Annotated in this window: 52 protein-coding genes (2 of these 52 only partly in view); 31 read left to right on the top strand and 21 right to left on the bottom strand. The window is 60.1% G+C overall.

The genetic code is table 11. The features are described 5' to 3' along the window. Positions 1–254, top strand: partial view of a short chain dehydrogenase gene (locus tag QRN33_RS24015; protein ID WP_285410533.1) — the 3' portion only. 181 nt of this gene lie to the left of the window's left edge; the window shows 254 of its 435 coding nt (coding positions 182–435); its start codon lies off the left edge, out of view; its stop codon occupies positions 252–254. A 32-nt stretch (positions 255–286) separates the two neighbouring features. Here the strand turns inward: QRN33_RS24015 and QRN33_RS24010 are convergent, their stop codons facing one another. The 4 genes from QRN33_RS24010 to QRN33_RS23995 all read right to left on the bottom strand — a co-directional run bounded on the left by QRN33_RS24010 (position 287) and on the right by QRN33_RS23995 (position 4,895). Then, complete coding sequence (locus tag QRN33_RS24010) at positions 287–1,231, bottom strand: methyltransferase (protein ID WP_285410531.1); 945 nt, start codon at positions 1,229–1,231, stop codon at positions 287–289. Between the two features lie 14 nt (positions 1,232–1,245). Continuing rightward, on the bottom strand, positions 1,246–2,613 hold the full coding sequence (locus QRN33_RS24005; protein WP_285410530.1) for an iron-containing redox enzyme family protein: 1,368 nt from the start codon (positions 2,611–2,613) through the stop codon (positions 1,246–1,248). 110 nt (positions 2,614–2,723) lie between these two features. Next, entirely contained in the window at positions 2,724–3,653 is a 930-nt protein-coding gene (locus QRN33_RS24000; protein WP_042609922.1) for a ZIP family metal transporter, read from the bottom strand. A gap of 15 nt (positions 3,654–3,668) precedes the next feature. Continuing rightward, entirely contained in the window at positions 3,669–4,895 is a 1,227-nt protein-coding gene (locus QRN33_RS23995; protein WP_064362466.1) for a zinc-dependent alcohol dehydrogenase, read from the bottom strand. Between the two features lie 374 nt (positions 4,896–5,269). On the opposite strand from QRN33_RS23995, the gene QRN33_RS23990 reads away from it, so the two are divergent. Continuing rightward, positions 5,270–6,856, top strand: coding sequence for an ABC-F family ATPase (locus tag QRN33_RS23990; RefSeq protein WP_016774693.1), 1,587 nt, complete (start codon positions 5,270–5,272; stop codon positions 6,854–6,856). A gap of 305 nt (positions 6,857–7,161) precedes the next feature. Next, positions 7,162–8,346, top strand: coding sequence for an MFS transporter (locus QRN33_RS23985; protein WP_285410526.1), 1,185 nt, complete (start codon positions 7,162–7,164; stop codon positions 8,344–8,346). 138 nt (positions 8,347–8,484) lie between these two features. Here QRN33_RS23985 and QRN33_RS23980 read toward each other — a convergent pair whose 3' ends face one another. Further along, a complete protein-coding gene (locus QRN33_RS23980) occupies positions 8,485–9,522 on the bottom strand; it encodes an alpha/beta hydrolase family protein (RefSeq protein WP_285410524.1) in 1,038 nt (345 codons plus the stop codon). 168 nt (positions 9,523–9,690) lie between these two features. After that, positions 9,691–10,302: an FMN-dependent NADH-azoreductase gene (locus tag QRN33_RS23975; protein WP_042609919.1), complete on the bottom strand. Its 612-nt coding sequence runs from the start codon at positions 10,300–10,302 to the stop codon at positions 9,691–9,693. A gap of 126 nt (positions 10,303–10,428) precedes the next feature. On the opposite strand from QRN33_RS23975, the gene QRN33_RS23970 reads away from it, so the two are divergent. Continuing rightward, positions 10,429–11,337, top strand: a complete 909-nt coding sequence (locus QRN33_RS23970) for a LysR substrate-binding domain-containing protein (RefSeq protein ID WP_042609918.1) — start codon at positions 10,429–10,431, stop codon at positions 11,335–11,337. After that, the gene (locus QRN33_RS23965) at positions 11,334–11,693 is read left to right on the top strand and encodes an MmcQ/YjbR family DNA-binding protein (protein WP_123420223.1); all 360 of its coding nucleotides are present in this window, start codon (positions 11,334–11,336) and stop codon (positions 11,691–11,693) included. The genes QRN33_RS23970 and QRN33_RS23965 overlap by 4 nt, the downstream gene beginning before the upstream one ends. Positions 11,694–11,828: 135 nt before the next feature. Here QRN33_RS23965 and QRN33_RS23960 read toward each other — a convergent pair whose 3' ends face one another. Then, the gene (locus tag QRN33_RS23960) at positions 11,829–12,257 is read right to left on the bottom strand and encodes a DUF1294 domain-containing protein (RefSeq protein WP_285410521.1); all 429 of its coding nucleotides are present in this window, start codon (positions 12,255–12,257) and stop codon (positions 11,829–11,831) included. Continuing rightward, positions 12,254–13,084 (bottom strand): undecaprenyl-diphosphate phosphatase, encoded by an 831-nt coding sequence (locus QRN33_RS23955; protein WP_285410519.1) that lies wholly within the window; start codon positions 13,082–13,084, stop codon positions 12,254–12,256. The genes QRN33_RS23960 and QRN33_RS23955 overlap by 4 nt, the downstream gene beginning before the upstream one ends. 305 nt (positions 13,085–13,389) lie before the next feature. Between QRN33_RS23955 and QRN33_RS23950 the strand changes: the two genes are divergently transcribed. The 9 genes from QRN33_RS23950 to fapF all read left to right on the top strand — a co-directional run bounded on the left by QRN33_RS23950 (position 13,390) and on the right by fapF (position 21,679). Further along, a complete protein-coding gene (locus QRN33_RS23950; protein WP_042609914.1) occupies positions 13,390–15,024 on the top strand; it encodes a methyl-accepting chemotaxis protein in 1,635 nt (544 codons plus the stop codon). Positions 15,025–15,282: 258 nt separating this feature from the next. Beyond that, positions 15,283–15,846 (top strand): nicotinamide riboside transporter PnuC, encoded by a 564-nt coding sequence (pnuC, locus tag QRN33_RS23945; protein WP_064362260.1) that lies wholly within the window; start codon positions 15,283–15,285, stop codon positions 15,844–15,846. Further along, positions 15,843–16,367: an AAA family ATPase gene (locus tag QRN33_RS23940; protein ID WP_285410516.1), complete on the top strand. Its 525-nt coding sequence runs from the start codon at positions 15,843–15,845 to the stop codon at positions 16,365–16,367. The genes pnuC and QRN33_RS23940 overlap by 4 nt, the downstream gene beginning before the upstream one ends. Positions 16,368–16,698: 331 nt before the next feature. Further along, positions 16,699–17,148, top strand: a complete 450-nt coding sequence (gene fapA, locus QRN33_RS23935; RefSeq protein ID WP_064362255.1) for a functional amyloid chaperone FapA — start codon at positions 16,699–16,701, stop codon at positions 17,146–17,148. A gap of 1 nt (position 17,149) precedes the next feature. Beyond that, entirely contained in the window at positions 17,150–17,722 is a 573-nt protein-coding gene (fapB, locus tag QRN33_RS23930) for a fibril amyloid subunit FapB (protein WP_042609910.1), read from the top strand. A gap of 69 nt (positions 17,723–17,791) precedes the next feature. Beyond that, positions 17,792–18,781, top strand: coding sequence for an amyloid-like fimbrin subunit FapC (fapC, locus tag QRN33_RS23925; protein ID WP_042609909.1), 990 nt, complete (start codon positions 17,792–17,794; stop codon positions 18,779–18,781). Between the two features lie 65 nt (positions 18,782–18,846). Further along, positions 18,847–19,527, top strand: coding sequence for a fibril amyloid maturation endopeptidase FapD (gene fapD, locus QRN33_RS23920; protein ID WP_285410513.1), 681 nt, complete (start codon positions 18,847–18,849; stop codon positions 19,525–19,527). Between the two features lie 43 nt (positions 19,528–19,570). Then, positions 19,571–20,317: a fibril amyloid subunit FapE gene (gene fapE / locus QRN33_RS23915; RefSeq protein ID WP_042609907.1), complete on the top strand. Its 747-nt coding sequence runs from the start codon at positions 19,571–19,573 to the stop codon at positions 20,315–20,317. 45 nt (positions 20,318–20,362) lie between these two features. Further along, positions 20,363–21,679 (top strand): fibril amyloid transporter FapF, encoded by a 1,317-nt coding sequence (fapF, locus tag QRN33_RS23910; protein WP_042609906.1) that lies wholly within the window; start codon positions 20,363–20,365, stop codon positions 21,677–21,679. A 99-nt stretch (positions 21,680–21,778) separates the two neighbouring features. Here fapF and QRN33_RS23905 read toward each other — a convergent pair whose 3' ends face one another. Beyond that, positions 21,779–23,104 (bottom strand): sigma-54 dependent transcriptional regulator, encoded by a 1,326-nt coding sequence (locus tag QRN33_RS23905; protein WP_042609905.1) that lies wholly within the window; start codon positions 23,102–23,104, stop codon positions 21,779–21,781. A 523-nt stretch (positions 23,105–23,627) separates the two neighbouring features. On the opposite strand from QRN33_RS23905, the gene QRN33_RS23900 reads away from it, so the two are divergent. From QRN33_RS23900 to nhaB, 4 genes are all read left to right on the top strand, one after another. Then, entirely contained in the window at positions 23,628–23,894 is a 267-nt protein-coding gene (locus QRN33_RS23900; RefSeq protein WP_016774677.1) for a hypothetical protein, read from the top strand. A gap of 255 nt (positions 23,895–24,149) precedes the next feature. After that, the gene (locus QRN33_RS23895; RefSeq protein WP_285410511.1) at positions 24,150–25,439 is read left to right on the top strand and encodes an NHL repeat-containing protein; all 1,290 of its coding nucleotides are present in this window, start codon (positions 24,150–24,152) and stop codon (positions 25,437–25,439) included. A 143-nt stretch (positions 25,440–25,582) separates the two neighbouring features. Next, positions 25,583–26,503, top strand: a complete 921-nt coding sequence (locus tag QRN33_RS23890; protein WP_285410510.1) for a hypothetical protein — start codon at positions 25,583–25,585, stop codon at positions 26,501–26,503. A gap of 186 nt (positions 26,504–26,689) precedes the next feature. After that, positions 26,690–28,192 (top strand): sodium/proton antiporter NhaB, encoded by a 1,503-nt coding sequence (nhaB, locus tag QRN33_RS23885; RefSeq protein ID WP_042609902.1) that lies wholly within the window; start codon positions 26,690–26,692, stop codon positions 28,190–28,192. A 123-nt stretch (positions 28,193–28,315) separates the two neighbouring features. On the opposite strand, the gene QRN33_RS23880 is transcribed toward nhaB, so the two are convergent. From QRN33_RS23880 to gnd, 3 genes are read right to left on the bottom strand one after another with little or no spacing between them, the layout of a single operon-like run. Beyond that, a complete protein-coding gene (locus QRN33_RS23880; RefSeq protein ID WP_285410508.1) occupies positions 28,316–29,137 on the bottom strand; it encodes an HAD family hydrolase in 822 nt (273 codons plus the stop codon). After that, entirely contained in the window at positions 29,134–30,657 is a 1,524-nt protein-coding gene (gene zwf, locus QRN33_RS23875; protein ID WP_285410506.1) for a glucose-6-phosphate dehydrogenase, read from the bottom strand. Before zwf ends, QRN33_RS23880 begins: the two co-directional genes overlap by 4 nt. After that, positions 30,654–31,634 carry a phosphogluconate dehydrogenase (NAD(+)-dependent, decarboxylating) gene (gnd, locus tag QRN33_RS23870; protein ID WP_285410503.1) on the bottom strand — a complete coding sequence of 327 codons (981 nt, stop codon included), beginning with the start codon at positions 31,632–31,634 and terminating at the stop codon, positions 30,654–30,656. Before gnd ends, zwf begins: the two co-directional genes overlap by 4 nt. 275 nt (positions 31,635–31,909) lie before the next feature. On the opposite strand from gnd, the gene QRN33_RS23865 reads away from it, so the two are divergent. The 3 genes from QRN33_RS23865 to QRN33_RS23855 all read left to right on the top strand — a co-directional run bounded on the left by QRN33_RS23865 (position 31,910) and on the right by QRN33_RS23855 (position 34,510). Beyond that, complete coding sequence (locus QRN33_RS23865; protein ID WP_042609898.1) at positions 31,910–32,092, top strand: DUF6026 family protein; 183 nt, start codon at positions 31,910–31,912, stop codon at positions 32,090–32,092. A 210-nt stretch (positions 32,093–32,302) separates the two neighbouring features. Then, complete coding sequence (locus QRN33_RS23860) at positions 32,303–34,051, top strand: phosphoethanolamine transferase CptA (RefSeq protein WP_083352753.1); 1,749 nt, start codon at positions 32,303–32,305, stop codon at positions 34,049–34,051. A gap of 249 nt (positions 34,052–34,300) precedes the next feature. After that, positions 34,301–34,510 (top strand): hypothetical protein, encoded by a 210-nt coding sequence (locus QRN33_RS23855; protein WP_252874599.1) that lies wholly within the window; start codon positions 34,301–34,303, stop codon positions 34,508–34,510. Positions 34,511–34,883: 373 nt separating this feature from the next. On the opposite strand, the gene QRN33_RS23850 is transcribed toward QRN33_RS23855, so the two are convergent. Continuing rightward, positions 34,884–35,465 carry a DinB family protein gene (locus QRN33_RS23850; RefSeq protein WP_285410499.1) on the bottom strand — a complete coding sequence of 194 codons (582 nt, stop codon included), beginning with the start codon at positions 35,463–35,465 and terminating at the stop codon, positions 34,884–34,886. Between the two features lie 17 nt (positions 35,466–35,482). Next, positions 35,483–36,601: a cell division protein ZapE gene (gene zapE, locus QRN33_RS23845; RefSeq protein WP_285410497.1), complete on the bottom strand. Its 1,119-nt coding sequence runs from the start codon at positions 36,599–36,601 to the stop codon at positions 35,483–35,485. 265 nt (positions 36,602–36,866) lie between these two features. Here zapE and QRN33_RS23840 point away from each other — a divergent pair, with 265 nt between their 5' ends. Beyond that, entirely contained in the window at positions 36,867–38,333 is a 1,467-nt protein-coding gene (locus tag QRN33_RS23840) for a nucleobase:cation symporter-2 family protein (protein WP_285410496.1), read from the top strand. A gap of 65 nt (positions 38,334–38,398) precedes the next feature. Then, positions 38,399–38,872: an LEA/WHy family protein gene (locus tag QRN33_RS23835; RefSeq protein ID WP_065617297.1), complete on the top strand. Its 474-nt coding sequence runs from the start codon at positions 38,399–38,401 to the stop codon at positions 38,870–38,872. A 132-nt stretch (positions 38,873–39,004) separates the two neighbouring features. Here QRN33_RS23835 and QRN33_RS23830 read toward each other — a convergent pair whose 3' ends face one another. Then, the gene (locus tag QRN33_RS23830) at positions 39,005–39,928 is read right to left on the bottom strand and encodes a carbon-nitrogen hydrolase family protein (protein WP_285410493.1); all 924 of its coding nucleotides are present in this window, start codon (positions 39,926–39,928) and stop codon (positions 39,005–39,007) included. Positions 39,929–40,012: 84 nt separating this feature from the next. Here QRN33_RS23830 and QRN33_RS23825 point away from each other — a divergent pair, with 84 nt between their 5' ends. Next, entirely contained in the window at positions 40,013–40,927 is a 915-nt protein-coding gene (locus tag QRN33_RS23825; protein ID WP_285410492.1) for a LysR family transcriptional regulator, read from the top strand. 6 nt (positions 40,928–40,933) lie between these two features. On the opposite strand, the gene QRN33_RS23820 is transcribed toward QRN33_RS23825, so the two are convergent. Further along, positions 40,934–41,188, bottom strand: a complete 255-nt coding sequence (locus QRN33_RS23820; RefSeq protein ID WP_003224595.1) for a hypothetical protein — start codon at positions 41,186–41,188, stop codon at positions 40,934–40,936. A 154-nt stretch (positions 41,189–41,342) separates the two neighbouring features. Here QRN33_RS23820 and QRN33_RS23815 point away from each other — a divergent pair, with 154 nt between their 5' ends. Next, complete coding sequence (locus tag QRN33_RS23815) at positions 41,343–41,660, top strand: ElaB/YgaM/YqjD family protein (protein ID WP_042609889.1); 318 nt, start codon at positions 41,343–41,345, stop codon at positions 41,658–41,660. A gap of 60 nt (positions 41,661–41,720) precedes the next feature. On the opposite strand, the gene QRN33_RS23810 is transcribed toward QRN33_RS23815, so the two are convergent. Both QRN33_RS23810 and QRN33_RS23805 read right to left on the bottom strand, forming a co-directional pair. Beyond that, on the bottom strand, positions 41,721–42,749 hold the full coding sequence (locus tag QRN33_RS23810) for an Ldh family oxidoreductase (RefSeq protein WP_285410491.1): 1,029 nt from the start codon (positions 42,747–42,749) through the stop codon (positions 41,721–41,723). A gap of 153 nt (positions 42,750–42,902) precedes the next feature. Beyond that, the gene (locus QRN33_RS23805) at positions 42,903–43,736 is read right to left on the bottom strand and encodes a hypothetical protein (protein ID WP_285410490.1); all 834 of its coding nucleotides are present in this window, start codon (positions 43,734–43,736) and stop codon (positions 42,903–42,905) included. A 75-nt stretch (positions 43,737–43,811) separates the two neighbouring features. Between QRN33_RS23805 and QRN33_RS23800 the strand changes: the two genes are divergently transcribed. Beyond that, positions 43,812–47,840, top strand: a complete 4,029-nt coding sequence (locus QRN33_RS23800; protein WP_285410489.1) for a dermonecrotic toxin domain-containing protein — start codon at positions 43,812–43,814, stop codon at positions 47,838–47,840. 59 nt (positions 47,841–47,899) lie between these two features. Here QRN33_RS23800 and QRN33_RS23795 read toward each other — a convergent pair whose 3' ends face one another. Continuing rightward, entirely contained in the window at positions 47,900–48,169 is a 270-nt protein-coding gene (locus QRN33_RS23795) for a PepSY domain-containing protein (RefSeq protein WP_083352748.1), read from the bottom strand. Between the two features lie 153 nt (positions 48,170–48,322). Between QRN33_RS23795 and QRN33_RS23790 the strand changes: the two genes are divergently transcribed. Further along, on the top strand, positions 48,323–49,324 hold the full coding sequence (locus QRN33_RS23790; protein WP_285410486.1) for a FecR family protein: 1,002 nt from the start codon (positions 48,323–48,325) through the stop codon (positions 49,322–49,324). A 53-nt stretch (positions 49,325–49,377) separates the two neighbouring features. On the opposite strand, the gene pvdQ is transcribed toward QRN33_RS23790, so the two are convergent. Next, a complete protein-coding gene (gene pvdQ, locus QRN33_RS23785; RefSeq protein WP_285410484.1) occupies positions 49,378–51,723 on the bottom strand; it encodes a bifunctional acylase PvdQ in 2,346 nt (781 codons plus the stop codon). A 243-nt stretch (positions 51,724–51,966) separates the two neighbouring features. Between pvdQ and QRN33_RS23780 the strand changes: the two genes are divergently transcribed. Beyond that, positions 51,967–52,344: a fe2+ zn2+ uptake regulation protein gene (locus QRN33_RS23780; RefSeq protein WP_039760510.1), complete on the top strand. Its 378-nt coding sequence runs from the start codon at positions 51,967–51,969 to the stop codon at positions 52,342–52,344. Between the two features lie 18 nt (positions 52,345–52,362). Here the strand turns inward: QRN33_RS23780 and QRN33_RS23775 are convergent, their stop codons facing one another. Then, positions 52,363–52,551, bottom strand: coding sequence for a hypothetical protein (locus QRN33_RS23775; protein WP_016770563.1), 189 nt, complete (start codon positions 52,549–52,551; stop codon positions 52,363–52,365). A 355-nt stretch (positions 52,552–52,906) separates the two neighbouring features. Between QRN33_RS23775 and QRN33_RS23770 the strand changes: the two genes are divergently transcribed. The 3 genes in view from QRN33_RS23770 to QRN33_RS23760 are tightly spaced (at most 9 nt apart) and all read left to right on the top strand, a layout consistent with a single transcriptional unit that may run on beyond the window. Beyond that, a complete protein-coding gene (locus QRN33_RS23770; RefSeq protein WP_285410479.1) occupies positions 52,907–54,154 on the top strand; it encodes an MFS transporter in 1,248 nt (415 codons plus the stop codon). A gap of 9 nt (positions 54,155–54,163) precedes the next feature. After that, a complete protein-coding gene (locus tag QRN33_RS23765) occupies positions 54,164–55,294 on the top strand; it encodes a LuxE/PaaK family acyltransferase (RefSeq protein ID WP_285410478.1) in 1,131 nt (376 codons plus the stop codon). 1 nt (position 55,295) lies between these two features. Further along, a protein-coding gene (locus QRN33_RS23760) for an acyl-CoA reductase (RefSeq protein WP_285410477.1) crosses the window boundary here: on the top strand, positions 55,296–57,412 show its 5' portion. 286 nt of this gene lie beyond the right edge of the window; 2,117 of the gene's 2,403 nt are visible here — the first part of the coding sequence; it begins with the start codon at positions 55,296–55,298; its stop codon lies off the right edge, out of view.

The following is a 57,412-nucleotide window of genomic DNA, read 5'->3' as shown; positions in this document are numbered from 1 at the left end:
GTGAGCCGGTTTATCCGGACAGGATTGCCGGCACGATTGAGGGGCTGACGTTGGTAATGCCGGACGGCTTACGCCTGGAAATCGAGGAATTGCCCTATCTGGCGGAAGCTGCTGCGCCGGTGCGCGCATCCCTCGCCGGGCGTGTCGAGCGAATTTCGCGGCAGCCAATTCGCCCTTCTCCGCTGCTGGTAGCCGGGGCTGCGATGCTGGTAGGGGTTTGCCTGCTGACACTCTCACGCATCAGAAATCGATAAGGCCACCGCGCGAGCAGTGGCCCCTCTGTCGGTCACTGCTCGCGGGTTACCGTCAGCGCGACCACGGCGATGCGCTCGGCGCGCTCATATTCAGGCTTGAGCAATTCCTCGCCGAACACATCCGGATCGAGCTCGCGATACGTCCAGCCGAAACGCTCGCCCTTGAGCAGCGGCGCGACCGCCTCGCGGAACGGATCCTTACCGGCTACGATTGCCACGCCGGTATACACCAGCAACGTGCCGCCGACTTCCAGACGCGGCAACGCCTCGCGCACGATGCGCACCGACAAACCCTCCCCCAGCGCCCCGCCGCCGTGACGATAGGCGCGCTGTTGCTGGTCGTTCATGTACGGCGGATTGGCGATGATCAAGTCGAACTGGCCTTCGACGCTGGCGAGCAGATCGCTGTGATACACCGACACGTTGCTGGCCCCGGCCAGCTCGGCGTTGACCGCACTCAGGCGCAGCGCCTGCGGGTTGATGTCGACCGCCACCACTTGGGCATCCGGACGCGCCTTGGCGATGAGCACCGCCCCGGCGCCACTGCCGCAGCCGATATCCACCGCGCGCCTGATCGGCGAAAACCGTTGCTGCAATTGCGCTTCGATGGCCTGGGCGAAGCGATACGTGTCCGGGCCGAAGAACACTGCATCGCTTGCCGTCGTCGGAAACGCCGAGTGGGCAAATAACCGGTCATTGAGCGTCGACCAGCGCACCTGGCTGCGCCATACGGCGCCATCGCGTGCGACAACGCCTGACTGCTCCAGGCTCGCCAATTCGTCTGCCTTGAATAGCTCGGCAGGAAATGGCATCGACCAGCCGAACACGTCGCGCAGATCCTTCGCCAGCGGTGTGGCGAAACGCTGCAGAAAACGTTCGTGGGTCAACGGCGTTGGGGTGATGAAGTGATAACCGCTGTCGAGCAGGCGTTTGCCAAGCTCGAACAGCGCTCTGTCCGATGTTTCTTGTGCCGACATGAAAGCTCCTTGTTTCAACGCAAGCGGGCGCGCAGTTGCATGAAGCGACGCGTCGCGAAAAGTCCGGCCGGACGCCAATGCCGCTGGGGTTGCAGCCACGGCAGCAAAATCTCCATTTGCTCGGTGGAAGGCTTGTCGGCCAGCGCGGCTTCGAGGTTGAGCAGATCGGCATCGTCGTCAAAGGTTTCTTCCACGGCGGCTTCGCGGCGCACGTAAGGCCGAGGCCGGGACGCCGGGCAATCCTCAGTGATCCAGTCGCGCATCAGCTGTTTTTCATAGCCGTTGAACACCCCGAACATCGCCGCATCGCTGCCGTCGATCAAACGCCAGAAGCGACTTTTTTCCACCGCCTCACCACGTTTGATCCAGCTCTTGCGCTCCAGCGCCGCGAGGAATTCGCCCATTTGCCCCGGCGTCGCCAGCCACTGGTTGATAGTGCGGTTTTCGATGCGGCAGTAATCAGAGTGCATGTGCCGACCGAACACCGCCTTGCGCTCGAGCATGGCAATGACTTCATGCTGCAAATCAAACTCCTTGATAACTGCAGTGGTGCCCTTGCCCACATCGTTGAGGCGATAACCGATCGCCATGCGCCGGTAGAACTCGTCGCGCTCTTCGCCCAGCGGCATCAGCTCGAGCATCGATTGCACAGCCTTGCGCGCATGGCCGGTGCTGGCGTTGTCGATGGTCACATGCAGGCGGAAATAATGTGGGTCGATGCCCAGCTCCGCCAGCTCATACGCAGTGATCAACAAGTGCAGCGGCAGTTGTTCGTAGCCGAGGTTGAAGCCGATGACTTCCGGCAGGAACTGCGCGCCGAAGCGCCCCAGCGCCAGTTGCACCGCGCCCTGCAAGAAATACTCATCGGCAAGGCCACTCAGATCCGAGCAATCATGTTCGGCGAGCAGTTTGCGATAGATCACCACATGGTTCTGCCGTGGCACGCCCTCGCCCAGTTCTTCCAGATAGGTGTCGAGCAAATCGTCGAAACGCGGATCCTGCCACTGCGGCAGCAGCCCGGCCAGCCAGGCGCCATCGACCTCTTTGGTCGGTGCTACATGCAGAATGAAGTACAACGCGTGGGATTTGTTGCGGAAATAGCGGCGTGGCGCGCCCTGCTGACGTTGTTCGAGGTAATCCGCGTATTCGCCAGCCACTTTAGCGCAACGGGTTTCCGACCATTGCAGCAACTCTTCAGCGTTGCCCGGCAAGTCGTCAGGCAGTGCAGCCGCCGTGCTCAATTGTCGACGCAGAAAGTCCAGCGCCGCGCGATCGGCCGTGGAGTCTTCTGCCAACAATCGGTCGTAGAGCCGGCGCTCGGTATCCGCCGGCCTGGATGTTTTACCCGAAGACTTCCTGGTCGGGATTTCGATCAGCGACATGACTCATTCCCCTGCGTTATTGGCATTGCCTATAAACGAAAGAGTGATTGGTGCTGAAAAAAATTCCTTTTTTGTGCGCGACGATTCGCTCAGCGGTTTGCGTTGCTTCTCTACCCCAAAGCGGTGTCGAGAAACATCATCACGCCAAAGCCGAGCATCAGCCCGAGCGTGGCAGGGGTTTCATGGCCGTTGCGGTGAGTTTCCGGGATCACTTCATGGGAAACCACGAAGATCATCGCGCCTGCCGCCAAGCCCATCGCCACCGGAAAGCCCAAGGCGAAACTGTTGGTGATGCCCAAACCGATAATCGCGCCCAACGGTTCCATCAATCCGGAAGCGGCGGCAATCAACGCTGCGCGTCCTGCCGAAATCCCGGTAACCCGCAGCGCCAATGCCACCGCCAGGCCTTCGGGAATGTCCTGAATGGCGATGGCAGTGGTCAGCGGCAGGCCGATTTTCATGTCGCCGGTGGCGAAACTGACGCCGATCGCCATGCCTTCGGGCAAGTTGTGCAGGGTGATCGCCAGAACAAACAACCAGACCCGATTGAAGCGCTTCGCCTCAGGGCCGCGCCGTCCGCTCTTTTCATGTTCGTGCGGGACGAAGCGGTCGAGGCCGACCATCAATGCAACGCCCAACGCCATGCCGGCAACCACGACGGCGGCGGCGAGCATGGGACTGCTTACCGCCTCCTTAGCGGCCGCGATGCCCGGCAGGATCAGTGAAAAGGAACTGGCAGCCAACATCATCCCCGCCGCGAAACCGAGCATGGTGTCTTGGGTTCGCGAAGTAATCGCGCGCAACGCCAGGGCCAGCAATGCACCGACTGCCGTAGCGGCGAAACCCGACAGCCCGCCAAGGCTCGCGAGGCGCAAGGTGTCGCGGCCTGTGCTGACCAGACCGGTGTAGCCGCTGATCAGCAGCAGCACAGTTACCCCGACCAGGGTCAGCCAGAAAATGCGCCCTCCCCAGCCCGTGCGCGACAGGTTCACGAACCATGCTCGCACGGGAGCTGCGAACGAAGATGACGGTAGCGCCATGAAAACTCCTCAGTTTCAAGTAGCCGGTACGAACGGCGTGGTTTCATCCAGCTGCGCCAAAGGAACATCGCTGCCACCCGGAGTCAGAATCACCTTGCGGCATTCTTCCTGCTTTTTATTGAAGATCTTGTAACCCTCGGCCGCCTGTTCCAGCGACAGCCTGTGGGTGATGATCGCTTCGGGCTGCAACTTGCCGGTTTCGATGTAGCCGAGCAGCTCCGGCAGAAAGCGCTGTACGTGAGTCTGGCCCATTTTGAAGGTCAGGCCCTTGTCGAAGGCGTCGCCGAACATGAAGCCGTGGATGAACCCGGCATATACCCCCGGAACGCTGACCACACCGCCACGCCGCACGGCTGCAATGCACTGGCGCAACGCCTTGCCGCTGCTGCCTTCGAGCTTGAGTGTAGCCATCACGGTTTCGGTGGTGCTGCCTTTGGCCTCAAGGCCGACGGCATCGACCACCGCATCGACACCGCGATGGCCCGCAGTCTGGCTGATGATGGTGTCGGCCGGGTCGTCGTCCTCATCGAAGTTGATCGGAATCACGCCGTAGGTGCGCTGGGCATAATCGAGGCGGTACTGGTGGTGATCGACCATGAAGATCTGTTCCGCACCGAGCATTCTGGCGCAGGCTGCGGTCAGCAAACCGACCGGCCCGGCACCGTAGATCGCCAGGCTCGAACCCTGGACGACGCCGGCGTTGATCACCGCTTGCCAGGCGGTCGGCAGGATGTCGGAGAGGAACAGCACTTTTTCGTCCGACAGCGTGCCCGGCACCTTGAACGGGCCGGTGTTGGCTTTCGGTACGCGCACCAGTTCCGCCTGACCGCCGGGGATCCCGCCATACAAGCGGCTGTAGCCGAACAGCGCGGCCGGTGGCGGAATCATTTTCTTGTTCAGCGCCGCGCCGGGGCCTTCATTGGTTGTCTCGCAAGCGGCGTAAAGCTCTTGCTGGCAAAAGAAACAATCGCCACAGGCGATCACGAAAGGAATCACGACACGGTCGCCGCGCTGCACTGCGGTCACGGCAGAACCAGTTTCTTCGACAATGCCCATGAACTCATGGCCGAAGATATCGCCATGTTCGACGGTGGGTATTTTGCCTCGGTACAGGTGCAGGTCCGACCCGCAGATGGCGGTCGCGGTGACGCGCAGGATGATGTCGTCCGCGGCTTCAAGTTTCGGGTCCGGTACGGTTTCGACGCGCACATCATGAGCGCCGTGATAGGTCATTGCTCGCATGGCTTGGTCCTCACTCGATTGAACGAAAAAGCTGCTGCTCCACTTTCCGAAGTGAAAATGGTCGAGTGAGTTCATTCGGGTTTTCGAGATTTTGATCAGCGGATATTCCGCGTCCGCCTGACGAGCCGACACAGATGCCGGTTTGCCTGCCATATAACTGCCGTCTGAGTTATGCGACAATGCGCGCCAATGTCCAACAAGAACCCCGTACTCGTCGCTCAGCAGCTTGCCTTCAAAGGCCCCAGTTGCGGACGGCTTATGCGCGTTGGCTCAACTCAAGCACAGACTGGGGGGAGCTGGAAAAGCTCCAGATTGGTACTCAAGTTTGTACCAGGCACCACAGACCAGCTCTAACCCATTGATAGGTAAGGTAATTGATCTCCACAGCTAACATCACGATGCAGTTTGGCGCCAAGCCGCTGTTCGAAAACGTTTCGGTCAAATTCGGCGCAGGCAATCGCTACGGCCTGATCGGTGCCAACGGTTGCGGCAAGTCGACCTTCATGAAAATCCTCGGCGGCGATCTTGATCCGTCCGGTGGCCAGGTCATGCTCGAGCCGAACGTGCGTCTGGGTAAGCTGCGCCAGGATCAGTTCGCCTACGAAGAATTTACCGTGATCGACACCGTGATCATGGGTCACGAAGAGCTGTGGAAGGTCAAGGCCGAGCGCGATCGCATCTACTCGCTGGCGGAAATGTCCGAAGAAGACGGCATGGCCGTTGCCGAGCTGGAAACCGAATTCGCCGAAATGGACGGCTACACCGCCGAATCCCGCGCTGGCGAACTGTTGCTGGGTCTGGGTATTCCGCTGGAACAGCATTTCGGCCCGATGAGCGAAGTCTCCCCAGGCTGGAAACTGCGCGTATTGCTGGCGCAGGCGCTGTTCTCCGATCCGGAAGTGCTGTTGCTCGACGAACCGACCAACCACCTGGACATCAACACCATTCGCTGGCTGGAAAACATCCTGACACAGCGCAACAGCCTGATGATCATCATCTCCCACGACCGTCACTTCCTGAACAGCGTGTGCACGCACATGGCTGACCTGGATTACGGCGAGCTGCGCCTGTTCCCGGGCAACTACGACGAGTACATGACCGTGGCGACCCAGTCCCGCGAGCAGTTGCTGTCGGACAACGCCAAGAAGAAAGCGCAGATTTCCGAACTGCAATCGTTCGTAAGCCGCTTCTCGGCCAACGCCTCGAAAGCCAAGCAGGCCACCTCCCGCGCCAAGGCGATCGACAAGATCCAGCTGGCCGAGGTCAAGCCTTCCAGCCGTGTCAGCCCGTTCATTCGTTTCGAACAGAACAAGAAGCTGCACCGTCAGGCGGTCATGGTCGAGAAAATGGCCAAGGGTTTCGATGGCAAGCCACTGTTCAAGGACTTCAGCTTCCAGGTTGAAGCCGGCGAGCGCGTTGCGATCATCGGCCCGAACGGTATTGGCAAGACCACCCTGCTGCGCACCCTGGTCAACGAACTGACCCCGGATGCCGGTAGCGTGAAATGGACCGACGCCGCTGAGCTGGGCTACTACGCTCAGGATCACGCTCACGACTTCGAAGACGACGTCACGCTGTTCGACTGGATGGGTCAGTGGACTCAGGGCGAGCAGATGATTCGCGGCACTTTGGGCCGCATGCTGTTCTCCAATGACGAGATCCTCAAGTCGGTCAAGGTCATCTCCGGTGGTGAGCAAGGTCGCATGCTGTTCGGCAAGCTGATCCTGCAAAAGCCGAACGTGCTGATCATGGACGAACCGACCAACCACCTGGACATGGAATCGATCGAAGCGCTGAACCTGGCGCTGGAAAACTACCCGGGCACGCTGATTTTCGTCAGCCACGACCGTGAGTTCGTATCGTCCCTGGCCACCCGCATCATCGAGCTGAGCCCGAACGGCGTGACCGACTTCAGCGGCACCTATGACGACTACCTGCGTAGCCAGGGTGTTGTGTTTTAACGGCAGCTGCGAGTTTCAAGCGGCAAGCTGCAAGTAAAAGCCCTGTCCATGTGACAGGGCTTTTTTTATGTGATCAAAATATTTTCGCCGGTGCTGACTCCATCGCGAGCAGGCTCACTCCTACATTTGGAATGCATTCCCCTGTGGGAGCGAGCCTGCTCGCGAAGGGGCCCTGAGCAACGCCATCAATCCCTGCAGGAGCTGCCGAAGGCTGCGATGTTTTGATCGTTAGCCTGCTTTCCTTTCTCCCAACCCCGCGCCATGATGTCGGCAACTCTCCCACCGCCGCCCGCGAACGAGTGCTCATGTCTGCGCAGCCACTGCCACCGCAAAGCTCCCTGGCGATCACACTGCAGATCGTCTCCATCGTTTTCTACACCTTCATTGCCTTTCTCTGCATCGGGTTGCCGATTGCGGTACTGCCCGGTTATGTCCACGAGCAACTGGGTTTCAGCGCGATCATTGCCGGCCTGGTGATCGGTTCGCAGTACCTGGCCACCCTGCTCAGCCGGCCGATGGCCGGGCGCATGTCGGACACCCTCGGCACCAAGCGGGCGATCATTTATGGCTTGTGGGGGATTGTCCTCAGTGGCGTGCTGACATTGCTGTCGACCTTGCTGCAGAGCTTTCCGCTGACCAGCCTGTTGATCCTGATCGCCGGACGCCTGCTGCTGGGTATCGCTCAAGGCTTGATCGGTGTCGGCACCATCAGTTGGTGCATGGGCCAGGTCGGTGTCGAGCACACAGCCAAATCCATCGGCTGGAACGGCATCGCTTCCTATGGCGCGATTGCCATTGGCGCTCCGGTGGGCGTGGTGATGGTCGCCGAATATGGTTTTGTCAGCCTGGGTATCGCGCTGTCGGCGTTAGCGGCCGGTGCGTTGTGGTTGATCCGCAACAAGCCTTCGGTGCCGGTGATTCGGGGTGAGCGCCTGTCGTTCTGGGCGGTGTTCGGCAAGATTGCGCCGTACGGCACCAGTCTCACTCTGGCCTCGATCGGCTACGGCACGTTGACCACCTTCATCACCCTTTACTACCTCAACCGCGGATGGACCGGCGCGGCCTATTGCCTGACCGTGTTTGGCGTGTGTTTCATTCTGTCGCGGCTGCTGTTTATCTCGGCGATCGCCCGGTTTGGCGGTTTTGCCTCGGCCATCGCCTGCATGACGGTTGAAACCGTCGGGCTGGTGATGTTGTGGCTGGCGCCCTCCACTGCCTACGCATTGATCGGCGCCGGGCTGGCGGGGTTCGGGCTGTCATTGGTCTACCCGGCGCTGGGCGTTGAAGCGATCAAGCAGGTGCCGAGTTCCAGTCGTGGTTCGGGACTCGGAGCTTATGCGGTGTTTTTCGATCTGGCCCTGGCGATCGCCGGGCCACTGATGGGCGCGGTGGCATTGAATCTGGGCTATTCGTGGATTTTCTTCAGCGCGGCGCTGTTGTCGGTGACCGGGTTGGGCCTGACCCTGCTCCTCAAGCGCCGCACGACCTGAAAATCAACGCATTCCCCTGTAGGAGCTGACGAGTGCAACGAGGCTGCGATCTTTTGATTTTGCTTTGAAGATCAAGGTCAAGAGATCGCAGCCTCGTTTCACTCGTCAGCTCCTACATGGGGTATGTGGAGGCACAGATTATTGATCCGCCGTCTGCATCCCCGCTCGGGTTGTTTTCGCCAGCGCATGGGCAAAAAAGCGGCCGGCCTCTGAAATCAGGTTGCGGTGAATGTCCTCGCGATCGACTCCGTCAGCGTCGGTACACAACGCCGGCATGGCGCGGATCTGCTCTTCGGTGCACGGCGCCATGAACACGAAGTGCCCTGCCCCGGCCAGCAGCTTGAAGTCCGGCGCCGTGGGCAGTTTGCGCGCCAGCGCGGCGGCGTTTTTATCGAAGGCCACCAGTTTGTCGCCGTCGCCGCTGTAGAGCAGCACTGGCACATGCACGTCGGCGAGAGTATGGCGGCCGAATTTCAGGCTCAGCGGCGCCATCAGCAACAAGGCGTGAACCCGTGGATCGGCCACCGGTTGCAAGTCATCGCGATCGACAATCAACTCGCCCTGAGTGTTGCAGGCATCGTGATCGTCCGGACGTTCCTGGCAATAGCGGCGCAGGCGATCGAGATCCGGTTGCGCCCCGGACAGAATCAACGCGGTCTCGCCACCCGCCGAATAACCGATGACGCCGACCTGATCAGCATTAACGAACGGCGCCAGCATGCGGTCGCCAAGGGTTGCGGTGATTGCTTGGGAGATTTGAATCGGACGGCCATAAAGGTTGCTCAACGTGCCAAGACGGCTATGGTCGCGCCAGTTGTCGCCGGGGTGAATCACCGCCACCACCACGAAGCCTTTGCGCGCCAGCGAGGTGGCCAGATCATGCAAGGCCAGCGGCGTACCGGTGTTGCCGTGGGAGAGCATCAACATGGGAAAGCGGCCGATGGCGACTTTGGTGTCTTCCCCAGCTTCCACCGAGTAGCCCTCAAGCAAACTCAGGTGCTCGCGGTCACTGGACGGGTAAAAAGCGATGGCGCGCATCGGTTGCAGATCGAGCGGGTCGAGAAAGCTCATCTCGTGATAACCGACACTCCATACGGGATGGCGCCCCGGCGCGGCCTGCACTGAATTCAGGCTGCCCAGCAGGCAAATCAGCAACATTGCACAAAGATGCTTCATGAATGCCCCCACCCTGTCGGACTCCATCGTCGGATGTGCTGAAACTGCATAACCCGGGCCAGATTATGTAACAGCCAGAAACAAAAAACTCCGCATTCGGCCCTTGCGGAACCAGAATACAGAGTTTCTTGGGGATTACCTGAACATCAGCTGTTCTTTACGCAAGCCTTACGCGGCGGCGAACAGTTGCTCGCTGATCTTCGCTTGCGCAGCGCTCATGGCGTTGTTGCGCACTTCTTCGCCATAGGCCAGGCCTTCAGCGCGGACGATTTCGATATCGGTGATGCCGAGGAAGCCCAGCACCAGCTTCAGATATTCTTCGTGAGCGATGCCGCTGGCCTGGCCGGCATGGATGCCGCCGGAGGTCGACACGATCACCACTTTCTTGCCACCGCACAGGCCTTCCGGGCCGGCTTCGGTGTAGCGGAAAGTCTGGCCGGCGACGGCAACGCGGTCGATCCACGCCTTGAGCTGGGTCGGGATGGTGAAGTTGTACATCGGCGCGGCAATCACCACGGCGTCGGCAGCGATGAACTCGGCCAGGGTCGAAGCGCTCAGCTCGGCTTCGTGCTGTTGCACAGCGTCGCGCAGTTCGGCGGTGGTGCCGGCGGCAACCAGCGTGGTCGACGAGAAGTGGCTGATCGCGTCGGCGGCCAGGTCGCGGTAGGTGACCACGGCGCTCGGCTCGGCGGCTTGCCAAGCGTCGACGACCTGACGGCTCAACTGACGGGAAGCCGAGTTGTCGCCGAGAATGCTCGAATCGATGTGCAACAGTTTCATGTGGGTTCTCCTGAAAGAATCGCCGGCGGCGACGGAATGGAGACAATCCTACGCAACAAACCAATGGCTGATTAGTCGCCGACAATGCGATAGTTCGTCCCATTGATAGAACGACTGGAAACGCGCATGCAGGACCTCAACGATCTTTACTATTTCGCCAAAGTGGTCGAGGCTGGCGGATTCGCCGCCGCCGGGCGACTGCTCGGTATTCCCAAGTCACGGCTCTCCAGAAGAATTGCCGAACTGGAAGAACGCCTCGGCGCGCGTCTGCTGCAGCGGACCACGCGACAATTGAATCTCACCGCTGTTGGCGAACGCTATTTGCGCCACTGCCAGGCGATGTTGCTTGAAGCGGAGATGGCTGACGAGGCCGTGGCGAGTATGTCCAGCGAGCCACGCGGTCGGCTGCGGGTGTCGTGCCCGACCGGGCTTGCCCATGAAATGCTGCCGACGGTGATCAGCGATTTTCTCGGCAAGTTTCCGCAGGTGCAGTTGGAAGTCGTGCTGCTCAACCGCCGTGTGGATCTGGTCACTGAAGGCATCGATGTGGCGTTGCGCGTGCGCGATCACGGCGATGAAGATCCGTTGCTGGTCACCCGACGCTTGCGTCAGGCCCAGGCGGTGGTCATAGCCAGCCCGGCGTTCATGCAGGGCAAGACCATCAATCATCCCCAGGACTTGAAGAACCTGCCGGTGCTCGGCGCGCTGGAAGCCGATCGCATGGTTCATGTGCGCCTGCTCGATCAGCAGGGTAAAAGTGTCGATCTGAGCATGGAAGCGCGGCTGGGTATCGATGACTTCGTAGTGCGCAAGGCCTGCGTCCTCGCCGGTCAGGGTTTTACCGTGTTGCCGATGATGTTCTGCGAGACCGAATTGCGTAACGGCACGCTGGTGCAGGTGCTGCCGCAATGGTCACTGCCTGGCGGCTGGCTGCAAGCGGTGTATCCGCATCGGCGCGGGGTGATGCCAGCGGTGCGCGCATGGATCGATCATCTGGTCGAATCGTTCAATGCCTGCGGGGAGCGGTTGCTATGAAACAGGGAAAAATGAGCGAAGCCGAGGTTGCCGAATTTTGTCTGGCGCTGCCCGGTGCTCGGGAAGACTACAAATGGGGCGGCGTGCGGGTGTTTTCGATTGCCGGCAACAAGATGTTCGCCCTGCAAGGGTTACGCGGCGATTCGCTGGCGTTCAAGGTCGACAAGGATCTGTTTCTCGGCCATTGCGATCGGCCGGGGATTCATCCGGCGCCGTATCTGGCGCGGGCGCAGTGGATCATCATGCATCCGCCCTACCCGCTGGGTGCGGAGGAATTGCAGGGGCTGTTGCAGCGATCACATCAACTGGTGGTGAGCAAGTTGCCCAAAAAGACTCGAATCGGCCTGCTGCTGTAATCCCGGTCTCATGTAGGAGCTGCCGAAGGCTGCGATCTTGGGACGCAGAGCGTCCCCGGCTGCATTCCCACGCAGAGCGTGGGAACGATCAAGATCGCAGCCTTCGGCAGCTCCTACAGGGAGGACATGTGTGCTTTAGAACAGCGTTAGCAGGTTCGATCCGAGGAAAATCTGGTCAATCCAGAACACCTGGTGCAGCAGCACGATCACCCAGAACAGAATCTGGAACGACACCTTGCGCGTCTTGTGCCGGAATACCTGCTGCGCGATCAATGCACCCGGCCAGCCGCCGGCCAGCTCCACCGCATGCAGGATGTTTTCCGGCGTGCGCCAGGCATCGGCGCGGGCCTTGCGCTTGTCGGCCCAGTACAGAAAGAACGCGAGCACACTGACAATCCCGTACGCCGCCAACGGCAGCCGCGAGATGCCGCTCAGCCACATCGACAGCGAGCCGAACAGCGGCAGCGCGCAGACGATCAGCAGCACCACCAGCTTCAACTTCACCTGCTGAAGGCGCCCGCCCGAAGGCAGTCCTTGCGGACGGTGCGCGCGCGAATCGTTCATGGCTTGGCCGCCGACCAGTCCACCCAGCCGAACTGCCAGGTCGCCAGAATGAACAGGCCGAACGCAATCCGGTACCAGGCGAACGCCGCATAGCTGTGGCTGCCGATGAACTTGAGCAAACCGCGCACGGCGATCATGGCGAAGATAAACGCTGTGACGAAACCAATCGCGAACACCGGGAAATCCGCCGGCACAAACAGGTCGCGGTATTTATAGCCCGAGTACACCGCCGCACCGACCATGGTGGGCATGGCGAGGAAGAACGAAAATTCCGTGGCGGTCTTGCGCGACAGGCCGAACAGCAAGCCACCAATGATTGTCGAGCCGGAGCGCGAGGTGCCGGGAATCATTGCCAGGCACTGTGCGAAACCGATTTTCAGGGCATCGGTCCAGCGGATCTCGTCGACGGTTTCAGCGTGCACTTCATGCTGGCGCTGTTCGGCCCACAGCATGACGATCCCGCCGATCACCAGCGCAGCAGCCACGGTAAGCGGGTTGAACAGGTATTCGTGGATCAGGTCGGCAAAGATCACCCCCAACACCACCGCCGGCAAAAACGCGATCAGCAGGTTGACGGTAAAACGCCGTGCGCTCGGCTGGGTCGGCAGGCCGATCACCACGTCGAGAATCTTGCGGCGAAACTCCCAGACCACCGCGAGGATCGCGCCGAGCTGAATAATGATGTTGAACGCCATGGCCCGCTCGCCGCCGAAGTTCAGCAAGTCGGCGACGATGATCTGGTGTCCGGTACTCGAAATGGGCAAAAACTCCGTCAGCCCCTCTACAACTCCTAATATCAGTGCCTGCAAGGCAGTCCAAAGATCCATCAATCCCCCAGAGAGCGATGCGCGACGGCATGCCCCGATAGTATTTTTAGCGTTCACTGCGTTCAGCGTAGCCGGTAAAAGCTGTACCGATTCCGCGCGCACAGGATCCACACGAAACGGTAAAAATTCCGTGAAATTTCAAAACCGGATTCAGGTTTTCGCGCGCGGGGCCGAAATCCTAACAGACAAGCCTCAATAGCGCTCTGCGCGTTGGCTGGCTTGCCTGGCGCAGTCCCGAGCACTCAGCTGTGGCTGGATGCTGGCGATCGTTTATTACAAGAACAAGAATCCGGAGTGACAGCGTTATGAACAGCTTGCGCAGTGTGTCGATCAGCCGACGCTTGTGGCTCATCTTGATTGTGGCGGTGGTCATGTTGCTGACCTTGGGCGTGCTGATGCTCAAGCAGATCCACGACGACCTCTACCACGCCAAGGCGCAGAAAACCCAGCATGTGGTGCAGACCGCCAGCGGCCTGCTCACGTATTACCAAGGGCTGGAGACCGCCGGCACCCTGACCAGGGACTCGGCGCAAAAGCAGGCGCTGACCGCGATCCGTGGTCTGCGCTATGACCAGAACGATTACTTCTGGATCAACGACCTCACGCCTGTGATGGTCATGCACCCGACCAACCCCAAACTCGAAGGCCAGAACCTCTCGGCGATCCGCGACCCGGACGGCTTTGCGGTGTTCAACGAAATGGTTGCCATCGCCAAGGCCAAAGGCGCGGGCATGGTCAATTACCGCTGGCCGAAGCCGGGCGCGACTGATCCGGTGGCGAAGACTTCGTACGTGAAGCTGTTCGAACCCTGGGGCTGGGTGATCGGCTCCGGTGTGTACGTCGACGATGTCCAGGCCGAATTCCAGGAGCAGATGATCAAGGCTTCGGTGATCGGTCTGGCAATTGCGCTGATCATGGCGCTGCTGGTGATACTGATCGCCCGCAGCATCGTCCGTCCGTTGCAGGAAACCGTGAACGCCATGGCCAACATTGCCAGTGGCGAAAGCGACCTGACCCGCAGCCTCGATACCCATGGCAAGGATGAGGTCACCGAGCTGGCCCATCACTTCAATGCCTTCACGGCCAAGTTGCGCCGGGTGATTGGTGACTTGCAGGTGTCGGCCAGCGCTCTGGGCCAGTCTTCCAGTGAACTGGGCAACGATGCCTCGCAGGCACAGCAGCGCAGTCAGCAGCAATCGCAGCAGATGGAGCTGGTGGCGACGGCGATCAATGAAGTCACCTACGGCGTGCAGGACGTGGCGAAAAACGCCGAACACGCCGCCGCAGAAATGCGCGATGCCGAAGCGCAGGCACAACAGGGCCAGATCAACATTGATGGCAGCCTGCAACAGATCGACAAGCTCTCGGGCACGATCGATCAGGCGGTGGAAGTGATCCGCACGCTGGCGGCCGAGAGCACACAGATTGGCAGCGTACTGGAAGTGATTCGCTCGATTGCCGAGCAGACCAACCTCTTGGCACTCAACGCGGCAATTGAAGCGGCGCGTGCGGGTGAGCAAGGTCGCGGGTTTGCCGTGGTGGCTGATGAGGTGCGCTTGCTGGCCCAGCGTACGCAGAAGTCGACGGCGGAAATTCAGTCGATGATCGAGCGCCTGCAGAACCACTCGGAGGCTGCGGTGAAGGTGATCGGCGACAGCAGCAAGGCATCGCAACTGACCATTGAACAGGCGGGACTGGCCGGGGCCAGCCTCAATGCAATTGGCCAGGCGTTGCGCAATCTGAACGGACTGAATGCCTCGATCGCCAGCGCCACGTTGCAACAGGCCCATGTGGTTGAGGACATCAACCAGAACGTCACCCAGGCGGCCGGGCTTTCGCATAGCACCGCATTAGCGGCTGAACAATCCAGTGCAGCCAGCCTGCGCCTTGGGCAACTGAGCGAACAGCTCAACGGGTTGCTGCGCCAGTTCCGGGTCTGACCGATCACCGAGGTGAGCCCACCCCTCACCCCAGCCCTCTCCCCGAGGAGAGGGAGCCGACCGAGGTGTCTGGCGTCATACATCGACCTGAACAATCGAGTCGATTATGGATTCAACGAAGATCGTTCAAACCGGCGCAGCTCAAAAGCATCCCCCAATCAGTCCCCTCTCCCTCCGGGAGAGGGCTAGGGTGAGGGGCTTTTGATCTGACTAATGCAGTACAATCCGCCCCCTTCTTTCATTCCCCAAGGATCACTCATGTCCGGGCTTGAACTGTTCGCCGCTGCCCTCGGTGTCATCGCCGTGTGGCTGACGGTCAAACAGAATCCGTGGTGCTGGCCGATCGGGCTGGTCATGGTGTTGCTCTACAGCTGGATCTTCTTTGAGGTGAAGCTGTATTCGGACATGTTGCTGCAAGTGATCTACGCCGCGTTGCAAGTCTACGGCTGGTGGCAATGGACCCGCGCCGGGACGATGCACGACGGACGCGAAGTCAGCCGCCTCGACACTCGCTCGATTCTGCTCGGTCTCGGTATCGGCACAATCGGCAGCCTGTTGCTGGGCGCGGCGATGGCGCACTGGACCGACGCTGCACAACCGTGGCTCGATGCCGCGCTCACCGGTTTCAGTCTGGTCGCGCAACTATGGATGGCGCAAAAACGCCTGCAATGCTGGGCGCTGTGGTTTGTCCTCGATGTCATCTTTGTTGGCCTGTTCATCTATAAAGGCCTCTACCTGACTGCCGCGCTCTATGCGCTGTTTACCCTGCTCGCCGTGCAAGGCTGGCGGGAGTGGCGCGCCGATCCGGCGTTGCGCACATGAAAGTCGTGGTACTCACCGGCCCGGAATCCACCGGCAAGAGCTGGCTGGCGGCAGGATTGGAGCAGCGTTTCGGCGGCGTGCGCGTTGACGAATATGTGCGCCGGTTTATTGAAGAAAACCCGCGGGACACCTGCCTGGCCGACATCCCCGCCATCGCTCGGGGTCAGTTGCACCGGGAAGATCAGGCGCGGGCCAGACAACCCGCGCTGCTGATCCTCGACACAAATCTTCTGAGCAACATCCTCTGGAGCCAGACTCTGTTTGGTGACTGCCCGGACTGGCTGGAAACCGAGTTGCTCGCCCGTCATTACGATCTGCACCTGCTGCTGTCGCCGCAACAGGTCGACTGGGCCGAAGACGGCCAGCGCTGCCAACCGGATCTTGGAGATCGCATGGCGTTCTACGAAGCCACTCGCGCGTGGCTGATCCAGCATCAACAGCCGATGCAAGTGATCGAAGGCGATTGGGCCGAACGCCAGGCGCAAGCCTTTGCGGCGGTCGAGCGTTTGCTGGCCGACTAAGCCAGCAAGCGGGCAATTCGCGCAATCTGTCCGTTTTTGAAACACTCGCGAGCGCGCAAAGCCGCCGTCCAAACGCTGTTCATCACCGCGTCACCTCACCTGTTACGCCGTTGAAACACATCGGCGCAAACCCTTGATCCAGAGCTTTGCAACGCTAATTGCCGCTCAAGCGACCCGCGCCGTGTATCACCGGTGAAACAGTGGCGACCAGAGCCATCCGCTCATATCCGCCAAACCATTGAAAAAACGGGACAATCCAAATCCGGCACAGCTTTCGCTCTCTCCTTCACAACGCTGAATCACCCAGCCCACTGAAGAAGGAATTGCAGCCGTGGGGAATTTCAATAAAAGCCTGACCTGCCTCCTGCTGATCGGATCAGCCGCCAGCGCATTGATCAGCGTCAGCGTGCAAGCCGAAGGCAATGGCGTGATCGTTCTTAACCGCGACGTTCAGCCCATCCCGATCGGCCGCAATGGTGGCAAAGACCCCTATCCGACCACGGTCAACGCCAACCCTTCGGCGCGGATCAACCAGACCCTCAGCAGCACCGAACTCAGCGACGGCGATTTCGCCAGCGTCGCCAGCGGTTCGTCGATTCGCGGCAACATGACCACGCCCACCTCCAACCTGCCCGGCATGAACACCCTGACCAATCAGAACGGCCTGCCCGGTATGCGCACCGGTAGCGGCGGCGGTTCTGGCGCGTCGATCTCCAACACCGTCAACCGGGCGATGAGCACCGGGCTGGCGCCTCTGACTCGCATGGCCGGAGGCCAATGACATGAATCGCACCCTGCTGCTTCTCGCCCTGCTCGGCTGCACCAGCGCCATGGCCGATCCGGCTTCAGTCAACCAGGCGAATATCCAGAATTCCGGTGCCCAGTATCGCGGCAACTTCAACGTCAACCAGGCCGCCGGTGACCAGATGCAGCAAGCCAACACCAAAGCGATCGCCATCGGCACCGAGTCCCACGCCACCACCAGCGTCAGGCAGAACATCGACACGCCCGCCAGCCGCGCCATCGACGCCAGCGCCAACATCGGCGGCAACTCTTTCAGCAATGGCAACGGCATCCTCGGTGTGAACCAGGGTGCCGGTGCCAACAATCAAATGGCCAACGTGACGCGCGTCAGCATCAGTGCCGGCCCGCAGAGCATTGACGACAGCGCCCTTTCGCAACAGAACGTGGCGTTTTTACCGAGCTCAGGAGCAACTGGTACCTCACCCGGCAGTCGCCAGGTCACGACAAGTGATCAGGCCTTCACCGGCAGCCGCGGGGTAATCCAGGTGAACCAGAGTGCCGGGGTGGGGAACCGCATGGCTAACACCCTGAGCATCCGGGTCGCTGACTGACCCAAACACAGTGCAATTGGAAAAGTAACAACACTTAACCCAACTAATAAGCACGACGGAGAAACAACCATGAAACCTACAATGGCTCTCAAACCACTGGTTTTCGCACTCGCAGCAGTGATGGCAATGGCAGCACAGGCTGGCGGCCGTGGTGACAACAACGGTCATGGTAACGGGCACGGCAATGGTCACGGCCAGCCACAAGGTCCAAATCTTGAACAACTGCTGCAGATCACCGCAGGCGCCGGCGCCGCTGTACTCGACGCGCAAAACAGCGACGGCAACGTGGTGAAAAACCAGGGCACCCTGAACAACGCCAATGCCAGCGACTCACTCAATGGCTCCAACGGCAATATGGGCGCCAACGTCGCTGCCGGCGACGGCAACCAGCAGGACAACGCTGCGGCGCTGGCCACCGCTGACGAAAGCTTCATCTTCGGCAACGCTGTTGCAGCCTCAAGCGCGACTCAGGTGAACAACAACAACTACGTGAAAAACTCGTCCACCTTCAACAACGCCACGCTCAACAATGCCGGCAACAACGGTTCCGGTAACATCGGCATCAACGTGAGCTCCGGCAACTTCAACCAACAGAAAAACAACCTCGCCATCGCTGTTTCCGGCGGTCGCGTAGCGCAGGCTGCTGCCTCTGCCAACCAGTCCTCGACTGGCCTGGTCGTGGAAAACAAAGGCGTGCAGGCTTACAAAACCGACACCCTCACCGGTACCTATGCAGCCGCTGGCGTGTTCAAAGCCAAAGGCACCGCGACCATCGAAGACGACAACCATGGCGGTTGGGGTAACCGTGGCGGCGGCCACGGCGGCAACGATGATCAGAAAGCCAAGTTCGAAGCCGTGGGCAGCTTTGGCCTCGCTGGCGTCACCACCCAACAAGTGCTGACCAAAGATGGCTGGAAAACCCCAGTCGTCAACAACGCCAACATGACCAACTCGATGAACAACTTCTCCGGCAACGGTGGAGCCAACGTCTCGGCCGGTGTGGGCAACCAACAAAGCAACTCGCTGTCCATCGCCGCAGGTTGCAAAGCCTGCATGTAATCGCGATCGAAACGAAAGCCCCGGTAACGGGGCTTTTTCCTCGGTTCCACAAGGCGTATTCGATCATGCGGACTCCTGCCCTCTTCGCTCTGCTTTGTCTGTGCGGCCTGACTCAGGCAGCCCAGATGCCCGTGGCTGCCCTGCCGGGTGGCGTGCTGGTGTACAAGGACGTGCAAAGCATTCGTGAGCGCAAGTTTGCCGACATCGTCGAACAGAAAACCGATTTCAGCTGCGGCGCTGCTGCACTGGCAACGGTTCTGCGCCAGGCCTATTGGCTCGACGTCGATGAGGAGCACATCATCAAAGGCATGCTGGTCAACGCTGACCAGAACCTGGTGCGAACCCAGGGTTTCTCCATGCTCGACATGAAGCGCTACGTAGAAAGCATCGGCATGCGCGCCCGTGGCTACCGGATCCCGCCCGAGAAACTCGAAGCGGTGACCATTCCGGTGGTGGTCCTGATGGACATTCGCGGCTACAAGCACTTCGTCGTCCTGCAGCGTTCGGACAAGGATTGGGTCTACATCGGTGACCCGGTACTCGGCCACAAACGCTACAAGCACGACGACTTTGTCAAAGGTTGGAACGGCATTGTCTTTGCCATCGTCGGCCCCGGTTACGACAAGGCCAACGCCTTGCGCAGCCCTCCCGTGCCGCTGACGGCGAAAAATACGCTGGACGGTTTCAACCCGGTCAAAGATGCGGAATTGATGGATTTCGGGTTCATTCAGAGCGACTTCTTTTAATCGCCGAGTTAGAGAATGGGACTGGATGTCCCGGGAGCAGCAGATGAAAAGCTCATACTGGCTGGCCGCCGCCTGCCTGGCAGCGAGTGCGTCAGGTTTAGCCCATGCCGGATTCAAACCCATCGAAATCAAGGACCAGGAGCTCGCCGAGCTGCGCGGTCGTTACGTCATGCCGGGGCGGATCATCAGCTTCGGCATTGTCATGAGCAGCACCTGGCGCAACGCCAGCGGCGACCTGATCGGGGCTGCGACTTCGATGCAGATCCAGGCCGCAACGGTCAAACCGCAATTCTATGTCTCGACCATCAAGGAGTCGGGCAACGGCAGTACTCCCACCTTGGGCACCGGCACTGTCATCGGTGGCGCCGGCCTCAACAGCAGCCAGGGCGTGACGCAAAGCGTGCGCGCCGCCGGCGATGGCAACACCGCCAACAACAACGTCGCAATCAACGTCAGCGAAGCCAGTCAAGCGCCGGCGCTGGTGCCGTCGCAAGGCCAGGCGCTCGTCGCCGGGCAGACCATCAGCGGCAGCAACGGCGCCGGCAGTGTCGCGGTTTCGGCCAACGGCGGTGGCGTGCAAATGGCCATTCAGGCCAGCGGCAATCAAGGCACAGCATTGCAACAGGTGGCCCAGGGCGGGCTGCTGCAGAACACCCGATTGCTGGGCAGTGCCAACGTGGTCAACAACCTCACGCAACTCAACGTCGTACTGAACAATAACGGCAGAAGCGCCGGTGCACTGGACTGCAACCTGACCCAACTCGGGGCCCTACGCAATATCGGATATTGAACTACGCTGAGTCTCGATCATTGGGCTTAAAGGGACGGCTTATTCATGTATCGATCAGTATCACTGCGTGCTGCAGTGTGTTTGAGTACCCTTCTCCCGGCGGCGATGCTGCAAGCAGCACCCGACGCCGATGTAGAAGCCCTGAAACGGGAACTTCTGGAACTGAAACAACGATACGAAGTACAACAACAAGCGCTGGCGGTACTTGAACAACGGGTCCGCCAGGTAGAAGAACAACCCGCCGCCCCACCGCCAAAACGGCTGGCCAAATCGCCGTCCGACATGAAAGGCAATCGCGTCGCTACCGGAGCCGCCACTGGCACCGGTGCGGCCGCCGCATCGGGAGGCGCCGCCGGGGGCAGCGGCGCTTCTTACGGTCAGTCGCTGGCCGATGATTCGCAACCGGCGCAGAGCGTTTCCAACCTGTATGACGAAGCCAGCGGTTTCTTCGGCGGCGGCAAGTTCAGCGTCGAAACCGGCCTGACCTATTCGCGCTACGACACCCGCCAGTTGATCCTCAACGGCTTCCTTGCGCTGGATTCGATCTTCCTCGGCAACATCAACCTCGACCGGATCAAGGCCGACACCTGGACCCTCGACCTCACCGGCCGCTACAACTTCGACAACCGCTGGCAGTTCGACCTGAACGTGCCGGTGGTGTATCGCGAGTCGACGTATCAGTCCGGCGGCGGCAACCAGGGCGCGGCCGGTGTCACCACCGAAGAAACCGTGACCAAGGATCCAACCATTGGCGACGTCAACTTCGGTATCGCCTACAAGTTCCTCGACGAGTCGGTCAACACCCCGGACGCCGTCGTCACTCTGCGCGTCAAGGCGCCGACCGGCAAAGACCCGTTCGGCATCAAGCTGCGCCAGACCGACGCCAACTCCAACCTGTTCGTCCCCGACACCCTGCCGACCGGCAACGGCGTCTGGTCGATCACCCCGGGCATCTCGCTGGTCAAGACGTTTGACCCGGCGGTGCTGTTCGGCAGCCTTTCCTACACCCATAACCTTGAGGAGTCGTTCGACGATATCAGTTCCACGGTCAACCAGAAAACCCCAGGCAAAGTGCGCATCGGCGACAGCTTCCAGATCGGCGCCGGCATCGCCTTCGCGCTCAACGAGAAGATGAGTATGTCGTTCTCCGTTTCCGACCTGGTGCAACGCAAGAGCAAGCTGAAACAGGACGGCGGCGATTGGGAATCGGTTGTGTCGAGTGACGCCAATGCCGGTTACTTCAACGTCGGCATGACCATTGCGGCCACCGACAACCTGACGATCGTGCCGAACTTGTCGATCGGCATGACTGACGATGCGCCGGACTTCTCGTTCAGCCTGAAATTCCCGTATTACTTCTAAAGCAAAGCAAAAGATCGCAGCCTTCGGCAGCTCCTGCATTCGGATTACGTAATCCCTGTAGGAGCTGCCGAAGGCTGCGATCCTTTGATCTTCAGCCAGTTAACGAATCTGATGCTTATGCAACAACCGATAAAAAGTAGGCCGTGAAACTCCGAGGACTTTCGCGGCCACACTTAAATTATCACTGTGCCGATTCAACACATCACATAACGCCTGCCGTTCCGCCCGGGTCTTGTAATCCTCCAGCGTGCCCATCGGCGTAGCGACCGAGTGCTGACTGATCAAACCCAGATCCCGCGCCTCGATCTGCCGACCCTCCGCCAGCACCAGACCGCGCCGGACCCGGTTAGCCAGTTCCCGTACGTTCCCCGGCCAGTCATGTTTGCCCATGGCAATCAAGGCATCTTCGCTGAAGCTGCGAGGCCGGCGCCCGGTTTCATGGCTGTAGAAATGCGAAAAGTGGTTGGCCAGCATCGACAGGTCGCCATGGCGCTCACGCAGCGGTGCGGTCACCACTTGCAGTACGTTCAGCCGGTAATAAAGGTCTTCGCGAAAGCGCTTCTTCTCGATCGCTGCTTCCAGGTCGACGTGGGTCGCCGCCAGCACTCGCACATCCACCGGGATGGGCTGACTGCCGCCGACCCGCTCGATGTGTTTTTCCTGCAGAAAACGCAGCAGATTGGCCTGCAGCTCCAGCGGCAAATCGCCGATTTCATCAAGAAACAACGTACCGCCATTGGCTGCTTCAATGCGCCCCACCTTGCGCTGATGGGCGCCGGTAAAAGCGCCTTTCTCATGACCAAACAATTCGGACTGGATCAAATGTTCGGGAATGGCCCCGCAGTTGATCGCTACAAATGGTTTGCTGTGACGCTGGGACTGGCGATGCAGGGTGCGCGCCACCAATTCCTTGCCGGTGCCGCTTTCGCCACGGATCAACACCGGCGATTCGGTCGGCGCAAGTTTGCTCAGCAGCTTGCGCAGTTCGCGGATCGGTTTGCTGTCGCCGAGCAGTTCGTGTTCCGGCTGGTCGACATGAATCGTGCCCTGACCACGCAGACGCGCCATGCCGAAGGCGCGGCCCAGGGTGACCTGTACGCGGGAGACATCGAAAGGCAAGGTGTGGAAATCGAAAAACCATTCACAGACGAAATCGCCGACGTTTTGTAAGCGCAGCACTTCCTGATTGAGCACGGCGATCCATTCGGTGCCGCTGCGGCTGATCAGTTCTTTGACGGCTTCAGGGCGTTCCAGATGAAAAGGCTGCAGGCGTAGCAGGCCGACGTCACAGGCGCGATCGGCGGCATTTTCCAGGGTACAACTGTCGACATCCCAGCCCACCGCGCGCAAACCGGGCAAAAGCCGGTAACAGTCGTCGCAGGGATCGACCACCAGTAAACGTCTCGACGCAGGCGCTTCGCTCATGACTGTTCCTTGGCGCCAAATATAATAAATGATTGTAAAAACAGTCATTTGGCTGTCCCGGTTGTAACACTAGCAAGATTTTGACGGAGGCTTGTATCGATTGCTTATAGGAGGCTTATTAAAAGCGTTATAAGAAAGTTGGTTGTTAGTTAGCTATCGACTATTCGTAGTGTGTCAAACAGTAGCCCTCACCCTAACCCTCTCCCAGAGGTAGAGGGAACTGACCGAGGTGTTTGTGCGAGGTACGCCGACGTGCGATACCGAGTCGAACGCGGGTCTGAAGAGCCCACAGCTCGGCTCCCTCTCCTCGGGGAGAGGGCTGGGGTGAGGGGTGAATTCGGCGCGGGGTTCGGACATGGGCAGGATTAACGAAACCAACAGGGGTTATGTAAAGAACTTGAAATTTCTTTGTTTCAGTTGTGACCCACCCCCCGGTTGCGTGCATCAGTACAAGTAACCGGCCGCACGGTAAGCCCAACCGACGGCCCCTCACTTGATTGGGCGCCAATAGAGAGAAGACCCCATGACTGCCCCGCTGCGTATCAACGAAGCTCTTTTGATTGCCAACCACGCCTTCAAGCCTTTCCAGTGCGTGGCCTGGGCACCACAAGACGGCAATGGCGAACTGAGCCTGACCGTGGTTGACCGCACCAATTCCCACATTGGTCGCAAACAGATCCCGAGCAGCGCCTATTCTGACCCGGCGCAACTCGAACAACTGCTGCAGCAGGCCCGCGCCGAGCTGAGCGAAGATGGCCACAAACTGCAATCGTGGTCGATGCCACACTGATAATCGAACAAGGGCGGATGACATAGAGTCATCCGCCCTTTTCATATGGCAAAACCGTAACTTCCCGGGTCAGGTCCTGCCTGAATGCTTGGCTCGCTTGCGACTGGTTCAACAAGACACTGTTCTGGCACAGTGCGACCGTCGTTCTGTTAGTTCTTCCAGTTGTACTTCTCGCGGTTCAGGGATTGAATGTTTCGCTCGTGCAGTCAGCCGCCCACTCATTGGGTATGGGTTCACTCGCAAGGAGACGCGTGCATGTCCACCCTCAACACTTATGCGCTGCCCACTGCATGGAACAACCCCGGTTCGCTTGACGCGACATTCGCCATCGGCGGTGTTGCCCAGGTGTATTTCGCCGGTAGTCTGTCCAGCCAGACCCAGCATGTCGCGCTGGATGCACGGGGCCGGATTCTGGTTGCCGCCAAGGTCGGCACGCCGAAAGGAAGTCGTCTTGGCCTGGCGCGGCTCCTGGCCGATGGTTCGGCGGATCTGTCCTTTGGAAGTCAGGGCAGCGTAATCGGCAGCTTCATCGAGGGTTTCGAAGCCAGGGCCGGCAAGGTTCAGGTGTTACCTGACGGGAGGATCCTGCTGGCCGGCCTGCATTATGAAAACAACCATCGCACCCTGCCCGCCCTCGCCCTGTTTCATGCCAACGGTCAGCCAGACCGATCCTTCGGCGATGACGGCTTCCAGGTCGTGCGGCTGCCCGGCGAGCTGTCCATGGGCACTCGCGACACTTGGCTGCCGCCGGGCGTGCCGGGTGTCGAAGCCTGCGATTTTGCGGTGCAGGAAGACGGCCGCATTCTGCTGATCGCCAACCATCATTTCAGCCTCGCCGATCACGCCGGAATGCTGATTCGTCTGCAACCCGATGGCTGTCTGGACGAATCCTTCAACGGGCGCGGATTTGTGATGGTCCGCCACCTGTTGCTCAATACCTGGCTGAGCACGCTGCTGTTGAAGCAGGACGGGCGCATCGTCGTCGCAGGGTCCATCGACTTTCCGCAGCAAGGCCTGCTGGCGGTTTATCGGCCTGATGGAAGCCTGGACGAGCGCTTTGCCGTCGACGGCTTCATGGCTTTCAAGGCCCATGACAAAAGCGCTCAGGTCAGTCAGATCACCGAGTCCGACGACAGGCTTTTTTGTTTCGGCAGCAGCCGCGATCCGATTCGCTGCCTGACGTTTGTCCTGCATGCAAACGGTCGACCGGACTTGCACTGCCACCATGGCCTGCCTCTGGTGTTGGACATCGGCGCCAGCGGTTGCCAATGGAATGCCGCTCAGCGCATGCCTGACGGCCGCCTTGTTGCGGTAGGCGCGACCATCGGTGGGGTGGAAGCCGACTTCATGGTCGCCCGGTATCGACGCGATGGCAGCCTCGATCCGGAATTCGGCCAAGGCCATGGCTGGCTGCGCACGCGGCTGGGCCGAAGTCTCGATACAGCCAATTCGCTGACCGTACAAACTGACGGCGCCATTGTCGTCGGCGGGTCTTCGCTGGATGGCAACTACCGGGCGATGGTTGCGCGTTATATGAATCACTGAGTCAACACCTGCACCGGGACGTTGCCGTCCGTCGGCTAGATAGCCCTACCTGTAATTTCTGACAGTAGACGGGCACCTCGATCAGGGATCAGATGACCGGGCACGCAAATGGCTGCGTGTACGACCGAAAAAGGAATTTCGAGATGACTGATCAAGAGAAATTATCGGCACCGCTAACGCCCGCCGATGCCCCGGCCAATCCTGCGACAGGCAGTGATCTGCAGATACGCGAGGTCACCAACGGTAGAGGTGATTTCATACAGGACGGCGGCATCAGCTACGACAGCAATCTGACAATCAGCGGCTCGGCCTCTCCGAGAGAATATGTTGAGATATGGGATTGGGGGCAACCCGTTACCTCGGCTTATGCTGATCTGCAAGGCCTCTTCATCGCCAAACTGCCCGCACAGCTGCCCGGGCCGCATTCGTACACAGCGACCAATGTTGGCGGGGACATTTCGCCGCCATGGACAGTCATCGTCGAGGGAGTGACCGCGCCGGTAATTGACACGGTATACGGACCTGACGGAAAGCCCGTCAACGATGGTGAAAGAACCTTTCACAACGAACTGAACTTCATCGGCTTGGGCGTGCCTGGTCGAAAAGTGGAGCTGTTGAACAACGGCAAGGTGATCAAGCTTCTGAACATCGACCCAAACGGGCACTGGAGCGCCAGACTCGAAGACCTTAAACCAGGCACGCAAGTCTTTGTCGCAAGGGACCTCACCGGGCTCGAATCGCCGGCATGGCGGGTTGTGGTAACCAAACCGAGTGTGCTGGCAATCAAGTTCGTCATCGGTCAGGAGCAGTTTCAGGAGATCGAGAATCAAGGCGTCACGACTGATAGAGCTGTCACTGTTGTCGGTACAGGTATCCCTCACGAGACGGGGTGGATTGTTGACTACCACAACAATCTTGTCCCCTTCGCAGTCGATGAACACGGTGTCTACAGCGCGACCATCAGGGATCTGGCCGTTAATCATGTGCATACTTTGCGCTGTAAATCCGATATGGGGCGACTGTCTGCACCTTGGGCGATCAGAGTCGTTTCGTCGAAGCTCTAAGCATCGTTCACTGCATCAGCGCTGAGGTAATCAGAGATCCACGACGCCACGGCGCCGTGGATCTCTTTGAGGGTGATCGCCACGGATTGGCAACGCACGATCGTTCTCAAGCAATCGCATCCCGAGACCTTGATCTTCCCTGAAACATCCGGCAACTTTCGCGCTTCTTAATAAAAGGAGCAGCCGATGTCCGGTTCAATGGCCCAGGCGTTCGCGCACAACTTCCTAGGGCAGTCGCCACGCTGGTACAAGGCGACCATTGTCGGTTTCCTCATTCTCAATGCCGTGGTGCTATTCACCGTCGGCCCGGTCGCGGCGGGCTGGCTGTTGGTGATCGAGTTCATCTTCACCCTGGCCATGGCGCTCAAGTGCTATCCGTTGATGCCGGGCGGTCTGTTGTTGATTGAAGCGCTGTTGCTGAAGATGACCACGCCGCAAGCGCTGTATGACGAGTTGCTGCACAACTTTCCGGTGATCCTGCTGCTGATGTTCATGGTGGCCGGTATTTACTTCATGAAGGATCTGCTGCTGTTTCTGTTTTCGCGGCTGCTGCTGGGCGTGCGCTCGAAAGCCATCCTGGCGTTGATGTTCTGCTTTTTATCGGCATTCCTCTCCGCGTTTCTTGATGCGTTGACCGTGACGGCGGTGATCATCAGTGCGGCGGTGGGTTTTTATTCGGTCTATCACCGGGTCGCCTCGGGCAATGATCCGCGTCAGGACAGCGAGTTCAGTGACGACCGCCACCTGCCGACGCTGCACCACGAGGACCTCAATCAATTTCGCGCTTTCCTGCGCAGTCTGTTGATGCACGGTGCAGTTGGTACAGCGCTCGGTGGCGTCTGCACGTTGGTTGGCGAGCCGCAGAACCTGCTGATCGGCCATGAGATGGGCTGGCATTTTGGCGAGTTCTTCCAGAAGATCGCCCCGGTATCGCTGCCGGTGCTGGCGGCGGGTCTTGTGACCTGTGTGTTGCTGGAGAAACTGCGCTGGTTCGGATACGGCACGCTGCTGCCGGATAACGTGCGCGCCGTGCTGGCCAACTATGCTGCCCAGGACGATGCCGAACGTACGCCCCGGCAGACCGCCGCGCTGTTAGTGCAGGGGGCGGCGGCGCTGATTCTGATTGGATGCCTGGCGTTCCATCTCGCCGAAGTCGGGCTCATCGGTTTGATGGTGATTGTCTTGATTACTGCGTTCAGCGGGATCACTGACGAACATCGTTTGGGCAGCGCGTTCAAGGATGCGATGCCGTTTACCGCACTGCTGGTGGTGTTTTTTGCCGTGGTAGCGGTGATCCATGATCAGCAACTGTTCGCCCCGCTGATCCAGTGGGTGCTGGCGTTACCGGTGGATCAACAGCCGGGGATGTTGTTCATCGCCAACGGTCTGCTCTCGGCGATCAGCGACAACGTATTCGTCGCGACCATTTACATCACCGAAGTGAAACAGGCATTTCTTGCCGGACACATGAGTCGCGAGCATTTCGAAACGCTGGCGATTGCGATCAACACCGGGACCAATCTGCCGAGTGTGGCGACGCCGAACGGTCAGGCCGCTTTTTTGTTCCTGCTGACCTCGGCGATCGCCCCGCTGGTGCGTTTGTCCTACGGGCGCATGGTGTGGATGGCCCTGCCCTACACCGTGGTGATGGGCTTGCTGGGCTGGTATGCGGTGAGCTACTGGCTGTAACTGACACTGCAAACCCCATGTAGGAGTGAGCCTGCTCGCGATAGCGGTGTGTCAGCCACCATTTCGTTTGCTGATACGCCGCCATCGCGAGCAGGCTCACTCCTACAGTTTTTTCTGTGTGAATCAGTGCGGGAGAATGTACTTTTCGATCGCCTGCGCCACGCCATCTTCGGTATTGGGCGCGGTGACGACGTCGGCCTGGCGCTTGACCGCCTCTTCCGCCTGCCCCATGGCAATCGACAACCCGGCGCATTTGAACATCGCCGGGTCGTTGCCGCCGTCGCCGATGACCGCCGTTTGCTCCAGCGGCACGCCGAGGTATTCGGCAATCGCCGTCAGCGCGGTGCCCTTGTTGGCCTCCAGCGCGGTGACGTCGAGATACACCGGTTGCGAGCGCGACACCTGGGCCATGCCGTTGACCTTCGGCAACAGCTGCGCCTCCAGTTCGATCAACAACTGAGTGTTATTGCTGGTGGCGACGATCTTGTCGATCCGCTGCAGATACGGTTCAAAACTCTCCACCACCACTGGTGGATAGCCGAGACCACTCTGTTCACGCGGGACCATCGGCCCGTGCGGGTCCTTGAGCAGCCAGTCGCCGCCGCTGAACACCCAGATTTCCACGTCCGGCTGATCGGCAAACAGTGCCAGTGCGATCAGCGCCGTGGTCGCCGGCAAATAATGCGCGGCCAACAGCGTGCCGTCCGGTTTGACTATGGTGCCGCCATTGAATGCCGCTGTCGGCAGATCAACGCCCAGCGCTTCGATCTGCTGCAGCATGGCTTTCGGCGGACGCCCGCTGGCGAGGCTGAACAGCACGCCGGCCTCGCGCAATGAGCGCACGGCGGCAATGGTGCGTTGGCTCAGCGTGTGATCCGGCAGCAACAAGGTGCCGTCCATGTCGCTGAGCAGAAAACTGATGGGTTGTTTCGTCAAGTCACTCATCCCAGACCATGCCAGACGCGGCCATCGCGAGTCAGGAGATCTTTCGCTGCTTGCGGGCCATCGTCGCCGGCCGCATACAACTCGACGCTGGCGTCCTGCTGCCAGGCATCAAGGAATGGCTGCACGGCTCTCCAACCGTTCTCGATGTTGTCGGCGCGCTGGAACAGCGTCTGATCGCCGGTCAGGCAGTCGTAGATCAAGGTTTCATAACCGGTCGAAGGCTGCATCTCGAAGAAATCCTTGTACGCGAACCCCAGCTCGATATTGGCCATGTTCAACGCCGGCCCCGGCCGTTTGGCCAGCAGGTCGAACCACATGCCTTCATTCGGCTGGATCTGGATGCGCAGGTAGGTCGGCTGCAACTCGTCGACTTCGGTGTCGCGGAACTGCGCATACGGCGCCGGTTTGAAGCAGATGACAATCTCGGTGTCGCGCACGCTCATGCGCTTGCCGGTGCGCAGGTAGAACGGCACGCCCACCCAACGCCAGTTGTCGATCATCACCTTCAGCGCCACGTAGGTTTCGGTGCTGCTGTCGGGCGAGACGTTGGCTTCCTGGCGATAACCGTTCAACGGCTTGCCGTCGCGCTCGCCCGCCGTGTATTGGCCACGTACCGAGTTGGCTCGCGCCTCGTCGGTGGTCCAGGGACGAATCGCCCCTACTACCTTGGCCTTCTCACCCCGCACCGCATCGGCGCCGAACGCAGCTGGCGGTTCCATGGCCACCATGGCGAGCAACTGGAACAGATGATTGGGCACCATGTCGCGCAACGCGCCGGTGTGTTCGTAAAAACTGCCACGGGTTTCGACGCCGACGGTTTCCGCCGCCGTGATTTGCACGTGGTCGATGTAATGGTTGTTCCAGAACGCTTCGAACAGGCTGTTGGAGAACCGGCTGACAAGAATGTTCTGCACGGTTTCCTTGCCCAGGTAATGGTCGATCCGGTAGATCTGCTTCTCGCTCATGACCTTGAGCAGGCACGCGTTCAAGGCTTCGGCGGTCTGCAGATCGGAGCCGAACGGCTTCTCGATCACCACCCTTCTGAACGCTTCGGGAGTTTCTTCAAGCAAACCGGCGCTGCCGAGACGGCGCACCACTTCACTGAAGAAACGCGGCGCGGTGGCCAGGTAGAACACCGCATTGCCGGTGCCGCTGTCGGCGATTTTCGCCGCCAGGGCTGAATAAGTGCTGTCGTCCAGGAAGTCGCCCTGGACGTAGCTGATACCTTTGGCGAGCTTGGCCCACAAGGCCGGATCAAGCATCTGATCGCCGTTGCCGACCTTCGCCGCCACTTCGGTGCGGATGAAGTCTTCGAGCTTCTGCGCGAAGGCTTCATCGGTAATGGCGTTGTGGTCAACGCCAACGATCCGCAGATTGTCGTCGAGCAGGCCGTCGCGACTTAGGTTGTACAGCGCCGGCATCAGCAAGCGCTTGACCAGGTCGCCGTGGGCACCGAACAAAAACAGCGTGGTCGGTGGTGCGGGTTCTGCCTTGGATTTTCTGCGGATCGTACGGGTCATTTTTTCGCTGTCTCCACGTGGCCGCCGAAGCCGAAGCGTTGTGCCGACAGGATCTTGTCACCGAAGGTGCCCTGCCCGCGCGAGCGGTAACGGGAGAACAGCGAGTTGGACAGCACCGGCACCGGCACCGCTTGCTCCATCGCCGCCTCGATGGTCCATTGGCCTTCGCCGCTGTCGGCTACCGAGCCGGAGAAGCCGTCGAGCTTCGGATCGCTGGCCAGCGCATCGGCGGTCAGGTCGAGCAGCCACGAAGAAACCACGCTGCCACGACGCCAGACTTCCGCGATATCGGCCACGTTCAGGTCGAAACGCTGATCTTCCGGCAAACGTTCGCTGGATTTGGTCTTGAGAATGTCGAAGCCTTCGGCGAACGCGGCCATCATGCCGTACTCGATGCCGTTGTGAATCATCTTCACGAAGTGCCCGGCACCGGCAGGACCGGCATGGATGTAGCCGTGCTCGGCGCGGTGGTCATCGGACTTGCGATCCTTGGTGCGCGGGATGTCGCCCATGCCCGGCGCCAGTGCGGCAAACAGCGGGTCAAGGCGCTGCACGGTTTCGGCGTCGCCGCCGATCATCATGCAATACCCGCGTTCCAGGCCCCAGACGCCGCCGGAGGTACCGACGTCGATGTAGTGCAGGCCTTTCTCGTTGAGGGTCTTGGCCCGACGAATGTCATCCTTATAGTTGGTGTTGCCGCCGTCGATGATGGTATCGCCGGGTTCGAGCAGTTCTCTCAGGGTGTTGATGGTGTCTTCGGTCGGCGCGCCGGCCGGCAACATGACCCAGACAGCGCGTGGCTTGTCGAGGCCGGCGACCAGGGCCGGCAAGTCGGCGACGCCGGTGGAGCCCTCGGCGACCAGGTTATCGATGAAAGCGGTATTGCGGTCGTAAACAACGGTGGTGTGCCCGTTGAGCATCAGACGTCGCGCAATATTGCCGCCCATGCGGCCCAGTCCAATAATCCCGAGTTGCATGTGCTGATGCTCCTTACTACAAATAAATGTGTGTCATTGGTTATAGCCCAACGCGACTGATGGAGGTTAGTCCAGAGCGTTGCGATGAAGTTTCCGGGCATTGTGCCCGATCCAGAGTGATAACGCCCCGAATCCTGCCGAAGACACACCGACCATGAAAAATAAAAAAGTTCCCTTCTTGGGCAAAAGAAATCAAAATTGGCGCCGATAGTAAGTCAAGCGCCTCGGAACGAGGAGTGACTTACAGTTGATGCACGCCATTTGCGAGGTGAGCAATGGGCACAGTACACACAGCAATGCCGCCACAAACCCTCTACGTTACGATCCGTCGCGACGAATTGCGCGAGTTGAAAGACGAGCGCGACCTGTTGAAGCACGAATTGGCGCAATTGCGCGCATTGACCCAAGGCTCGCAGCCGCAACCACGCCCGGTTGTGCAGCGCGCGCGCCACGCCTGACCCCCGCCTGCTTCGGGAACGGCGCCCGTCGTTCCCGACACGCTGCACCTCTGACCGCTTGATGCCAGATAAAAGCGGCGCTTAACAAATCTTTCACATTGCCTTGGGGATACTCCGCCCCATTCTGGCCGTACCTGCGCGTACGGCCTCTGTTCGTCGGTGTCATGGAAGCTTTCCGGCGTGGGTTTGATGATTGAGCTGGAGCGCTGAATGGCATTGTTCAAACGCAGCAAAACGACTGCGACCGGTTTCGACTGGGCCGGATTCATCTGGCTGTTCGTTTTCTTCTGGTACTTCTCGGGTATCACCCAACTGCTGATCCAGCTGACCGGCACATCCGGCTTCACCGGATTCCGTCAGGCCTTCGTGATGAGCGCGCTGTGGCTGGCGCCGATGTTGCTGTTCCCCAGACAGACTCGCCTGCTCGCGGCGATCATCGGCGTGGTGCTGTGGGCCTGCTCGATGGCCAGCCTCGGTTACTTCTTCATCTATCAGCAGGAATTCTCGCAGAGCGTCATCTTCATCATGTTCGAGTCGAACGTGTCGGAAGCCGGCGAGTACATGACGCAGTATTTCGCCTGGTGGATGATCCCGGCGTTCCTCGCCCATACCGCCTTCGCTTACTTTTTGTGGACGCGCCTGCGCCCGGTGTACATGCCACGTGGTCGCGCGCTGGTAGCGGCGACGGCAATCGTCATCGCCGTGGTCGGCTACCCGCTGGTCAAGCAAACCCTGCGCATGGGCACCTTCGCCCAAGGCTTCGAGAAATTCGAAACCCGCATCGAGCCAGCGGTGCCATGGCAGATGGCCGTGGCGTATCACCGCTATCAGGAAACCCTCGCCGACATGCAGGGCATGCTCGACAGCGCGAGCCAGATCCCGCCGCTGAAAAACCTCAAGGACGCCTCGGCCGGGCAGCCGGCGACCCTGGTGCTGGTCATCGGTGAATCGACCAACCGTCAGCGCATGAGCCTCTACGGTTATCCGCGCAGCACCACGCCGGAACTGGACAAGCTCAAGGATCAACTGGCGATCTTCGACAACGTGATCACCCCGCGTCCCTACACCATCGAAGCGTTGCAGCAGGTGCTGACCTTCGCCGATGAGCAGAATCCGGATCTGTACCTGTCGACGCCATCGCTGGTCAGCGTGATGAAACAGGCGGGTTACAAGACCTTCTGGATCACCAACCAGCAGACCATGACCAAGCGCAACACCATGCTCACGACCTTCTCCGAACAGGCCGACGAACAGGTGTACCTGAACAACAACCGCAACCAGAACGCCGCGCAGTACGATGGCGACGTCATCGAGCCGTTCAACAAGGCGCTGGCCGATGCGGCGCCCCGCAAGCTGATCGTCGTGCACCTGCTCGGCACGCACATGAGCTACCAGTACCGCTATCCGCCAACCTTCGACAAGTTTCACGATCGCCAGGGCGTACCCGCCGGCGTGCGTGACGATCAACTGCCGACCTACAACAGCTACGACAACGCCGTGCTGTACAACGATTTCGTGGTGTCGAGCCTGATCAAGGATTACGCCAAATCCGATCCGAACGGCTTCTTGCTGTACCTCTCCGACCACGGCGAAGACGTCTTCGACTCGGCTGGCCACAGCACCCTGGGCCGCAACGAAAACAAACCGACCGCGCCGATGTACACCATCCCGTTCATGGCCTGGGCCTCGCCGAAGTGGAAGGAAAACCATGACTGGAACTTCGCCGGCGACCTCAGCCGCCCGTACAGCAGCTCGCAGTTCATCCACACCTGGGCCGATCTGGCCGGGTTAAGCTCGGATGAACTGGATCGCAGCAAGAGCCTGGTCAGCGACAGCTTCGTGCCGCGCAAGCTGTTGATTGGCGATCCGTACCAGACGGCGAAACGCGCGTTGATTGACTTCAGTTTGATGAAGCCGAAGAAACCCGAAACGACTATCGCGGACGCGGTGGAGCGGTAACATCGCGTCGGGATATGCAGGTATGTGAGTCATTGAACAGCTCCCGGCCTGACCCCTTGAAAAGCTCTGTATCGAAAGATGCAGGGCTTTTTTTGTTCATGGGCCCGGAGTCTGTCAGCTATCACCCCGCAACACGCTGCAAAACCTTCACTGAACGAGCGTTAACCCCGCGTTAATTCAGGCCTCCCAGACTCTCTTCCGAGATCTGCTTCATGGACGAACGGCTCCACTTGTTCAGTAGGAGGCACCATGAAAATCACTACCGCAATGCTTGCCGGGCTGTTTGCCCTGGGTTCTGCCAGCGTCTTCGCCGAAGGCGGCGCTGAGCGCATGCGTTATTACTACGACAATTTCCCGGTCCAGCACGCTCAGAGCGAGCAGAAGAGCGACACCAATGCGAAAGAAATTCGCGTGCCTGCTGACCAGACGGCGCAGGTGACCGAGGCTTATCGCGACTGAGTTTTACCGAGCAACCGATGGACCTTCCGTGGCTCCGCTCTGGCCCGGGAGATGACAGTTGAGGCGCCCTGCCTGGGGCGCCTTTTTTTATGGTCAGGCGGATATGTGTCCGGCTCGTGATCAGCGGTGAATTCGCCCCTCACCCCAGCCCTCTCCCCGAGGGAGAGGGAGCTGATTCGCGTGCAATTCAAATCCTGAATTCAACCCCAATGGTTCAGGTCGGCGTATTTCGTAAATTCGACTCGGTCAGTCCCCTCTGCCTCTGGGAGGGTTAGGGTGAGGGGCTTTTCAGGCTTGCAAAGCCTTTATCCAGAACCTGCACAGGGTTATTTGTAGGAGCTGACGAGTGCAACGAGGCTGCGATCTCTTGCGGTCAGTGGCCCCAGATCAACTCTTCAGTCCAGCCCAGTTCGGCAAAATCTTCGGCACGCAGTGCACGCTCGCCGACACAGAAGAACTCATCCAGTTGCGGGGGCTTGACCGTCGTGCCGCTGAGCATCGCATGCACCTGCCCGCGATGGTGGAGCTGGTGTTCGAACAGGTGCGAAAGCATGCGCAAGCGGCTGTCGTGTTGCGGTGTTTCGCGGGCGATGGTGACGATTCGCGGCAGATCGGCATCGCGCAGTTGTTCGCAATAAGCGATCAGCCGACGGTCGACTCGAGCCTGTTCTTCACGCAGCGCGGTGGCGTCGGTAAGCGGCTCGTTTTCGTTGAAGAACACGTAGCAATCCGGGTGCGGCTCGTCACCACGCAATTCGCGCTCCAGCGCGTCGACGTAGAACCAGTCGCAAGTGAGGATGTGGTTGAGGGTCATGCGGATGCCGGGAAAGAAGCTCACTCTTGGCGCAGCCAGGTCCGCCGCGTCGAGCTGGCTCCAGGCCTTGGCCAGGCGATGATTGGCCCAGGCGTTCTGGTAGGCCATGGTCAGCAAATGATGGGACAGCGGTTGGCTCATGTTGGCGCCCTCTTCGTTCAAGCTTCGGCGTAACGCTGCAACTGCATCTCCTGCAAGCGGCTGAGGGTGCGACGGAACGGGAATTCCAGATAGCCCTCGGTGTACAGCGCGTCCATCGGCACGCTGGCCTCGACGTACAGCGGCACTTTGCGGTCGTAGCATTCGTCGACCAGCGCGATAAAACGCCGTACGCCGTCGTCATGCACCGACAACTGTGGCAGCTCGCGGTCGCCGGCCACCACACGTTGCGCGCCATCTTCGGTGCCGCGCGCGATGCGCCCCTCACGTTTCTGCGCGCTCAGATTCGGCACTTCGCTCAACAGAATAGCCCGGTAGCGATCACACAGCGCGATGAAGTCCATGGCGGCGAAAGGTTGTTCGCACAGATCACGGTAACGGCACCACAGCACGGATTCGCTGGCCTGCACCACGTTCAGCATGCGATGACCCACGGCGACAGGCTCATCACTGCAGATTTCACTGGAAACCAGTGATTTGAACACACCATCCAGCGCACTCGGCGAATCGGTTGCGCTGACAAAATAGCGCTGTTCGATCGCCCCCGGATGCAGGCGATGATCCTCGGCGCCATTCACCGCCACCACCTGCATATGCGCTTTGATCGCCGTAATCGCAGGGGCGAAGCGATCGCGGTTGAAGCCGTCGGCGTACAGATCATCCGGCGGCAGATTGGACGTGCAAACGATCACCACGCCTTCGTCGAACATCACCTGAAAAAGTCGCCCGAGAATGATCGCGTCGCCGATGTCATTGACGAACAGTTCATCGAAACACAGCACGCGCACTTCGCCAGCCAGTTCTTTGGCCAGGGCGCGCAGCGGATCGGCGATGCCGCTCAGTTGAAACGACCGCTGATGCACCCAGCCCATGAAGTGATGAAAGTGCTGACGCCGGGCCGGCACGCGCAGGGTCTGATAGAACTGATCCATCAGCCAGGTCTTGCCGCGCCCGACCGGCCCCCACAGGTACACGCCACTGACCGAACGGGCACCGGCGCGCAAGGCTTCGTGGCATTTGTGCAAGGCCCAGACCGCGTGTTCCTGGGCTTCATCCTGGATGAAACCCTTGTGATCAACGGCGTGTTGCCAGGCACTGAGGGGGGAGTCGAAAGTCATGCGCGGGAGTATGCCATGGGCGGTTTTCCATTGCTGGTCGAGGCACGTGAATGATCCGCATGTGGGAGCGAGCCTGCTCGCGAAGGCGTCGTGTCAGCCGATACAAATATTCACTGATACACCGCTTTCGCGAGCAGGCTCGCTCCCACAGAGCAGTAAAACCTGACCTTTCAGGCAGTTATTGCTCGTTGCCCTCGCCGTCCGCTTGCGGCATTCTGCGCACCCATTTTCTGACCCGGCCCCGCCTCGCGGCGCGCACCTGACCATGACCGCCTCCGATAAAGCCCCGCGCAACAACGACCTGATCTACGGCCTAAACGACCGTCCGCACCTGACCGCCACCGTGTTCGCCGCGCTGCAACACGTACTGGCGAGCTTCGTCGGCATCATCACCCCGACCCTGATCATGGGCGGCGCCCTCGGTCTGCACAGTGAAATCCCTTACCTCATCAGCATGGCGCTGTTCGTTTCCGGGCTCGGCACTTTCGTCCAGGCCAAGCGATTCGGCCCGGTCGGTTCGGGTCTGCTGTGTCTGCAAGGCACCAGTTTTTCCTTTATCAGTGTGATTCTCAGCGCCGGGTTCATGGTCAAGGCGCGCGGTGGCGGCACTGATGAAATCCTGTCGACGATCTTCGGTGTGTGCTTTTTCGCCGCGTTCATCGAAGTGGTACTCAGCCAGTTCATCGGCAAGCTGCGCATGCTGATCACTCCGGTGGTGACCGGCACGATCATCACCCTGATGGGCCTGTCGCTGATCAAAGTGGCAATGACTGATATCGCCGGCGGTTTCGGCGCGCCGGATCTGGGCGCGGCCAGCCATATCTTTCTCGCAGCGTTGGTGATCGGCACTATCGTCGTCCTGAACCGGGTCGACTTGCCCTTTCTGCGCCTGGGCGCGATCGTCATCGGCCTGACCCTTGGCTACGTCGTGGCCTGGCTGATGGGCACGGTGGATTTCGCTGCGATGCCCGAAGTGCCGCTGGTCAGCGTGCCGGTGCCGTTCAAGTACGGTTTCAACTTCGATTGGGTAGCGTTCGTGCCGGTGGCGGTGATTTTCCTGGTATCTCCGCTGGAGGCGGCCGGCGACCTGACCGCCAACTCGATGATCTCGCGGCAACCGGTCAAAGGCCCGTTGTACATCCGCCGGATCAAATCCGGCCTGCTCGCCGACGGCCTCAACTCGGCCATGGCGGCGGTGTTCAACAGCATGCCGATGGTGACCTTCGCGCAGAACAACGGCGTGATCCAGTTGACTGGTGTGGCCAGCCGGTACGTGGCGTTTTTCATCGCCGGCCTGCTGGTGTTGCTCGGCTTGTTCCCGATGATCGGCGCGGTGCTGCAACTGATGCCGAAACCGGTGCTCGGCGGCGCTGAGCTGGTGATGTTCGGCACCGTCGCCGTGGCCGGGATCAAGATCCTCGCCGAGGCCGGCCTGCATCGACGCAATATGTTGATCGTGGCGATTTCGCTGGGCATGGGCCTCGGCATCGCCGCCGTACCGGAAGTGCTGCGCGAGCTGCCGCAAGCGCTGCGCAACATCTTCGAATCGCCGATCACCGTCGGCGCCTTGTGCGCTATTGTGCTGAACATCTTTCTGCCGGAAGAATTCATTGAGCTGGAAGAAGATGATTTCGACCCGGAAGCTTCGATTCTGCAGGTCATGGAAAACCCCGACGTCGCCGCCAAAGCTGAACCCGGTCAACCGGCGGCTGTCGCACAATTGAACCGCTGACGTCGAGCCTTGAAAAAAAGGGCTGCACCGGCAACGGTTCAGCCCTTTTTTGTCGAGAGATTTTTATGCGCCGCGTCCACGCCGTCATCCTGTCGCTCCTGCTGCTGTCGCTCAGTGCCTGCGCGCTGTTTCCTCACCGCGATCCGGTGAACATCAACGTGGTCGGCCTCGAACCGTTGCCGAGCCAGGAACTGGAAGTGCGCTTTGCCATCAAGCTGCGGGTGCAAAATCCCAATGAGACGGCGATCGACTACAACGGCATCGCCTTGGATCTGGAGGTCAATGGTCATTCGCTGGCTTCCGGTGTGAGCGATCAGAGCGGTTCGATCCCGCGTTTCTCTGAAGCGATTGTCACGGTGCCGGTCAGCGTCTCGGCGTTCTCGTTCCTGCGCCAGACCCTCGGCCTGAGCCAGACGCAAAGCCTCGATAACTTGCCCTACGTGTTGCGCGGCAAACTGGCCGGCGGGGTGTTTGGCACGATGCGCTTTACCGACAGCGGCAAGTTGAGTCTACCCAAGGCGCGTGCGGCGACCTGGTAATCAGCCGCAATACATAACCCTTGTAGGAGTGTGCCTGCTCGCGATAGCGGTCTGTCAGATAAACATGCATTGCCTGACACACCGCTATCGCGAGCAGGCTCACTCCTACAAGGGATTTTTGCCAGTCCGGGGTTATGTGTTGAACCGCACCCCCGGCTTCGCGCGCTCGTCAACGTTCAACTCGAACACATCCGGCCGCGCATAGTGGCCCACCACGTCGTAGTCATACCGCGCACGGATCAGTTCATCGGTATCGATTTCAGCCGTGAGCAATCCTGCCTCGCCACGCAACGGTCCTGCCAGCACATCGCCCATCGGCCCGACGATCACGCTGCCGCCGGCGATCAACGGCCGATCATTCGGCCAGTTGGCAATCTCGACGCCCAACTCATTCGGCGAGGCCTGCACCTGACAAGCGCTGACCACAAAGCAACGGCCTTCGTGGGCGATGTGGCGCATGCTGACCTGCCACATCTCGCGCTCGTCCACGGTAGGTGCGCACCAGACTTCGACGCCTTTGGCATACATCGCCGTGCGCAGCAGCGGCATCATGTTTTCCCAGCACACCACCGCGCCGAGCTTGCCGACCTGGGTGTCGAACACCGGCAAGGTCGAGCCATCACCCTTGCCCCAGATCAGCCGCTCGGTGCCGGTGGGCATGAGTTTGCGGTGCTTGCCGATCAACCCTGCCTGCGGGTCGAAATACAGCACCGTGCAATATAGAGTGCTGCCGGCGCGCTCGATGACACCGATCACCAGATTGGCCCCGGTGCGCGCCGACAATCCGGCCAGCGCCTCGGTTTCGGCACCGGGCACATCGATGGCGTTGGCAAAATAACGTGCGAAGGCCTCACGCCCTTCAGGTAAGCGATAGCCCAGTTGCGTGCCGAAACCCTCGCCTTTCGGATAGCCCCCGAGCAGGGCTTCGGGCATCACCACCAGCGCCGCGCCGGATTCGATGATCGCGTTCTCCCAATCAAGGATTTGTTCGAGGGTTTCGCCTTTGCCACCGGGCAAGGCGCCGATCTGCAGCGCGGCAACAATCGATCTGGGCATGCTGTTTACTCCATCAGGTTCAGGTGTTGCCGATTCTCCAGCGTCAGACGATCATGAATAAAGCCCTTCCTGCTGCTGAATGATATGAGCCAAATGAATATCGCCCACATCGACCTCAACCTGCTGAAAGTCTTTGAAGCGCTGCACGAAGAATCCAGCGCCAGCCGCGCCGCCCTGCGCCTTGGCGTCACGCAATCGGCGGTAAGTGCCGCGCTGCGCCGCTTGCGCGAGGTCTATGGCGATCAGTTGTTCGTGCGCACCGGACGCGGTCTGGCGCCAACCCTGCAGGCCAACCAGCTGAAACCGGTGATCAGCGATGCGCTGAACAAATGCCGACAGAGCCTGGCCATGCTCGATCCGGCGGCCAATCACTATGACGGGCGCTCGGTGGCGATCGGTCTGTCAGATGATTTTGAAATTGCCTACGGGCGCCGCTTGATCGAGGAAATCGCTGGTCGCGCGCCGAAACTGCGGCTGATCTTTCGCCAGACCCACAGCCAGATCGTCGCCCGTGCGTTGATGGAACGCAGCATTGACCTGGCAATCACTGCCGGCGGGTTTGCCGAGCGTCTGCTCAGTCGTCAGGTATTGGCGGAAGGTGGCTACGCGTGCCTGGTCGATCCCGACAGTCTCGCGCCGGGCCAGCAGCAGATCGATTTGCAGGAGTTCGTCGCCCGCGAGCACATCCTGGTGTCATCGGGTGGCTTTATCGGCATCACTGATGAAGGCTTGGCGGCCGTGGGATTGAGCCGCCGGGTCTGCGCCTCGACCACGCATTTTGCCGCGCTGCCCTTTCTGCTCAAGGGCAGTCAGGCGGTGGCGACGATTCCGGCTCACGCCGCGGCGAGCATCGCGGGACTGAGCGGGCTGGCATTGCTGCCCTGCCCCTTGGCCTTGCCGCGCTATCCGATCGAACTGGGCTGGCGCACCAGCACGCAGATCGATCCGGTGCTGGTCAAGGTTCGCGAGGCAATTGCCGCGACGTTCGGCCAGGCGTGACGCGGTTTACTTGTTCGCCGCCATCAGCCGATTGACTTCGCTGCGCACCATGTTGGCAAACTCCGGCGGCGACATGCCGTCCAGTTCGGCGCGAACCCACTCGGCCCATTTGCCCTTGCGCTTGGAGCGCTCGCCAAACAGACGCGCGGCTTCGCCTTTGGCTTTGCCCAGATTGTTCTGCCAGAGTTCGAACAGACGGGATTTCTCATCTTCCAGCGCTGCGCGCTCTGCGAGGGATTTGTCGGCCAGATTGAAACTCATGGGGATTTATCCTGCTGCGTAAAATGGCGACATCTTACACGCTCGGCGGAAACCTCCGGTGCAGGTTTTTCCCTTCGGTACGAATGACATGCAACTTTTCGTCGACCGCTACACTCCATTGGTCACTGTCCATTCAACTGCAAGGAGTCACCCAATGGCCCGTAAAACCGCCTCGCAAGCTGCCGAAGAGCAAATCAAGGATCAAGCTTTCAGCGAGCTTCAGGCTCTGATCGAAGAATCGGACAAACTGCTCAAGAGCAGCGCTTCACTGGTCGGCGAAGAAGCGGAAACGCTGCGTGCCCAGATCGCCCAGAAACTGCAGCAGGCGCTGGACTCGGTATCCAGCGTGCGCGACCGCACCAAACCCGCCGTTGAAGCTACCGAAAACTACATCGGCGGCCACCCATGGCAGACCGTGGCGATCTCCGCCGGTTTCGGCCTGGTGGTGGGCCTGCTGCTCGGTCGTCGCTGAGTACAAGCGCCACAAAAAAGCGAACCTTACGGTTCGCTTTTTTTATGTCTGCGGGTAAATTCACTCCCCCGCCAATTCCCGCAACTGCGCCAATGTCTGCTCATCCAGGGCAATCCCTTCCAGCCTCGACCGACTGCGCTGCCAATGCCGCCGATCCCCCGGCAGCCGCTTGAGCCCGACCCCGTGCATCTGTCGCACCAGTTCCTCGCTGCGCTGGGCAAAACTCTGCCCCGCGGCTTTGCTCGGATCAATCACAATCAATAACTGCCCCGTCCACGGAGTCTTCGCGCCGGGATGGTTGGACCAGTCGAACTCGAAGGAAAAATTGCCACCGGTCAACGCCGCTGCCAGCAACTCGACCATCATCGACAGCGCCGACCCCTTGTGCCCGCCAAACGGCAGCAATGCGCCGCCTTCGAGAATCGCCCGGGGATCCTGCGTGGGCTGACCCAAGCTGTCGACGCCCATCCCGGCCGGGAGTTTTTCGCCTTTGCGCGCAGCGATCTGCACGTCGCCATGGGCGATGGCACTGGTGGCCAGGTCGAAAACGATCGGTGCGGCATTGGCTCGTGGCGCGGCAAAGGCGATCGGATTGGTGCCGAACAGCGGCCGGTCGGCACCATGCGGGACAACGCAGGTCATGCTGTTGACCACGCTCAGCGCCACCAGACCTTCGTCGGCGAACGGCTCGACATCCGGCCACAACGCGGCGAAGTGATGCGAGTTACGAATCGCCAACACTGCAATCCCGGCGTGACGCGCCTTTTCCACCAGCAATGCTCGCGCAGCGGCCAGCGCGGGCTGGGCAAAACCATTGCCGGCGTCGACCCGGACAAAACCGGGCGCGACGTCTTCGACCTGCGGCACTGCGTGGCCATTGACCCAGCCGCTTTTCAGGGTCGAGACGTAGCCGGGCATGCGGAATACACCATGACTATGGGCGCCATCGCGCTCGGCGCCGGCACAGTTGGCCGCCAGTACCCGGGCGACTTCGCTGGAAGTGCCGTGGCGCAGGAAAATCGCTTCAAGCAGTTGCGTGAGTGCTTCGAGGGATAACGTGGGCGAGCCCTGATCGTGTAGCGCAGACATCTGAAGCTCCAGAATGATTATTGGAGGGAACAACAGCGTACGGTCGATTTGCCCACCGATTAACCCCGCCGGAGCCGTCGGCTGTCAACCCTTTGATCGCTCGGCGATCACTGGCTGAGCCGACTGCATCTTTTGATCCGGCGTGTGCGGTAACTATCTACCGCACCTGCTCCGGCTCACAGACCTACTGTTGAGTCCCTGCCCGATGGCGCCGCGTTCAGAGCACCGATGATGTCCAGTTCTACTGCTCCACTGCTGTTTCCCGAGATTCTGAAGTCCGCCGGCCTGCAGGCCGACCTGGCCGCACGCCACGGCCTCAACAGCAAGGATTTCGACTGGCTCGCACACGTACAACTGGCGAGCCACGCCCTGCGTAGCGCACAAACCCCGCCCATGCTCGCCGAACGGATTTTGCTCAACGCCGACAAGCAAGTGCCCGTGCCATTGGCCGGCAGTTTCGTGCTCGGCGCCGGTCCTGACGACAACGGCATGTTTCTGTACACGCCCTACGACGGATTGAAAAAATACAGCGATGACCAAGCGCTTACGCAGGCGTTGCAGGCACGACTGAACAGTGCAGACGAGCAAGATGATCTGTTGGCTTTTCTCAGTGTTTCGCTGCGCAAGGAGCTGGTGGAGAAACGCGGCATTACCGTCACCCGACAAACCATCGACGGTGATGTCTTCGAGGATCAGCAAACAGCGATCACCCATTCGCAACAAGCCTGCGCACGCGACTTGCTCGACGAACTGAAACGCCTGCCTGCGCTTAATGCCCTGCTGGAAAAAATCCTCGGTGAACTGCTCCAGCCGCACTTCGGCGATTTGCCCCAGTCGAGCACCCGCGTGGCTTTTTACGCCGCTACAAAACCCTCCTCCACCGATGCTGGCAGGCACTGGGTCGATTCGCGCTCGCTGATTGAAGCGCTGCTGCTGCATTTTCGCCGTCAGCAATGGCCCCACGGTCAGACCGTCGAGTTTTCCCACCCCGCCCGCCTGCCCGGCACTGATGATCAATCCGCGTGGGCAACCGCTATCACCTCGGCTTCGAGCAAACTGATCATGCTGTTGTTCCGTCAGCTCGAGGGCTACTGGAATGCCGCGTCATTCGAGGGCTCGCCCAGGCGCACCTTCTTCAGCCAGACGCTACAGGACCAGGCGCGCGCCGATCTGATGATCAAGCGCGAAACACAAATCCTCTCCGCCGGCGAGTTCGACGCGCTGCACAGTCTGGTACGTGAGCCGTCCGTGGTGGTACGCCGGCCAACGTTCGAAACCGTGTGCCTGAGCGAACAGACAGCGTCTGTCGAACTGGCTGGCTCGTTGATGATCAATCATGACAAGGCCTATCTCTATACACCCAGCCAGGGCCTGCAGGTACTCACGAACTACGCCGACCTCAAACAGACGCTCACCGCGAAACTGCAGGCTGCCGGGCACGAAGACGAACTGTACGGACTGATGAGTCTGGAAGAGCGCAATCGCTACCTGGGTTTCGCTAACGTCCAGGTGTCCGGGGAAAACATCAGCGGTGAGATCATGCCGACGCTGTTCGAGGCAATCCTTACCAAACAACGTCAGAACATTGAGTTCGTCCTGCAGCGCTATCGCCAGAGCGAACGCACCACAGACGTTCATGCACTCTTCGACAAGGCGCTGGATATCCGCTCGATGATCCATGAGCGGTTGCTCGATCTCGACGTCAATGAGCGCTGGAGTACCCGGCCGTTGTTCACCAGCGCGCCGCCATCCTCGCTTGTGCAGGCCGACAAGGCGGCACAATTGGCGACAAGTCTGGGCCGAACGCTGGATAGTCTGACCAGCCACTTCAAAGACCAGCCGACCGCGAACGGCGCCGAACAGCGCACTTTTCTCGAAGGCATTCTCTGGAAGCTCGCGCAGGCGTTCGAAGATGGCTTGCGCGGTGAGGCGTTCGTGCGAAGTGTCAGCGGATCATGGCGGGAGGCGGAACGAAAAATCGTCGATACGGTGTTCAATGCCCGGCATCCGACACGCAGCGATCGCCAGTCACTCAACGGTTTTCGCCCGGATGCCTGGTCGCTAACGCTCGATTGTGCCGAGTCCACCGCTACGCTGCCGCTCGCTTACTGCGTGCTGCTGACCGAACGCGGCGGCATGGACGTCGAGCACTCGGGGCGCGCGATCCTGTGGACACCGGCCATGGGCCTGGAATTGTTCGCCGATATGGGGGTTGCGCAAAAACAGTTGCAACAACGCTTGGACGACAACAATCAGAGCCATACGCTGCTGGAGAATCTGCCAACAGCGCAGCATCGACTGGATCAGCAATACACGCTCGGCAGCTTCCGATTGATTGAGGGCCGTGTGTCCAACGACCGCATGCAGTCGGGCATCGAAGACTTCCTCGCTGAATGCGAAATGCTACGCGCCTGTATCAAGGACCCGGACACATTGGCGGCCTTTCTTGACCGGATGAAGAACGCTGTCATCGATACCAATCTGCGCCGCGCCGTCGATCTTGCACGTACCCTTTCCCGGCATCTGGACTATCCCGACTGGTTGCGCATGGCCTCGGCGACGGAGCAGCGCACACAACTCGCCCTGCTGGATGAACTGCGGCACGCCTTTATCGATGGAAAGGATTTTCTCGATGAGGTCCCGACCCTGGCCAGTTATATCGAGCAAACCCTGAAAAGCCTGCTCGACGCCAGATTCCCGGGCAACGGGCTCAAGCCAAAGGATATCCAGATCACTCCGAACCTGACGCTGGCCGGCCCGGCCTGCGACCTTCTGGAGTTCGCCCTGCATCACTACAACGTTGTGCAGGACAGCGGTTTCAAAGTGACCTCGAACATAGCCACCGCATTACCGAAAGATTTCGCCCAGACCGCCGTACGGCAATTACTGCAATCGCTCGACGTCGCTACAACCTACACGGCAAAAGTGACCCAGGCGCTGTCCGGTGACAGCACGGCTGCACGCATCAGCAAGAAGCGGTTTTTACGCCAGTTGCCCTGGCAATTGATGCAGCACGCCCACTCGATGAAGTTGCAGCAACAACTGTCGGACACCGGCTACGACTACATTTGTCAGATACTCGACATGCCGGACGGGATAGCGCGGGCCATGGTCGTGGATGCTCACGCCATCGCCTGCCCGCTGTCGTTGATCAAGACCGCGGGCGCTGGTGGCGTCGACACGCTCGGCCTGTACGTCTTCGGACCGGGCGCTGGGCAGACAGGCCCGCGGGTGCTCTATGCGCCTTACTCCCGATGCGTATTTCGCGAGTTCGAGAACGAAGCGCAACTGATCGAAGCAGTGAATACGCCCGGGCATTTCCAGGACCTGATCATCCGGCGTCTGCCGGACGGGCAGCAGGCCATTTTCAGGAATCTGCTGAAAACGACGATCGGCAAACCCAGCGAGATCACCCTTCAAAGCACGCCCATAAACGGCAATGTGCTTGATCGGTTGCACAAGGACACCCTCAACCTTCTGCCACAACTGCTCAGCAGCCAGCCACAGATCAATGCCCAAGCGGATTGGGAAGCAGCCAGGTTTCTCTTCAGTCACGGCGTCCGGCTGGTACCGCACTTGTTGCCGGGGAAACTGGCCTCTTTGCTGTTCCTCTGGAAAAGCTATCAGGACTTCAAGGCGTCCGCCGAAGACCTCCAGGATCACCATTGGGCCAACGGCCTGAAAAACTTCATCGAGGGTGCCATTTCGCTGTTCAGTCTGGGACGCTTGTCATGGGAGACCGAGGCGCAGACAGCCACCAGCGAATTTGCCGCTGAGGCGCAGACATCTGCGCAGACAGATAGCACCGTAAAGGTTGCCTCGCGCTGGGCAAAAGCACCGCCCGCCTCGCCCTCCCGCGTTGCCTTGCAGCCCTTTGAAACCAGCAAGGCGCTGAACGACCTCAAGCTTGAGAACAATCGGCTGGTTTATCGGGACTCCGCCACAACTGACCAATACGTGGCGATTGCCGGCAAGGTCTATCCAGTCGTTCAGGCCGAAAAAACATGGTTCCTGCGCAAAGAAGATCGCAGCCAAGGGCCGGCACTGGCAGAGAAGAATTCAAGGCTGGTGATTGCACAGGCCGGCCAGACCGTGCAGCGCTGTCGCAGGAAGGGGCCGGCCGAACTGCAAAAGCAAGTCGAGGATAGCCGCTCGATCACCATGTACATCCAGGCCAAAGGGATGGCGCAGATCAACCGTCGCTCACCTGCCAGGGCCTTTGTGATACAGCAAGCGGTCACCCGGGCAAGAACCTATGCGCTCAATTGTCTGCATAACTTTGTCATCCATCGCGACAACCTGGGGGGTACACGGGTGGAGAAGGTGCTCAGGAACATTCTCGATGTGCCTCACATCACGCCCGCGCTGCAGAGGAAATTCGAAAAGGTGATCATCCCGCTGTGCCGTGAGCTGACGGATCCCGAGGATGATCTGCTTTACACAGAGCGCTTCTTCGCCGGCCTGAACCAGCGCTACGGCGACGATACGGTTGCTTTCGTTTTCAAACAGGACCGCAAGAAGATCGTCCACTTCACCGAACATTTCTTCAATCCGGCGCTGGATGTCTACACGGCCTTCCTGCCTCCAAGATTCAATGTGGACTCGCACGCACGTGCGGTCACCCTGATCCATGAACTTTCGCATCTGGTCTGCGATAGCGAGGATCTGGTCTCCCTTGACGCGATGGCCCCCTTTCCCGGCCTCATCGATACCACCACTGCGGACGGACAGCTGCTCAAGGATGATCTGGATAGCCGCCGTCAATCGCTCTCGCGCGCTACGCCTTCTGCACAATTGTTCGCGAGTAAAGACGAGACGGGCGCCTGGGTGGGCATGGATAAGATAACGTCGCAAGCCGATGACTACGAAAAAATTCTCAGCCTGACCAAAACCAGGAATCTTGCAGACGCGCGTAAAGCGTTCCGCAATCCGGTGTCTGACGAAGCACGCGTTGACGTGATACTCGCCAACGCTGACTCGATCGCGTTGCTCATCAGCGAATTGGGCCAGAAACTCGATCCGCTTCCGGCTCCCATCCCGTTGCCGGCGTCGACTGCAACCGTGTCGAAAACCGCGCAACCCGAGAGGTGAACAAAAAAAATGCGCTGGCTCGACACCAGCGCACTTCTGTATCAGCCAACAGTGAAGGCTTAGTCCTTCTGATCACGCAGGATATTGCCCGAGGCGCCATCGATGCGGAATTCATAAACAACGCCGTCGGCCTTGCGCCCTTCACCTTCCCAGTAACCGTCGTTGTCGGCGCTGATCTCATAGATTTCGACATAACCAGCCTTGGTCTTGGCGGTGTCGATGGCTTTTTCGATGGTGATCCAGCCTGCGCCTGGCCTGTCCGCCAGAGCGGCACCGGCGCTGAGCAAACCGGCAGTGGCAATCAGGGCTGCGAATGTCTTTTTGATCATTTTTTCACTCCATTTATGGATAGTAGGCAGTTGCTTCCTGTTTTTTTGGGCGTCACAGGGAAAAATAAGTTCCACGTTGATGGGTAAATGCCATGACGGATGTTCTCGGCAACCCGCCGGCGAGGTTAGAATGCGCTAAATCAGGACGAGTCAATGACCCAAGACACTCTCTCGGAAGCCGAATACGATGCGATCACCGATGCCGCCGCGCATTGGTGCATGCGTCTGCACGCCGCTGACTGCACGGACGAGGAGCGTCGCGCGTTTGAAGCCTGGCACGATGCGCATCCGCTGCATGCCTTCGAATACGAAGCCATGCAGGAAATCTGGGAAGTGGCCGGGGACCTGCCTCGAACCGAGCCTGAGGCACTCGCGGCGCAACGCAAGCCTTCGCGTTCGTGGCGCAAGTTCGCGGTGATTGTCGGCGCCTGTGCCGTCGCCCTGCCGCTCGCGGCTTACAGCGGCTGGAGTCTGGGCTGGCTGCCCGACAGTTATCAGCATTACACCGCCACCGACCGCGTCCGGCAGGTCACCTTGGGTGATGGCAGCCAGCTGGAACTCAACCTCAACACCGAACTGACCTTCAGCAATTACAAACATGAACGCCGCGTGACCCTGAACAAGGGCGAGGCGTTTTTTAACGTCAGTCACGACACCGCGCATCCGTTCGTGGTGCGTGCCGGCGAAGGCAGGATTCGCGTGACCGGTACCCGATTCAACGTGTGGATGTATGAAGATCAGGTTCGGGTAAACCTGGTCGAAGGTTCGGTGCTGGTCAGCAGCAACCGCGATCTACCGGGAGACGGCCTGCGCCTGGCGCCATCGATGCAGGCACGCTACCGACATGGCGATTACGCGCCGCAAATCAGCCAGACCTACCCTGGCGACACTTCGCTGGCGTGGCGCAGCGGCCGGCTGGTGCTCGATAACCTTGCCCTTCACGACGCCCTGCCGTTGATCAATCGTTACCTCGACAAGCCCTTGATGCTCGCCGACACCAGCACCGGCGCGATTCGCGTGGGCGGCGTCTACAACATCAATGAGATGAACAACCTGGCGAACAGCCTGCCGAAAGTGCTGCCGGTCTACCTGACCCGCAACAAGGAAGGCAACCCGGTGATCAACTCGATGCCGCAACGCCCGCCGAAAAGCTGAAGGCCGCGTCCCTTGCGGGAGGCGGCCTTCGTTTGTTGCGGGCGATCACTGCTTTAGTGCGCGGCCACCTTCCCTGCCTGATCCTGTGCCTCTTGAATGGTCTGCACCTGATATTGCGGATCTGCCTGGATCTGCTGTTCGGTGAAGGGCAGGACACTCCATTGTTTCTTCGAAAACGCTTCGGTTTGATCGCGCGAATACTTCGACGCCGGATCACTGGAGAGTGAAAATGCCAGCAGCCCTTGGGCATGCGGGCCTTTTTCATCGAAGCTCACCACTTGCAGGTAGCTGGTGCCGCTGACCACCTCAAGTTTTCCGTCCTCCCGGGGCACGCTTTGCATCGCGTTGTAGATACCCAGCGTACCCGGCCCGCCATGGATGGGCGTTTGCTGACCGCCGCTGCTGACCACCTGAATGTCGCCCCAGCGTGCGTCTGCTTTCAGACCCATCTTGCCGGTCAACTCGAGCGACGCCAGCATCGCTTCGCGTAGCGCTTTGGCAACTGCAGGCTGCTCGACCGCCAGACCACGCGGGGTGTTTTGCGCATCTGCGGGGTTGAACGCCACGCGCCAGATGTCCGGCGATTCAAGCAGCGCCTGCATGATGTTCTGAAAGTGCACCAGACCGAGGCCGGAATCCAGATTGGCGCGACCATCCCAAGCCTTGAGGCTGGCGCACGCCGATTTCAGTGTCGCGGCGTCGCTACCCAGATCGGTTGCGCAGAACTTCAGCAGGTCGGGCATGACCTGCGCGGCCAGATAGACCTGATCGTCCATGACCATGTGCTGCAGATCCTTGATCGCCAACGGGCCTTTTTTGCTCAGCTCAGCCAAACGATCAAGTGCGAATCGCGAGCGCAGGCCCAGTGGTTGTGCGTCCTGGCTGATCAGCGGCGAATAGCCGGTGAGCGGTTGCGCCGGGTTGGCCAGCCATGCGGAATCGTTGGAGTGCTGAACGAAATCCTTGCGCAGCAGTTGCGGTAACTGGCTGGAAGCGAATATGCCCTTCTGCGCCGCTTGCGGATCGACATCCCAGGCACAGCCGCTATGGGAGCCGTCCAGAACAATCATGCGCAGGCCGAGGCGCGGGTCGCTGCACTTGGCGAGTTTTTCCGCGCTGACATTCGGCACCACCGACAGGTTCATGTACAGCGTCTGGCCCTTGTCATCGACCGCCAGAGTGTTGACCCAGGGAATGCCCTGGATCTTGTGCACTGCGTCTTGCAGATCCTTGATGTTGCTGGCCTGGTTCATCGCATACCACTGTTTGAGCACGCGATCGTTATCAAGGTTCGCATCGCGCAAGCTGTAGGCGTATTGCTTGTCCCAATCGAGCTTGCCCGGCCACTGCACGATCGGCCCGAACTGCGAGCTGTAGATGTCGCGCGCCACCGGTACGACCTGACCGTCAGCCTGCTTGACCTGCACGGTGACCGTTTGTTTGCTCAGTGGCAGCGACTTGCCGTCCAGAAGGTAACGTGTCGAATCCTTCGGATCGAGTTGCAGACGATAGAGCGTGAAGTGTTTCGACGAATCGACCGTGTGGGTCCAGGCCAGATGCTGGTTGAAGCCGATATTGATCATCGGCAGACCCGGCAAAGCGGCGCCCATGACATCGAGTTTGCCGGGGATGGTCAGGTGCATCTGGTAGAAACGCATGCCGCCGACCCACGGAAAATGCGGATTGGCCAGCAACATGCCACGGCCGTTGAACGAGCGCTCGCTGCCGACCGCCACGGCGTTACTGCCACGATCGAGAGCGAAACGCTGCTGACGTGCGTCGGCCAGCTGAAATGCCTGGGTTTCGTGCTTCACCTGCGCGGTTGCTTGCGGCGGCGTCGCGCCAGCAAGGGCTTCGGCGAACTGGCCAACTCCCCCTTCCACCAGCAAGCGCCGTGTCAGCTTGACCAGATCGTCGGTACTGATGTCGCGTACCCATTCCCCTTGGCATTGCTGCGGCAACCCTTGCTGACGGCGTTCAGCCAGAGAGCGGTTGTACCCGGCGGCATAACCCTCGACCAGATCGCGCACCTCGGCCGGTTGCGCCTGCCAGAACGAATGGACGGCTTCAGGGCTGTTCAGCCAGGTAAAAAACACGTCGCTGACGCGGTTTTGCCGTTGTTCGACGGTGAACTGCTCCGCGCCGAAATAACGGGAGCGCTGACCATTGACGGTCACGATCTCGTTGGCCAGCAGACACAGATTGTCCTGGGCATAGGCGTAGCCGATGCCGAACCCCAGACCGCGTTCGTTTTCGGCGCGAATGTGCGGCACGCCAAAACTGGTGCGGCGAATGTCCGCGCGGGTGTCTGCAGCCGGACTCAGTGCATGGGCCGACAGGCTCAGTCCGAATAAGGTGCCGGCGAGGGCCAGCCCGGTGAGTTGCCTGGAAATAATCACGCTCGCTCCTGCTCGAAAGGTCGATTGCCCCTGCGTCCACGCGCAATGAGCCTGTCGAAGAAACGAAGCTGAGGAAAAAAATTTAGCGGGCAATCCATCGGGGCAAGGCCGGCATCACAAGGCCAGGACGAATTAGCGACGAAATTTCTACATCTTTTCTTTCATGATTTGTCGTGCTGAAACGTCTTGTTTAGAGAGCGCAACAAAACCTTTCCCGATCTGGCTCTGAAAAGGAGTAATCGCATGTACAACTCGCAACTACCATCGGACGGTAGCCAGACGCCACAGGGCGTTTCCATGAGTTCGCACACCGGCAATTTCACCCAGCGCGGCGAGCGTCCGGGCAATGAGCGTATTCGCGTTCTGCTGAAGAGTTTCGGCCTGCGCACCAGCCTGATTCGCCTGAAAGTCATCGACGCCCTGCTGGTGGCGGCACAGAGCGATCGGCGTTTGGGCGTGCGCGGTGTGCATAGCCAGTTGCTCGATCTGGACGTGCCGTTGTCGTTTCTGAGCGTGCGCGAAGTGCTTAAACGCTTGTGCGCCGAAGGCGTGATCACCTTCAACGCCGACAAGAGTTACAGCCTGCACCCACAGGCTGCAGCGGTCCTCAACCACGATTGAGGCCCTGGCTGTTCGCCGTCAGGGCTTGACCTTACGGCGCATCACGCCATTGATCACCACCACAACCACGGCCACACCGATCGCCACGTACTGGAAGGTCTTCTCGGTGATCATGCCGGCGTTTTGCAGCCAGGACAGGCCCAGCATGATCGCCAGTACGGACAGAGCGATCAGAATCGAATAAATCAAGCGTTGCTTCTGGGTCATTGCGGTTTCCTGAAACGTTGGAATGTCTGCGCTTGCAAGCCATACGCTTGCCGGATGACGCGAGGTGTCGGGGCAAACGGGGATGCCATGTTACAGGCGCTGAAGATTTTTGGCTGCATGACCGCCCGACCTCAACGCACGGCCCGCCCGGCTGATCGACTGCAAACAATGCCCGCACTGTCGCGGGCATTGTTGTTTATGCCGTGTGGCCGCAGGTAAACATGTTATGTGCCGCGCCGATCAATTAAACATGTCGTAAGTTTTTGAAATCTGCTGACGCAGCAAACGCCTAGGTGCGCTGCGCGTCTGCGCCTAGGCTCTGCGAACTTCCTACAACCGATAAACAGGGACGTTCATGCAGAGAACACTTATAAACATCGGCCCCCGACAGGTAGCCGGTTTCTGTCTGGCGCTGACCGCTTTCGAACTGCTCACTTACATGGCCAGCGACGTGATCATGCCGGCGATGCTCGACGTCACAACCGAGCTCGGGGCGGACGCGCGGCATGTTCCCCATGCCTTCAATCTTTACCTGTTGGGTGGAGTCTGCCTGCAATGGTTACTCGGCCCGTTGTCCGATCAATTTGGCCGACGGCCACTGTTGTTGATCGGCAGCGCGCTGTTCGGCGTCTCGTGCGCGGCGGCTTTTTTAACTGCCAGCATTGAAGCTTTCAACCTGTTGCGCCTGTTGCAAGGCATGGGGCTGGGCTTCGTCGTCGCAGTCAGTTACCCGGCATTGCAGGAGGTATTCTGCGAAGCCGACGCCGTAAGACTCATGGCGCTGCTCGGCAATGTTGCCTTGTTGTCGCCCCTGCTCGGGCCGCTACTGGGAATCCTCTTGCTGGAATGGCTGAGCTGGCGGGAAATCTTTCTGCTCCTCGGCTGCGCAGCGGCGCTGGTATGGCTCGGCCTGTTGCTGTGGATGCCGGAAACCGTGGGCGTCGAGCGCCGCGATGGTCATCGAACTGCCCGCGTGCCCTTCTCCTGGCGACGCACTTCGCAACGCTACGCCGCGCTGCTCGGCAATCCGCGTTTTCTTTGCGCGAGCCTGGCGCTCGGCCTGATAAGTCTGCCGCTGATTGCCTGGATCGGCCTGGCGCCATTGCTGCTGGTGCGGGTTCTGCAACTGCCGCCATTGGAATATGGCCTGTGGCAGATCCCGGTGTTCTCGGCGGTCATCGCCGGCAATCTGATTCTCGACCGCTTGCTGCACACACATTCGTTGCCGCAATTGCTTCAATGGGCGCTCTGGCCGTTTTGTCTGGGCCTCGTGCTGTTGGCAGCGTGCGCGTTGCTCGGCGCGGGACTGGGTCCCGTGGTGGCGAGCCTGGCGTTGTACGCCGTCGGGCTGGGCATGAGCAATGCGGTGGTGTATCGCCTGGCGCTGTTTTCCAGTGATGACAGCAAAGGTCTGGTGTCAGCGCTGACCGGGATGATCTCGATTGCCGTGATGGGCCTCGGCGGCTCATTGATTGCCGCCATCGGTGGCGGCAGTCGTCTGGAATATTTCGCTCTCTGGGCCGCATTCGGCGGGCTGATGTGCCTGCCTTTGATGTACCGGCTCCTGCAAACCGCCACGCCTGATGTGGCCTCGCCTCAATAAGGAACATTGATGACTCACCTACCCTATGCCGACGCGCTGTGCGCGTTGCCGCGACCCTATTGCCCGGATTCAGCCCCGGCCGGTCTGTTCGATCGGGCGATGACTGAAATCAGCCGTTTTCACTGCGATCACACACCGGGTTACAGCCACTGGCTCAACGCCCATGGGCTGTCGCCACAAGACCTCGACAGCCGCGATGACTGGTCACGTCTGCCGCCGATTTTTGCCAGTTTCTTCAAACAGCACCTGCTGCTGAGCAGCACTGGCACAGACGCCCTCGAGCTGACGTCGTCGGGCACCAGCGGCCAGAAAAGCCGAATGCGCTATGACGAGCGCAGCCTGGCGCGGGCGCAATCGATGGTCGCGCACATATTCCTTCATTACCGCTGGGACACGCCGGACACGCCGTGCAACTACCTGCTGCTGAGCTACGAACCCGCAGGCCGCATTACCCTCGGCACTTCGTTCACCGATCAGTTTCTGTGTCGGTTCGCCCGGGCCAACCGGGTGGTCTACGCCTTGCGCAACACCGGTAGCGGCCACCAGTTCGATGTGTTCGGGGTGATCGCCGCGTTGCAATCATTCGCTGAAGAAGGTTTGCCGGTGCGGATCTTCGGCTTTCCGGCGTTTTTGTGGCAGACCCTGCAACGCATGCAGGACACTGGTGTGCAGGATCTGCAACTACCCGCCGGTTCGCTGGCCTTTTTCGGCGGTGGCTGGAAAACCCAGGCCGCGCAGGAAATTCCCAAACAGCAGCTCTACGCCCATATCCATCGACAACTGGGCATCGAGCCCGCCCGCTGCCGCGATGGTTACGGCGCTGTCGAGCACGCCGTGCCTTATATTGAATGCGCCCGTCACCGGTTTCATGTGCCGGTGTACTCCCGGGTGCTGATTCGCAACCCAGCGGATTTATCCCTGCTGCCCTACGGCCAACCAGGTCTGCTCGGCTTCGTCTCGCCCTATATCACCTCCAGTCCGGCTCACGCCGTGGTCATGAGCGACCTCGCCACGCTGCACCCGGGCGCAAGCTGCGGCTGCGGATTGACCGGCGACTGGTTCGAACTGCACGGCCGCGCCAGCACCTCGGCGGACAGAAGCTGCGCAATGGCCGCCGCCGAATTACTGGGGAGTCACTGATATGTATCTGATCAATGGACAGCTGCATCACACCTGCAGCCTCGAGCATGCGCTGGAAGATCTGCAACGGCAGTTGCCGCAACGCCTGGCGACGGCACTCGACAGCAACACCGTCATCAAGGCCGTTGCCGGGTTTGCAGAACATCTGCGTAACACCGCCACGGACCTGCCCCTCGACAGCGAACAGCGGCAAGCCCTGATCGATTTCTGCCAACCCGACGCGTTGCAGCACAAACGCCGGCGCGAACTCGGCGTCGATGCCGATTCCCTGCGCCGTATCGATTATCGTCAGCCACGCTTCGAAGCCTGGCGCCCGCTCGGGCTGGTGGTGCACATCACCCCCGCCAATGCGCCGCTGCTGGCGTTCTGCGCGGTGGTTGAAAGTCTGCTCGCCGGCAACGTCAACTGGTTGCGCCCCAGCCGCAGCGATCAGGGCCTGACGGCACGCCTGCTCTGCGCCTTGGCGAACTGCGACGCAGGCGGGCAACTGGCCGGATACGTGGCGGTGATCCCGGCCGAGACCGGGCAGATCGGCCAACTGTGCAAGTACGCCAACGGCGTCGCGGCATGGGGTGGTGACGCGGCCCTGCAGGCCATTCGGCAACAACTGGCGCCGGGTTGCCGCTGGATCGATTGGGGCCATCGCATCAGTTTCGTGTACCTGACGCCCGAAGCCGCCACGCCGCAGACGCTTGAAGCGGTGGCCGATGAAGTCTGCCGACTGGATCAGCAGGCCTGCTCGAGCCCGCAATGGCTGCTGGTGGACAGCGATGATCCGCAGATTGTGCGCGGCATCGGTGAACAGTTGGCGCAAGCCTTCGAGCGTCGCCACGCGAACTGGCCCGCACTGGCGCCGACACTTCAGGAAGCTTCACAAATCACCACGCACCTGCAAATGGCCCGGCTCGGCCAGAGTTTCGCCGAACACACCGGGCAGGTTTGGGCCGGCGCGGGCTGGCGAGTGATCTGGCGCCACGACCGGCAACTCGCGCCGTCGCCGCTGTTTCGCAGTGTCTTGCTGCACCCGGTGCCGAAGGCTCTGCTGAGCGCGACGCTGTTGCCCTGGCGCAACGTGCTGCAAAGCTGTGCGCTGGTGTGTGCGCCGGCATCCATCGCCGGGCTGACCCATGCGCTGATCGGTGCCGGCGTTACGCGTATCGCACCGATCAGCAGCATTCACGACGGTTACCAAGGCGAACCCCATGACGGTGTCTATGCGCTGCAACGGCTGAGTCGTCGGGTATCGGTGAGTCTGGCGGCCACGCAATTGCCAAGACAGGCCCGTCTCGATGTAGCGCCATTGCCGGCGAAGTCGTGCGCTCCGATCATGGACAAAGCGGCCTTCATCGCCCAACCCATCAATGCTCAGGCGCAGTTGTATTTTCGTTCCGGCGGCACCAACGGCACCCCTGCGCTGGCTGGCTACAGTTATCGCGATTTCGATCGTCAGATGCGCGCAACGGCTGACGGCCTGTTCGCCGCCGGCCTCGATCCGGCGCGGGATCGGGTCATGAACCTGTTCTACTGTGGCGGGCTGTACGCCGGCTTTCTGAGCCTCAACAAAGCGCTGGAATGCCTGCAGGTGACGCAACTTCCCATGGCCGCCCCGGCCGACCAAGACTATCGGGAAATTGCCCAATTGATCATCGAACAGCGGGTCAATGTGCTGGTTGGCATGCCCAGCACGCTGCATCGCCTGTTCCTCAACGAGCAGGAGCGTCTGCGCGCTTATGGCGGGGTCGAAAAGGTCTTCATGGGTGGCGAGCACCTCAGCGAGCAGAACCGTGAATTGCTCCGCAGTTGTGGCGTCGTGCTCATTCGCTCGGCGATCTACGGCAGCGTCGATGCCGGCCCGCTTGGCCATGCGTGCCAGGCTTCAGCGGACGGGGTGTTCCATTTGATGAATGATATCCAGCAGCTGGAAGTCGTCGCGTTCGATGAGGATGTAACGATCGTCGATGATCAAGTCGGCCGGCTGGTGGTGACCTCGCTCGCCCGCGACGGCGGCCAGCGCGTTGAGCGTTATGAGCTTGGCGACACCGGGCGCTGGCTGCCGGGCGTTTGCGGCTGCGGACTGCAGTCGCCGCGCTTCGAACTGCTGCAACGCCACGGCACGCT

It is taken from the genome of Pseudomonas sp. FR229a (genome assembly GCF_030209115.1).
In the GTDB taxonomy this organism is placed as follows: Bacteria; Pseudomonadota; Gammaproteobacteria; order Pseudomonadales; family Pseudomonadaceae; genus Aquipseudomonas; species Aquipseudomonas moraviensis_A.
The sequence above is the reverse complement of the archived record's forward strand: the minus strand, read 5'-3'. Positions and strand labels throughout refer to the sequence as shown.

Coding starts and splice junctions, on each gene's coding strand:
- QRN33_RS24000 (WP_042609922.1), bottom strand. CDS start 3,653: ATGGCGCTACCGTCATCTTCGTTCGCAGCTCCCGTGCGAGCATGGTTC.
- QRN33_RS23985 (WP_285410526.1), top strand. CDS start 7,162: ATGTCTGCGCAGCCACTGCCACCGCAAAGCTCCCTGGCGATCACACTG.
- fapD (WP_285410513.1), top strand. CDS start 18,847: ATGCGGACTCCTGCCCTCTTCGCTCTGCTTTGTCTGTGCGGCCTGACT.
- fapF (WP_042609906.1), top strand. CDS start 20,363: ATGTATCGATCAGTATCACTGCGTGCTGCAGTGTGTTTGAGTACCCTT.
- QRN33_RS23880 (WP_285410508.1), bottom strand. CDS start 29,137: ATGAGTGACTTGACGAAACAACCCATCAGTTTTCTGCTCAGCGACATG.
- QRN33_RS24005 (WP_285410530.1), bottom strand. CDS start 2,613: ATGTCGCTGATCGAAATCCCGACCAGGAAGTCTTCGGGTAAAACATCC.
- QRN33_RS23770 (WP_285410479.1), top strand. CDS start 52,907: ATGCAGAGAACACTTATAAACATCGGCCCCCGACAGGTAGCCGGTTTC.
- QRN33_RS23780 (WP_039760510.1), top strand. CDS start 51,967: ATGTACAACTCGCAACTACCATCGGACGGTAGCCAGACGCCACAGGGC.
- QRN33_RS23820 (WP_003224595.1), bottom strand. CDS start 41,188: ATGAGTTTCAATCTGGCCGACAAATCCCTCGCAGAGCGCGCAGCGCTG.
- QRN33_RS23840 (WP_285410496.1), top strand. CDS start 36,867: ATGACCGCCTCCGATAAAGCCCCGCGCAACAACGACCTGATCTACGGC.
- QRN33_RS23790 (WP_285410486.1), top strand. CDS start 48,323: ATGACCCAAGACACTCTCTCGGAAGCCGAATACGATGCGATCACCGAT.
- QRN33_RS23995 (WP_064362466.1), bottom strand. CDS start 4,895: ATGCGAGCAATGACCTATCACGGCGCTCATGATGTGCGCGTCGAAACC.
- nhaB (WP_042609902.1), top strand. CDS start 26,690: ATGTCCGGTTCAATGGCCCAGGCGTTCGCGCACAACTTCCTAGGGCAG.
- QRN33_RS23765 (WP_285410478.1), top strand. CDS start 54,164: ATGACTCACCTACCCTATGCCGACGCGCTGTGCGCGTTGCCGCGACCC.
- zapE (WP_285410497.1), bottom strand. CDS start 36,601: ATGACTTTCGACTCCCCCCTCAGTGCCTGGCAACACGCCGTTGATCAC.
- QRN33_RS23795 (WP_083352748.1), bottom strand. CDS start 48,169: ATGATCAAAAAGACATTCGCAGCCCTGATTGCCACTGCCGGTTTGCTC.
- QRN33_RS23835 (WP_065617297.1), top strand. CDS start 38,399: ATGCGCCGCGTCCACGCCGTCATCCTGTCGCTCCTGCTGCTGTCGCTC.
- QRN33_RS23900 (WP_016774677.1), top strand. CDS start 23,628: ATGACTGCCCCGCTGCGTATCAACGAAGCTCTTTTGATTGCCAACCAC.
- QRN33_RS24010 (WP_285410531.1), bottom strand. CDS start 1,231: ATGTCGGCACAAGAAACATCGGACAGAGCGCTGTTCGAGCTTGGCAAA.
- QRN33_RS23775 (WP_016770563.1), bottom strand. CDS start 52,551: ATGACCCAGAAGCAACGCTTGATTTATTCGATTCTGATCGCTCTGTCC.
- QRN33_RS23970 (WP_042609918.1), top strand. CDS start 10,429: ATGCAGGACCTCAACGATCTTTACTATTTCGCCAAAGTGGTCGAGGCT.
- fapC (WP_042609909.1), top strand. CDS start 17,792: ATGAAACCTACAATGGCTCTCAAACCACTGGTTTTCGCACTCGCAGCA.
- QRN33_RS23955 (WP_285410519.1), bottom strand. CDS start 13,084: ATGGATCTTTGGACTGCCTTGCAGGCACTGATATTAGGAGTTGTAGAG.
- QRN33_RS23940 (WP_285410516.1), top strand. CDS start 15,843: ATGAAAGTCGTGGTACTCACCGGCCCGGAATCCACCGGCAAGAGCTGG.
- zwf (WP_285410506.1), bottom strand. CDS start 30,657: ATGACCCGTACGATCCGCAGAAAATCCAAGGCAGAACCCGCACCACCG.
- QRN33_RS23960 (WP_285410521.1), bottom strand. CDS start 12,257: ATGAACGATTCGCGCGCGCACCGTCCGCAAGGACTGCCTTCGGGCGGG.
- gnd (WP_285410503.1), bottom strand. CDS start 31,634: ATGCAACTCGGGATTATTGGACTGGGCCGCATGGGCGGCAATATTGCG.
- QRN33_RS23890 (WP_285410510.1), top strand. CDS start 25,583: ATGACTGATCAAGAGAAATTATCGGCACCGCTAACGCCCGCCGATGCC.
- pnuC (WP_064362260.1), top strand. CDS start 15,283: ATGTCCGGGCTTGAACTGTTCGCCGCTGCCCTCGGTGTCATCGCCGTG.
- fapE (WP_042609907.1), top strand. CDS start 19,571: ATGAAAAGCTCATACTGGCTGGCCGCCGCCTGCCTGGCAGCGAGTGCG.
- QRN33_RS23865 (WP_042609898.1), top strand. CDS start 31,910: ATGGGCACAGTACACACAGCAATGCCGCCACAAACCCTCTACGTTACG.
- QRN33_RS23815 (WP_042609889.1), top strand. CDS start 41,343: ATGGCCCGTAAAACCGCCTCGCAAGCTGCCGAAGAGCAAATCAAGGAT.
- QRN33_RS23800 (WP_285410489.1), top strand. CDS start 43,812: ATGCTGTTGTTCCGTCAGCTCGAGGGCTACTGGAATGCCGCGTCATTC.
- QRN33_RS23975 (WP_042609919.1), bottom strand. CDS start 10,302: ATGAAACTGTTGCACATCGATTCGAGCATTCTCGGCGACAACTCGGCT.
- QRN33_RS23895 (WP_285410511.1), top strand. CDS start 24,150: ATGTCCACCCTCAACACTTATGCGCTGCCCACTGCATGGAACAACCCC.
- fapB (WP_042609910.1), top strand. CDS start 17,150: ATGAATCGCACCCTGCTGCTTCTCGCCCTGCTCGGCTGCACCAGCGCC.
- QRN33_RS23965 (WP_123420223.1), top strand. CDS start 11,334: ATGAAACAGGGAAAAATGAGCGAAGCCGAGGTTGCCGAATTTTGTCTG.
- QRN33_RS23860 (WP_083352753.1), top strand. CDS start 32,303: ATGGCATTGTTCAAACGCAGCAAAACGACTGCGACCGGTTTCGACTGG.
- QRN33_RS23810 (WP_285410491.1), bottom strand. CDS start 42,749: ATGTCTGCGCTACACGATCAGGGCTCGCCCACGTTATCCCTCGAAGCA.
- QRN33_RS23830 (WP_285410493.1), bottom strand. CDS start 39,928: ATGCCCAGATCGATTGTTGCCGCGCTGCAGATCGGCGCCTTGCCCGGT.
- QRN33_RS23905 (WP_042609905.1), bottom strand. CDS start 23,104: ATGAGCGAAGCGCCTGCGTCGAGACGTTTACTGGTGGTCGATCCCTGC.
- QRN33_RS23855 (WP_252874599.1), top strand. CDS start 34,301: ATGAAAATCACTACCGCAATGCTTGCCGGGCTGTTTGCCCTGGGTTCT.
- QRN33_RS23950 (WP_042609914.1), top strand. CDS start 13,390: ATGAACAGCTTGCGCAGTGTGTCGATCAGCCGACGCTTGTGGCTCATC.
- QRN33_RS23825 (WP_285410492.1), top strand. CDS start 40,013: ATGAGCCAAATGAATATCGCCCACATCGACCTCAACCTGCTGAAAGTC.
- QRN33_RS23850 (WP_285410499.1), bottom strand. CDS start 35,465: ATGAGCCAACCGCTGTCCCATCATTTGCTGACCATGGCCTACCAGAAC.
- QRN33_RS23980 (WP_285410524.1), bottom strand. CDS start 9,522: ATGAAGCATCTTTGTGCAATGTTGCTGATTTGCCTGCTGGGCAGCCTG.